Genomic DNA, 52,829 nt, shown 5'->3' with positions numbered 1-52,829 from the left:
AATGACCGAAATTTTCGAGGCATGTCCCAAGAAGAACAAGAACAGGTGTAGCGTCTCAGACCTGCCCGAGGCAGCCAGGCTGCAAATCGAGCGTATCGCATCACGAAGCTATCCCCGCGACGCATACGCCGAAGGCAGTCGTTTTTCCGAAGGATGGCCAACCGCCTTCTCCCGCGAAAACGCGAGCGCTTGGCCTGTCCACTGCTACGGCATGGTCGGCGTTGGCCGGAACATGTCGCCCGATACCGGGGACGGCTCGCAACTCTACACCGTGATCGGTCAGGCGCCGCGCCATCTCGACCGCAACATCGCGGTGGTCGGACGGATCGTCGAAGGGATCGAGCACCTCTCCAGCCTGCCGCGCGGCAAGGGTCCGCTAGGCTTCTACGAGGACCCGGCGAAACGCGTGCCGATCGTCTCGGTCCGCATGGCCGCGGACCTGCCCGACGGCGAGCGTCCGCGCTTCGAATACCTCTCCACCGAGAGCGAGAGCTTCGCGCAATACGCCGACGCGCGCGCCAATCGCCGCGACCCGTTCTTCATCCAGCCCGCCGGCGGTGCGGATATCTGCAATATCCCGGTGCCCGTGCGTCGTGTGGACGTTGTGGAGAGCCAGTGAGCAGCTTCACCTTGCGCGATGCGACGGCGCACGATGCGCAAGCCATCGCCGCGCTGCATACCGCCAACTGGCGTGAGGCCTATGCCGAGATCCTCGACCCCGGCTACCTCGCCGGGCCGGTCGAGGAAGATCGCCGCGCGGTGTGGCACGAACGGCTGACCGCCCCCTCCCCCGACCTCGAAGTGATCGTCGCGCAGACACAGAGCAGCATCGTCGGCTTTGCCAGCCTCTTCCACGAGCGCGAGCCTGGCTGGGGCGGCTTTGTCGACAACCTGCACAGCGCAGCCGGGGTGCGCGGCCAGGGCATCGGCAAGGCGCTGCTGGTCGAGGCGGCGCGCCGCGTCGCCGAACGCGATGCCGACCGGGGCCTCTACCTGTGGGTGTTCGAACGCAACGAAAGCGCGGTCGGCTTTTACCGTGCGCTCGGCGCCCGGATCGCCGAGAGGATCATGTCCGACTGGGACAAGGCACCGCACGAGGTGCGCTATCGCATGCACTGGCCCAACGCCGCCTCTCTGGCGGGACGCTAGACCTTCTGCATGAATTCGAGCCGGTTGCCGAAGGGATCCTCGGCAAAGAAACGAAGGTAACCGGCGAGCGGCTTGTCCTCCCTGCACGCGACCCCGGCTGCTTCCAGTCGCGTGCGCAAATCTTCCAGATCGGCGACCAGAAATGCCGGATGCGCCTTGGTTGCCGGGCGAAAATCCGGGTCGACGCCGATATGCAGCGATACCGCTCCAGCCTCGAACCAGCAGCCATGCGGTGAAAGCGTCACAGGCTTGGGAACTTCGCGCATCCCTATCAGGTCCACGAAGAAGGCGCGCGCCCGATCCTCTCCCCCGCGCGGAATGGCGAGCTGGACATGGTCGTATGCCAGCAGGACGCTCAAATCCGCTCCGCCTGCGCGACCGCATCGCTCGCCCGCAGCGCGCTCAATATCCTTGTCAGGTGCGCCAGGTCCTGCACCTCGACATCGATCTCGTAGGTGGCGAAGGGATTTTCGACCCGCACCTGCTGCAGGCTGCGGACATCGCCGTGACTGCGCGTGACGATGTTCGCCATTTCGGCGATCGTCCCGCGCCTGTCGTAGAGCGTCACCAGCAGCCGTCCGGTGGCAAGCCCCGCGCGGCTGCCCCAGTCGAGATCGAGCCAGTCGTTGTCGATCCCGCTCGCAAGGCTCAGGCACTGGATGTTGTGGACCTCGACGCTCTCCCCCTTGCGCCTGAGCCCAACGATCCGGTCGCCCGGCACCGGATGGCAGCAATCGGCCAGCGTGTAGGCATTGCCGGGCTTGAGCCCGCGGATCGAGATCGTCTTCTTGTGGCGCTGCGTCCAGTCGGGGTCTTCCTCGAAATCGGCGGTGCTGCCGGGCACCAGCGCTTCCATCACCTCGTGATCGCCGATCTGGGCGGCACCGATGGCATACATGAGGTCTTCCTCGTCCTCCATCTCAAGCCGCTTGAGCGCTTCGCGCAGTGCCTTCTTGCCGACCTTGGCAGGCGTGCGCGAGGCGATCTGGTCGTAAAGCTTGGCGCCCAGCTCGGCGACCTCCTCGCGCTCCTTCTTGCGCACCGACCGGCGGATCGCGGCGCGCGCCTTGCCCGTCACCACGAAGCCCAGCCACGAAAGCTGCGGCTCGGCCTCGCTTCCCTTGATGATCTCCACCACGTCGCCATTGGCCAGCGGCGTGCGCAGCGGCATGTGCCGCCCGTTGATCTTCGCCCCGACGGTCTGCGCGCCGAGATCGGTGTGCACCGCGAAGGCGAAGTCGACCGGGGTTGCCCCCTTGGGCAGCTGGAACAGCGCGCCCTTGGGGGTGAAGGCGAAGATTCGATCCTGGTAGATCGCCAGCTTGGTATGTTCGAGCAGCTCGTCGGGATCGTGGCTGGCGTCGACGATCTCGATCAGATCGCGCAGCCAGCTGACCTGCCCGTCGGGACGGTCGTGCTGCTTGTAGGCCCAGTGCGCGGCGAGGCCGAATTCATTGGTCCGGTGCATCTCGCGCGTGCGGATCTGCACCTCCACCCGCATCGAATTCTCGTAGATCAGCGAGGTGTGCAGGCTGCGATAGCCGTTGTTCTTCGGCGTCGAGATGTAATCCTTGAACTTGCCCGGGATGAACTGCCACACCGTGTGCAGCAGGCCCATCGCGCGGTAGCAGTCCTCCACGCTGTCGGTGATGACGCGGAAGGCGAAGATATCGGTCACCTTCTCGAACGGGAGGTGCCGCTCCGCCATCTTCTTCCAGATCGAATAGGGGTGCTTTTCGCGCCCCGACACCTCGACCGTCAGCCCCGCTTCGGCCAGCGCCTGCTTGATCGCGAGCGCGATCGCATCGACTTGCCCACTGTCCTGGCTGCGGATTTCGGCCAGGCGCTCGGTGATCGTCGCCGACGCTTCGGGCTCCAGCTGCTCGAAGGCCAGCGCCTGCATCTCGCGCATGTATTCGTACATGCCCACGCGCTCTGCCAGCGGAGCGTAGATATCCATCGTTTCGCGCGCGATGCGGCGGCGCTTTTCCGGCTTCTGGATAAAATGCAGCGTGCGCATGTTGTGCAGCCGGTCGCCCAGCTTGACCAGCAGCACGCGGATATCCTCGCTCATCGCCAGCAGGAACTTGCGCAGATTCTCCGCCGCGCGCTCGTTCTCCGGCATCGCCTCGATCTTGGAGAGCTTGGTCACCCCGTCGACCAGCCGCGCGACCTGCGGCCCGAAATTCTCCTCGATATCGTCGATCGTGGCGAGCGTATCCTCGACCGTATCGTGCAGCAGCGCGGTGGCGATGGTTTCCTGATCGAGCTTGAGGTCGGTCATCAAGCCCGCGACTTCGACCGGGTGGCTGAAATAGGGATCGCCACTCGCCCGCTTCTGCGTGCCGTGCTTTTGCACGGTATACACATAGGCGCGGTTGAGCATCGCCTCGTCGGCGTCCGGGTCGTAGGCTTTTACCCGCTCAACAAGTTCATACTGGCGCAGCATCTTAAGATCACGATGTGGTTAAACGCCGCTGCAATGCAACGAAAAAGGAACCGGTCAATGCGATGGGAGGTGACTGTCGACCGGGTCTAGCACGCCTACCATGGCGATCCGGGCAAGATCGTGATCGAAGGAACGGTGTCCGGCGTAGCAATCCCACGTCGAATAGAGGACCTGTAGCGCACCTCGCTTGAGGAGCTGCGCGCGCACTTCGGCCATGCGCGCCTGTTCCAGCGTGGCACCCGCCTCCCCTTCCCCCGCGGGATCGTAACACAGCACGAAGCGCGGCCGTGTGGTCTCCGGCCAGTAGCCGAACGCATTGTCGAGGATTGGGTCCGCGCCGGACGAGACCTCCGTCTCGCCAGGATCGAAAAAGATCACGAATGGCCCGGGTTCGAAGCGGTCGGGCCCGGCGAAAAAGCCGGGCGGATGGCCACGCGGCGCCTCGCGGGGCAAATCCTGCGCGTGGATGGGCCCGACCGCAAAAAGCGCAGCGACGACCCAAAGTCCGTGCGGCCTCATCCGCCTTGTTCCATCAACCGGTCGATCCCGCCACGCGTCACCGCGTGATAGCCGTCGCGCGTCTTCGCATAGATCCGCTCGGCGATCGGCCTGCCCCATTCGCCCTGATCGAGCAGGACGGCGTAAAGCGGGCGGACGAACTTGGCCCGGCCGATCTCGCTCAGGAACACTTCCGCCTGCGGCACCGCCGGATCGTAGCGGTTGGCCAGCGCCAGCTCGAGCCACAGGAACAGCACTTCGTTGTTACCCGTCTCGGACAGGCCCAGCGCATTGTTGAGCTCCGCAAGCTGCGCGGCGGTTCGCTCCTTGGGAATATTGTCGAGGAAGCGCATCTGCTCGGCTGCGGTCCAGCCCTTGTACGCCTCGGGTATCGTATTGCCGGTGGCGTAGGCCTGCACCGCTGCGTCGACCTGCGCGAAGGCGGCGGGGTCGGGCCTGGCGACATTGCCCGGCAGGCCGGGCTCGAAGATCCATTCGCGCAGCATCAGCTTCTCCGCCTCGGCGGGCGAGCGCACGAGGTTCTGCTGCATGTCTTCCAGGATCATGCGGCTCGTCGCGGGCTGGAAGGCGTGGTTGTCGAACCACTGCTGCAGCCACGCGTCGAAGCGTTCGCGGCCGACGATCCGCTCGACCGAGCGCAGGAAGAAATGGCCTTTGTCGTAGGCGATCGCGCTGCCGATCAGCTCGCCCTCGCCGTCGTTATGTAGCGCAGTGCCCGGCGCATCGGCACCGACCTCTGCCAGCGTTTCCTCGATATTGGCGAAGGAGAGCGCGGCTTCCTGTTCGGCGCGTTGCTTGCCGTAGACTTCCTCCACGATGCGGTTCTCGAAATAGGAGGTCACGCCTTCGTTCAGCCAGCCGTCGCCCCACACCGCGTTGGTGACCAGATTGCCGGACCAGCTATGCGCCAGCTCGTGCGCGACCAGCCCGTTGTTCGACCGGTCGCCCGCGATGAAGGTGGGGGTGAGGAAGGTCATCACCGGGTTTTCCATGCCCCCGTAAGGGAAGGCGGGCGGCAGCACGATCATGTCGTAGCGGCCCCAGCGATAATCGCCGTAAAGCCCCTCGGCGGCTTCGACGAGCTGCTCGGTATCGGCGACCTCGTTGTAGGCGCGGTCGAGCGTTGCAGGCTCCGCCCACACGCCGGTGCGCGGGCCGGTCGCACGGAAATCAACGTCGCCCGCGGCGATCGCGATCAGGTAGGGAGGGACGGGCTTGTCCATCACGAAGCGGAAGGCGCGACGGTTGTTGCCGACATCCTCGGGCTCGCCCTGCCGCACGCCGCTCATCACGACATCGAGCGGCTTGGGCGCGGTGATCCGCGCTTCCCAGGTCTGGCGGATGCCCGGGCTGTCTTGCGTGGGGATCCACGTGCGGTTGAGGATCGCCTGCCCTTGGCTGAACAGGAACGGATATTCGCCGCCCTTGGTCTGTTCGGGCGTCAGCCATTGCAGCGCGGCGGCATCGGGCGCGCTGCGATAGTTGATTCGCAGCTGGCGCGCGCCATTCAGCTGGACGGTCAGCGGCGTGCCCTTGCCCTCCTCGTCATCGCCGAGAGCGAAGGGGAGCGGATTGCCCGCCCCATCAGTGACTTCGCCCAGCTGGAGACCGTTGCTGTCGAGCACGATTTCCTCGGCGTCGTCTTTCGCCAGGATATCGAGCACCGCCGTACCGCCGATCATCTTTCCGTCAAAATCGAGATCGAGGTCCAGCGCCACGTGAGTCACCCGCGCGATCTGCGGCTGCGCATAGGTCTGGTCGTCCACCGCGTCGGGCGTGGTCAGGATCGGGGCGACCATCGCACTGCTCTGCGAGGAAGTAGAACTCCGCGCGCCATCCATCGTGGTGCATCCGGTCACAAGCAGGGCGGCGGTGGCGAGCAGGGTGGCACGAAACATCGGGTTCTCCGGAAATTGTATATTATTTGAAGCATTTATTACAGAATCGATTGCGAACCGGGCCTGAACCGCGGCTCCCGGTGCAGGGGACCGGATGGAGAAGCCTCAGCTCCACACTGCTTCGGGCGGCAGGCTCATCAGGATCGCATCGACATTGCCACCGGTCTTGAGGCCGAACAGGGTGCCCCTGTCGTAGACCAGATTGAATTCTGCGTAGCGCCCGCGCCACTGGAGCTGGGTCAGCTTGTCCTCGTCGCCCCACTCCATGTCCATACGGCGGCGCACCAGCTTGGGAAACACTTCGAGGAATGTTCGCCCCACATCCTGCGTGAAATCGAGGTTGCGCGCGAAGCCGGCCTGATCTCCGCATTCGAGGTGGTCGTAGAAGATCCCGCCCACCCCGCGATGCACGCCGCGGTGGGGGATGTAGAAATAGTCGTCCGCCCACTTGCTGAAACGCTCGTAATAGGTCGGGTTGTGCTTGGCACAGGCGGCGCGGAAGGCGGCGTGGAAGTCCTGCGTATCTTCCTCGTAGGGGATCGGCGGATTGAGGTCCGCCCCGCCGCCGAACCACGCCTTGCCGGTGACGAGGAAGCGCGTGTTCATGTGCACTGCGGGCACGTGCGGGTTGGCCATATGCGCGACCAGGCTGATGCCGGTGGCGGAGAAACTCGGATCGTCCTCGGCCCCGTTGATCGTCTTGGCGAACTCGGGCGCGAAGGTGCCGTGCACGGTGGAGACGTTGACCCCGACCTTTTCGAACACCTTGCCCTTCATCAGGCCCTGCACGCCACCGCCGGGGTTGTCGTTGCCTTCCTCGTCACGATTCCAGGGCGTATATTCGAAGGACGCGTCCGACCCGGCCTCGCGCTCGATCGCCTCGAACTCGGCACAGATCTGGTCTCGCAGATTTTCGAACCAGGTGCGCGCTTCTTGGGTTTGGGCAGACCAGTCGGGCATTGTCTTCGCATCCTTGCGTAGCGTCGTGCATCCCTTGCCAATCCTGCCAGCCTAGGGCAAGTGAGCCCCATGGTTCCCCTTTCGTTCGGCAACACGGAACTGCTCCTGCGCAGTGACCGCGCGGTCTACTGGCCGCGTGAGCGGACGCTGTTCGTCGCCGACCTGCACCTCGAAAAGGCGAGCTTCTTTGCACAGCACGGCCAGCCGCTGCCGCCCTACGACAGCCGCGAAACGCTGGAACGGGTGTCCATCGCCGTGCGCGAGACGGGCGCCGAACGGGTCGTCACGCTGGGAGACAATTTCCACGATGCGGAGGGGGCCACGCGGCTCGAACCCGTGGCATGCGACATGCTGCGCGCCCTCACCCGCAAGGTCGAGTGGATCTGGATCACCGGCAACCATGATGGCCCCGCCGATGCCGCCGGAGCGGCCGCCGAGTGCGGCGGCACGCTGCACGATGAACTGGAAATCGGCGGCGTCCTGTGCCGTCACGAGGCGCAGCCGGGCGAAACGCGGCCGGAGCTGTCGGGCCACTGGCACCCCAAGCTCGACATTACCGTGCGCGGACGCCGCATCCGCCGCCCCTGCGCAGTGGTCGCGCGGCATAGGGACTACGGCCCGCGCATGGTCCTGCCCGCCTTCGGCACGCTGACGGGCGGAATGGATGCCGCGCACGAAGCGATTCGCCGGAGCCTCAGTCCGGCCGAAACCATCGAGGCTGCATGCCCCGTGCGGGGCCAGCTGGTGCGCTTTGCGCTCTGGCATGCCGAAAAACGCGCCGCGTAAAGGCCCCTCTTTGTCGCGATTCTCGGGCTGGCTTGCGCAGCCCCCTTTCGCATCGCGCCGAAAAGCCCTAAATACGGGCTCGATATTTCAGGATTTCAGGAGAACTTCCCATAGCACGTCCACCCCGTCGTTCCCTTCAGCCGCCGATCAAAAGCGGCCCGCGCTACGACAATTTTATTCAGAGCCCCAAGGTCCGCGTCATCGACGATACCGGGGAGAACATCGGCGTCCTTACCACGCGCGAAGCCATTGAACGCGCCCAGGAGGTCGGCCTGAACCTGGTCGAGGTCTCGCCGAACGCCGATCCGCCCGTGTGCAAGTTCCTCGATGTCGGCAAGCACCGCTACGAGGCGCAGAAGAAGGCGAATCTGGCGCGCAAGACGCAGAAGACGCAGGACATCAAGGAAGTCAAAATGCGTCCCAACATCGACACGCACGATTACGACGTGAAGATGCGGAACGTGAACAAGTTCATCGAGAACGGCGACAAGGTGAAGGTCACCCTGCGCTTCCGCGGACGCGAAATGGCGCACCAGCAGATCGGTATGGACCTGCTGCGCCGCGTGCAGGAAGACGTGGAGGAAATCGCCAAGGTCGAAGCCTTCCCCCGTCTCGAAGGCCGCCAGATGCTGATGGTGCTCGCACCGAAGTAAGCGGCCCAAGACGACCGCACTCTTGGTGCGGAACATGTGCGGGGGGTGGCCGATTGATGTGATTATGATCGCACGACGCCACCTCGCCGCCCTCCCCCTCGCTATCTCGGCCCTCGCGCTGGCCGCCTGCGATGCGGCAAATGCGCCGCAGCCCGCTCCAACGGCGGACGAGGCCACTGCCGCGAGTGACGACACCGCCACAGCTGGCGAAGCACCGCCGCAAGACAGTTGCCCCGCCGATTCTGCCGAGACGTCCGGCGTCAATGATGGTGAGCCGGATCTGACGCCCGCACCGCTTACCTCCGACGCCGAGAAAGGCGAAAAGGGCGCGCGCAACGTGCTCATCGCCTTTACCCGTGCGATCGAACTCAAGGAATTCGATCAGGCGTACGACCTGATGCGCGAAAACGCCCGGCAGGAGACGAGCAGGGCCGCCTTCGCAGACCGGTTCGACGGCTTCGGCAAGATCACGGTCGCCGCGCCCGACGGCACGATCGAAGGCGCTGCAGGCACGGTCTACTATTCCGCGCCGGTCACCATCACCGGATCGAACGGGCAGGAGCTGTCGGGCGAGATCGTCCTCTCGCGTGTCAACGACGTTCCGGGAGCGGCGCCCGAGCAATTACGATGGCGCATCCGGGATTTTGATATCACGGGCTAGCGAGATTCCGGGGCAGGGCAACAATAGAAGACAATAGGCAAATTCTTAGAAATATAGTATCCGCGGAATACTGGAGGATAGTATGACCCGCACGCTTTCCGTTGCCCTGTCGATGCTCGCCCTAGTTGTAGCGATCGACCCAACCGTCTCTTCCGCAGCCACGATGCAGGCCTCCGCTTCCGCGACAGAGGCAGAATTCGACCGCTTTGCGCCTGCCAGACAGACAACCAATACGCGGCTAGACTGGTCCTTTTACGATAAGGCGCTCGACTGGTTCGTCCTCTACATGGGTCCGTCACTGCGCAAGTCTGCGCCCCGTATCCAGCCAATTATCGGCACGCGCGTGCGCTACGGACACGAGTCGCGTTATCGGATGGAAGGCAACCGGGTCGCATTCGAATACATCGAGGAAGACGAACTTTCCGCACTCGCAGAGTATCGCCGGGGTCTCGAACAGATCGGGACGGAGCTAAATCTGTCCACGCTGCCGCGTAACGAGCAGCTCTCTTACTGGCTGAACCTACACAATGTCGCGATGATCGAGCAGATCGCACGCGCCTATCCAGTTGGCGAGCCAAGGGATATCCGGATCGATGGCGTGCCGCTCGATGAGGCACGCTTCATCACGGTGGATGGAGTCGCGATGAGCCCACAGGATATCCGCACGAAGATCGTCTATCCGAACTGGCGCGACCCCCGGGTGATTTACGGCTTCTTCCGCGGTGAAATCGGTGGCCCCTCGATCCAGGAAATGGCGTTTACGGGCAGAAACGTCGACATGCTGCTCGACGTTGCGGCCGACGAGTTCGTCAATTCGCTGCGCGGGACGCAGGCGAGAGGTGACAGTCTGCATGTGTCGACGATCTATGACGAAGCACGCGGTTTCTACTTTCGCCAGTGGCCCACTGACCTTCGCACGCATCTACTGGCACTGGCAGAAGGCGATGTTGGCGAAATGGTTGGGCGCACGGACGCGATCGAAGCCGATATCCGCGAACACGACATCGCGGATCTCAGCAATGGCGAAAAGGCCCGGGCATGGTCGTTCGCATGTACCAGAGGGTATGACCCAGCGACAGGGAACCAAGGAAAGGGTCTCGACGATAATGTCGGGGTAAGTGTTAATTGTACTTATCAGAACAGCTACATTCCCAAACTCGTCAGGGACTTCAGCGCCGAGAGACTACAGAAGGTCAAGCGCCTGATTCGGGAAGATCGCTATGGCAGGGTTTATCTGTTCGACGAGACGGGCGAGCCGCTCGAAGTCGAATAGGCTGCGTGCCCCGCTCCTGAAGGTCAGAAATGTCGTTGATCGAGCAGCGATTTCGGCTGCTCCCATTGGCGTTTGCTCAACAGCCGCTAGCGTGCTTGATTCGCACGCATAGAGACAAGAGAGCCTTCCATGCACACTTCGATTCGATCCTTTGGCAAAAGCACCGCCCTTGGCATCTGCACCGCAAGCCTCCTTCTGACCGCCACGAATGGGAGCGCGCAGGCGCCGACAGCCGTGGCAATGCAGGCAGGCGAGGATAGCGGCCCGCGTTTCGTCCGCTTCGTGCCAGCCGACCAAAGCAACGCCAGCCGTCTCGACTTCACCGTTTGGAAGGAGGCGCTCAACTACTTCGTGTTCTCGATGGGCGTTTCTCTGCGCGAGGGTGCGCCGAGCGTGCCGCCGGGCATGGGTACCCGGATCGTTTACGGGCACACATCGCGGTACAGGCTCGAAGGCAACCGGGTCACTTTCTCCTTTCTCGAAGACGACGTGATCCAGTCGCTCACCGATTATCGTCAGGATCTGCAAAGCCTGGGCGACCAGATCGATATCGCGAAGCTTCCGCGTAACGAACAGCTCGCCTACTGGATCAACCTGCACAACGCCGCGATCATCGAACAGATTGCGCGAAACTATCCGCTCAAGAATCCGTCCGAACTGATGATCGAGGGGTATGGTCTGCCACTCGATAAAGCCCCGTTCATCACGGTGGCCGGCGTTGCAATGAGCCCGCACGACATCCGCACCAAGATCGTTTACCCCAACTGGTCCGATCCCAAGGTAATGTATGGCTTCTTCCGCGGCGACATCGGCGGCCCGTCGCTACGCCGGGAAGCCTTCACCGGCGCCAACGTCGACACACTCCTCGACAGCGCGGCCAAGGAATTCGTAAACTCGCTGCGCGGTGTCGAAAAGCGTGGATCGACGATGCAAGTCTCGCGCATCTACGAGGAAGCTCGCCCCTTCTATTTCACCGACTGGCCTGCCGATCTTCGTACGCACATCGGCACCTACGCGAGCGAGGAAGTGACTGGCATCCTCGCGAAAACCGGTCAGGTGGAGACGGTTCTGTACGAGAACGCGATTGCCGACCTTGCGAATGGAGAGAAGGAACCGGGGTACAATTACGTCGTCACGCAGGACGAAACCGGCGGATTTTCCCCGAAGAGTTCGAAGACGCCGGCCAACATCCTGCGCATGGTCGCGGAACGCGATGCCAAGGTCCTCAAGATGCTGCGCAATCGCGATCGGGTCGGCAAGGTCTACGTGCTTGTGGGCGACGCGGCAGAGGCTGCCGAGCCAGAGCCCGAAGAGGTAGAATGACCGGCACTGCGGCGCCCCTGGCGGGGCCCGCTAGTCGATCTTCCACATCCGGTTTTTCGACTTCTTCAGGTCGTGGATGTCGTTGCCGCTGATGCGATCCCAGAAGCGCCCGCCGATCAGCTGTTCGGCGTCGTAGGTATTGATCAGGTACGAACCCAGATCGCGGTCGATCTTCTCGTTCGGCATCAGGAAGGTCCACAGGTCCAGCTTGCCGCTGCGATATTCGGCCAGCACGGATTTGACGAAGCCGTGCGGCACCGGGATGTTGATCCCGTAAGCATCTTCGTGGTTGCCGATCATCTTCATCGGCTTGAGGAAATCGAAGAACGGGCAATTGAGGACATAGACCTCCAGCACATCCTCACGCTCGTTGAGGGTGCGCACGGCCTCTTCGAGCACCCGCCAGCCTTGCCGGTTGAAGTCCGCCGTCTGCGGCGACATGTTGGACAGCAGGAAGGTCTCGCTGTTCTCGACACTGCGCAGATGCGCATTGGCGCTGGCGACGAGGTGCCCGCGATCATAGCCGCTGTTCCTGTACGCGGCGAGCGATGCGCGGAAACGGTGCGGGATGCGCACATCGGCGCGGAAATTGTCGAGCCGCTCGGTCTTGTTGAAGACCTCGGGAATGAATTCCTTGCCCCCGCGGCGGACGATTTCCAGCGTCCACTTGGCCTGCCGGAAATACCACGAATAACCGATGGTGAAATAGCGGCCGGTCAGGATCTGATCGCATACCGGCGCGCCGTAACGCAGCTCGCGCTGCATCTGGAACGGATCGTCGAAGCTCATTTGCATGCACTCCCTGCGGAGCGACCCCGGGCGCGATTATACCACGCGCGCCCAGCCTGCGCACGCCGCATTCGGCCCGGGCGAAGGGGGCGCTTCGGCTTGATCGCGGAAACCCGCAACGGTAGGTGCGCGTTCGACAACCGGCAGCCGGTGGAGATGCGTTCCTGCGGAGGTTAGGAACGGGCCGCCTCCGGCCAGCCTCGAAACCGAGCCCCCGCCTTCCTGGGGGCACATTTGAGGAAGCCGAGTTTATGACCGACGCCGTCGATTCCGTCGAAACACCTACCCCCCGCCGCAAACCCAAGCCCGAGATCACGAAGATCGAAGGACGCCAGCTCAAGCCGTCGACCCTGATGATGGGCCACGGATACGACCCCGCCCTTTCCGAAGGATCGCTCAAGGCGCCGATCTTCCTCACCAGCACCTTCGCCTTCGAAAGCGCCGCCGCAGGCAAGCGCCACTTCGAAGGGATCACCGGCATGCGCGAAGGCGGGGCCGAAGGGCTCGTCTATTCGCGCTTCAACGGCCCCAACCAGGAAATTCTCGAAGATCGACTCGCCATCTGGGACGGCGCGGAGGACGCGCTGTGCTTCTCCAGCGGGATGACCGCGATCTGCGTGATGATGATGGCCTTCTGCAACGCGGGCGACGTCATCGTCCATTCCGGCCCGCTCTATGCGGCGACGGAAGGTTTCGTTGCCAAGATCCTGTCGCGCTACGGGGTGAAGTATATCGACTTCCCGGCGGGCGCGACGCGCGAGGAATTCGACGAGGTTCTCGGCAAGGCCAAGACCATGGCGGACGAGAACGGCGGCAAGATCGCGATGATCTACCTCGAAAGCCCGGGCAACCCGACCAATGCGCTGGTCGATATCGAGATGGTGCGCGATGCGCGCGATGCTGCACTGACCCCCGACTGCCCGATCGCGATCGACAACACCTTCCTCGGCCCGCTGTGGCAGCGCCCGCTGGACCACGGCGCGGACCTCGTGTGCTATTCGCTGACCAAGTATGTCGGCGGCCATTCGGACCTCGTCGCGGGCAGCGTCGCGGGGGCGGAGAAGTGGATCAAGCCCGTGCGCATGATCCGCAACACGATGGGCGGCATCGCCGACCCGAACACCGCCTGGATGCTGCTGCGCAGCCTCGAAACGGTCGAACTGCGGATGCAGCGCGCGGGCGAGAATGCCGAAAAGGTGTGCGACTTCCTCGCCAAGCATCCCAAGGTCGACGGGCTCGGCTATCTCGGCATGCTTAAGGATGATCGCCAGAAAGACATCTACGCCCGCCATTGCCTTGGCGCAGGGTCGACCTTCTCGCTGTTCATCAAGGGCGGTGAGGAGGAGTGCTTCCGCTTCCTCGACGCGCTCAAGGTCGCGAAGCTTGCGGTGAGCCTGGGCGGTACTGAAACGCTCGCCAGCCACCCGGCCAGCATGACGCACCTTTCGGTGGCGCACGGGCGCCGTCAGGAGCTTGGCATTACCGACAGCCTGGTGCGGATCAGCATCGGGATCGAGGATGCCGACGACCTGATCGCGGACTTCGAACAGGCGCTCGACGCGGTCTGATCGCTAAGCGGATCAAATGAATGGGCGGAGGCCGAAAGGCCCCCGCCCATTTTTTGTGTCAGTTCCCGAAGCGCGCGGTCAGCTCCACGCCGAACAGGCGCGGCTCGGCGGGGATGAAGGTCGGCACCCCGAAGGCCCCGCCCGTATTGCCCGCGTCGAGCAGATAGTCTTCGTCCAAAGCGTTGCGGACGAAGCCCGCCAGTTCGAAGCGATCGTCGGCGAAGGAGATACCCGCACGCGCGTTGACCAGCGTGACCGGCCCCTGCGAGATCAGCGGATCATTGGGCACTTCGAAGAAGATGCGGCTGCGATAGGTCACGCTGGGCGTCGCGAAGAAGCGGACACCCTCGGCGACCGGGTAGTCGATGGTGAAGCCGCCTGCGGCCTGCCATTCGGGCTGGAGGCGGAAGCGCGCGCCCGAGTATTCTGGCGAGAACGCGCCATCCTCGTCGATCCCGCCGGCGATGTAGCCGACATTGCCGAACACACGCAGCCAGTCGTTCGCCTCGAGCGCGATCTCTGCCTCGACACCGAGGTTCGATGCCGCGCCCGCGCTTTCGGTGACGAAGGAGCCGGTGGGCAAACCATCGTCGTCGAGCTCCGCGACCGAGACTTGGAAGTTGTCGTACACCTGATAATAGACGCCGAGCGAGCCGGACACGGGGCCCGAGCTGAGCTTGAGCCCGCCCTCGTAGTTCCACACGGTCTCTTCGGGGATGAGGTCCTGCACTCCGGTCGCGCTCACCGGCACCACCGGGGAACGGCGGCCCTTCGATACCGTGGCGAACACGTTCACATCGGGGCTGATGCGGTAGAGCACGTTGAAGCGCGGCAGGACGGCGGTGAAGCTGTCTTCCGTGGTGATCGTCCCGCCCGTATCGGCCTGACCGGGGACCAGCGGCGCTCCGCTCAGCACCGAATCAGGCACATCGGCGAAGTAGGACGACTGGCGTTCCTCGATCAGGACTCGCGCGCCTGCCGTCAGTTCGAGGTTCGGCGTAGCGAGGTAGGTCACATCGCCGAACAACGAGTAGCTGGAGTTCTCGCCCTGGTTCTCGAACACGGAGGTATAAGGAATGTTGGTGAGGCCGAGTGAGGGCACGCTGCCATCGGCGGCGACACAAGGCAGCGCACCGAACGGACGGTCCGCGTCCGGAACGCCAAACAGGCCGGTCAGGCACTGCAGGAACGTGCCTTCCTCGGTCGAGAAGGGCACGTTCTGACGCCCGTCTTCGGTGAAGAAGTTCCAGCCGAACGCCGCGCGCCAGCTGGAATCGGCATAGCTGAAACGGCCTTCGTGACTGAACTGCTCGCCCTCCGCGATTTCCGCGAACTCGAGGAACGGAGCAGCCGAACCGTCGGCATCGAACACCTCGGCACTATCGAACTTGCGGTAGCCATTGACGGTGGTGAAGGTAAGCGAGTCGGTCAGCTCGATCTGCGCGGTCAGGTTGACGTCGTAGACTTCGCGGTCGAGGCCGAGCTGGTCGTCGCCCAGCGCCTCTGCTGAGTAGGGCGAGCCACCGAGGTTAGCGTCTTCGAATGCGTTGGCCGCGCCGCCTGGCGCACCTTCGAAGGCGGGGAAGAAGCCCGAGATGAAGGGCGTGCCGCCATGGCGCTGCTGGTCGTAGGTGCCGACGAGGTCGACCGTCACGAACGGGCTAGGCGTGAAGCGCAGCGAACCGCGTACGCCGAACTGGTCCTTGGCGTAGAGCTCTTCTTCCTGACTATCAGCCAGATTCTCGACATACCCGTCACGCTGGCGCCATTCGGCCGCGATGCGGCCCGCAATCACGTCGTTGCCCAGATTGACGTAGCCTGAGAGCAGCTTCGCGTCGAAGTTGCCGTAGCCGCCGGTAATCGCGGCGGACGCGCCCGGCTTCGGCTTGGCCGAGACGAGGCTGATTGCGCCCACGGCAGAGGCGGTGCCGAACAGCGTGGCCTGCGGGCCCTTGATGACCTCGACCCGCTCAAGATCGTAGATCGCCTGGTACGACCCGCGTGAGCGCGAGATATCGACGCCGTTGTAATAGAGCGTGACGCGCGGGCCCTGCTGGGCGGAGCCACTGTCCGACGTGATCCCGCGGATGACGATGCCCGGGTTGTTGGCGCTCTGTTCCTGGATGTTGAGGCCGGGCACGTAATTCGACAATTCGTCGAGATCGGTCACGCCCAGTTCGGCGATCGCTTCCCCGCTCAGCGCGCTGATCGTGATCGGCACGTCCTTCGCGCGCTGTTCGATCTTCTGTGCGGTAACGACGATTTCGTTCGCGCCGACCGTTTCGGCGGGATCGCCTTCGTCAGGCTCGACGGGCGCCTGCGCCATGACACTGGCGGGCAGGAGGGCAGCGGTTCCGAGAAGGACGAGCCGCATGGCGGAAATGGAATGAGAACGCATGGTGAGACCCCTTATGCTGCGATTGCGAGCGGGGCGTTAGTGCGGGCGCGTGACTGCTCCGCGTCGTGACCATTACGGTTTTGTGAACTTGCGATCTAAATCGCTATCCCATCCATTCGCGCCGCGCTTCGGCGGCCTTCAGGACCTCGTAGGCGACCTGCAGTTTCTGGAATTCGGCCGCGGCTTCCTTGTCGCCCGGCTTCACATCGGGATGAACCGTCTTCGCCTTTTCGCGCCACGCGCGTTTAATCGTGGCGAAATCGGCATCGGCCTCCAGCTCGAGCACGTCGAGCGCGCGCATTTCGTCCGCGGATCGCGATCCGTCGCCCGCCCCGCCCCAGCTGTAATGCGATGCCTCGGCATAGCCCGCATTGTCGCGCTGTTCGGTGCGCGCGCGCTCGGCCGCCTGCTCCTTGTCCAGCCCTTCGAAGTAGTCCCAGCCCTTGTTATATTCCGCCGCGTGCTTCTGGCAGAAATACCAGCGATCCGGGCTGTTGGGAGATTTGGGCGCAGGGCAATCGCCCTTCTCGTCGCAGCCATGCCGGTCGCACAGACGCACGGTCGCGGCCTCGCGGCTTTCCTCGTAGCCACGCCAGCGCGGAAATCCCCAGTCATTCGATCTGCGCGGTTTCGCCATCGGTCCAGTTTAGGGTTCCGCGGCGTTCCTTCAACCATGCGTCGACCGATCGGCGCACAAAAAAGGCGGGCGATCCGCACCGGACCGCCCGCCTCCCGTTTCGTTGCGGGCAGAATGCCTAGTCGATGACCACGGTCACCGCACGGCGGTTCTGAGCCCATGCCTGCTGGGTGGAGGCAGTCGCCACGGGGCGTTCCTCGCCGTAGCTGACCGTACGGATGCGGTTGGCCGCGATGCCGAGGCTGACGAGGTAGTTCTTGGCCGAGTTCGCGCGCCGCTCGCCCAGGGCAAGGTTGTATTCGCGCGTGCCGCGCTCGTCGGCATGGCCTTCGATCGTGACGGTGATGTTGGGATACTGCGACAGGTACGCTGCCTGCGTCTGCAGCGCCGCTGCGTCGGCGGTGTCGACATTGTAGCGATCGGTGTCGAAATAGATCACGTTCTGGCCGTTCACCGCATTGACGAAATGCTCCTGCGTACCAACGCCGGCGCCATAATTGGTGTCGCCGCCCGTGTTGCCGGGCTGGCTGACACCCGGTTCGGGCGGCAGTTCTTCCGGCGTCGGCGACTTACAGGCCGCGAGGGAGGCCGTGGTGGCGAGGACGATGGCCAGCTTGATACGCGCGTTCATAGGTCTCTCCTTACAAAAATGCCTTCAGCTTCGTCGGTGCGACCCCACGAAATCAGCGGTTGTTGCTGCAACGTCTCAGGGCAGGATCGGGCCCCAGGCCGGGTCCGACGCATCGACCGGGGTGGGCAGGCGACGAAGGTTATCGCCCGTCAGGTCCACCTGGTAGATCGCGGTGCGGCCGGTGTTGCGCTCGGTCCGGAAGAACTGGAGGATGCGGCCGTTGGGCGCCCAGGTCGGCGCCTCGTCCTGCCAGCCATCGGACAGCTTGCGGAAGTTCTTCCCGTCGGGGCTCATCGTGGCGACGTTGAAATCGCCGGCAATGTACGTGAACGCGATCTGGTCGCCGCGCGGGCTCCATTCGGGCGTCGCCGCGCGTCCGCTGAAGAAGGTGATGCGACGCTGGTTCGAACCGTCGGCATTCATCATGTAGATTTGCTGTTCGCCAGACCGGTCGCTTTCGAACACGATCCGGCTGCCATCGGGCGAGTAGGACCCGCCCACGTCGATACCGGGCGCGGTGGTCAGCCGCTCGCTCGATCCGCCATTGGCGGAGACGCGGTAGATGTCCGTATTGCCGTTGACCGCCATCGAATAGAGCACCCAGCGGCCATCGGGGCTCCAGCGCGGCGCGAAAGTGGGGTTGGCGCTTTCGGTGACGAGCGTCTGCTGCCCCGTGCCGATGTCGTAGATGTAGATCCGCGGATTACCGTCGACATAGCTGAGGTACATCAGCTTGCGGTAGTCGGGCGAATAGCGCGGGGTCAGCGCAGTCGCGCGGCCCGTGGTGATGAAGCGGTGGTTGGCACCGTCGCTGTCCATGATCGCGAGCCGCTTGGTGCGGTTATCCTTCGGGCCCGTCTCCGCGATATAGGCGATACGGCTGTCGAAGAACGGGCTTTCGCCGGTCAGGCGCGAATAGATGAGGTCGGCGCATTTGTGCGCGGCACGCCGCCAGTCGGATGGCGGGACGACCCAGCCCGAACGGGTCAGCTCTTCCTGCAAGGCCACATCGTAGAGATAGCAGCCGACTACCAGCTTGCCGTCGGACCGGGGGCGGACATAGCCCTGCACCAGCATTTCCGCACCGCGCGTGCCCCACACGCCCCACACCGGATCGGTAATCTGCGGGAAGGAAGGCTTGGGCAACGCATCGGGACCGGTGGGATCGAACAGGCCATTGTTCTGCAAATCGGCCGTCACCACGCGCGCCAGCTCCGCACCCAGCGCCGCCGTGCCGCTGGCATTGGCCGCGGTCGAGACATCGCGTTCGGCGGCGAAGGCGGGGATCGCGAGCTGCAGGTCGTCCCACATGCTTTCGTCGGTGACGACGATATCGCCCTGTTCGGGCGCTTCCTCGATGGTCTCCACCCGCTCGCTGGGCGGCAGCGGCGTACCCAGATCCTGGGCGACCGCAGGTGAAGCCATCAATGCAACAAGAGCAAGAATGCTGGTTTTCACGGTCAGTCCTTTTCGAATCTAATGGTAAACGTGTTCTGGCCGGGCGGCACTTCGATCGGGAGATTGAAACGCCCGATGAGCCGGATGGTTCGCACAGCCTCTTCACGGTGGCGGCTTACTTGGTTCTGGTTGAGCGGGGTCTGACCCAGAGTCTCGCCGACGGCCTGCGGGGTGCCTGCCAGCGACCCGTCCGGGTTTAGGCTGAACCGGACCCGGGTCACAAGCTTTTCGGCATCGGGCCCCTGGGGCGCGCGGCCCTGCCACCTGATCTTCACCTGTCGCGCGATCGCAGCCTCCAGCGACGCGAGCGCCGTGGGGCCGAGCGTATCGGCGGGTGTCCGTGTCTCGCTGCTGTTTGCGCTATCGCCCTGCCCGGCCAGGAAGTCACTCCCCACGCGGCTGCCGCCGGATCGGCGCGTCTCGCGGGTGGGCTCCGGACGCGGCGGGGCGGAGGTCGCGCGGGTGGTCGGCTTTGGCGCAGGTTTCGGCTGCGCACTCGCGCGCGGGGACGGGCGCGGCTGCGGGCGGCTGGTGGCGCGCGGCGCAGGGCGCGGCTGGGGAGCGGGGGCGCTGGTGGGCTGCGGGGCTGGCGCAGGCAGCGGCGGGGGCGGCGCGTATTCGATCGGTGGCGGCGCAGTTTCGCCCAGTTCGGGCGCGACCGACGCCTGCGATTCGCGCACCGGATCGGGCGCGGCGGAAGTCGTCCCGACCTCCTCCGCGAAGTTGACGGTGATCCGCTTGGGCTCCGGCATCGGCTCGCGTGTCGCGCCCTGCAGCAACAGCGCGGCCACAAGCGCCACGTGCAGCGCAATCGCTACGATCAGCGCAATGCCATCGGGGCCGGAGAAGGATTTCGCCTGCATCTGTCCGCCGGCTAAAGCGATTCGCCTGAAGAGTTGCTGACCAGCGAGATCGAGTTGAAGCCCGCGCGGTTCAGTTCACCCATCACGCCCAGCACCCGGCCATAGTCGAGCGAGCGGTCCGCCCGCAGGATCACTTCGCGGGTCGGATCGCCATCGGCCTCCGCGGCCAGCGCCGCAGCCAGATCGCCCGGCGCGACCGCATCCTCGCCCACGTAGATCATGCCGTCGCTGGCGATCGAGACGTTCACCGGCGCGTCGTTCTGCGGCAGCGCGTTGGCCCGGCTGTCGGGCAGTTCGACTGGCACGCCCGCGGTCATCAGCGGGGCGGTGACCATGAAGATGATCAGCAGCACCAGCATCACGTCGACCAGCGGGGTGACGTTGATCTCCGCCATCGGCGCGCGCCTGGCATTGCGCCCGCGCTTATGGGTGTGGACGCCCATCGCCATCAGAGTTCTCCTCTGCGGTGCCAATAAAACATCAGACGCGCTCCAACTCGCGGCCCAGGTTCGCGTTGAAGCGGTCGGCAAAGCGCTGAAGGATCGCTTCGTAACTGTTCACGCTCGCGCCGAAGCGGTTGTAGGCGATGACCGCGGGAATGGCGGCAAACAGGCCGATCGCGGTTGCGAACAGAGCTTCGGAAATCCCGGGCGCAACCACCGCAAGCGAGGAATTCTGCTGCGCACCGATCTGGAAGAAGCTGTTCATGATCCCCCAGACGGTGCCGAACAGGCCCACGAAGGGCGCGACCGAGCCTAGCGTGGCGAGGAAGTTGAGCCGTCCGGCCAGGCGGTCGGCCTCTTCGGCCACATGGCTGTCCATCACCGCCGCGATCCGGCTCTGCGCGCCGCGCACATCCTTCACGCCGCCCTTGGTCGACTTCTTCCACTCGGTGATCGCCGCCCATGCAATGCGCGCGGACCCGACATCGCGGTTGCGATAGGCGTCGAGCGTTTCCTCATAATTCTCCGAGGCCCAGAAATCCTGTTCGAACTTGGCGGCGCGCTTCTTCGCTCCGCCCAGCTTGAACGTGAAGGAGATAATGATCATCCAGCTCCAGATCGAGGCGAGCAACAGGCCCGCCATCACCGCCTGGACGACGATATCGGCGTCGAGGAACAGCTTGATCGGCTCCAGCCGGGTCGGCGGGGCCGGAGTGGCAGCAGCAAGCAGGTCGAGAAACATCATTCGGGCAGGCTCCCCGTCGGGCCAAGGTTAGGATTGATTATCGAGAATGCTGGTGAAGGCCTCGCGCCATGCTTCTGGCTGGCGGCGCGGGCGGCCATTGGGTGCGACGAAGCCGACGCGCAAGGACGCAGTACAGATCGTTTCCCCATCGCGCTTCGCCTCCTGCACCATCCGCACGCTCGCTGCCCTTATTTCGCTGCACCGCGTATGAATAACGATGTCGTCGTCGAGGCGTGCGGGACGCAAATAGCGTAGCTGGACGTCGGCCACGGCGTAGGCGCCACCCTCGTCCCCCGCCTCGATCGCGGCGCGCTGGTCGATCTCCAGCATCCGCAAGACGTCGGAGCGCGCGCGTTCGAACCAGCGCAGGTAGTTGGCGTGATAGACGATGCCGGAAAGATCGGTGTCCTCGTAATAGACCCGCACCGCATACAGGTGCAGCGGGCCGTCGAAGACGCCGCCCGGCGGCGTAGGCTGTACGGGATGAGATGCGTCGGTCATGCGGATCGCGCCTTTACCGGAAAGGGACTCGCAGCGGCAATCACATTCGGGCGGTCCGTCGTACTGCGGGTGCGTTTCGACCGGCTTGTGTGCAGCAGCGCCCCCCGAAGCGAAGGCGTAAAGCTCAGGCGATCATCCGGCCCAGCTTCTGCCCGCCGAAAATGTGGACATGGAAATGCGGCACTTCCTGCCCGCCGTTCTCGCCCACATTGGCGAGCAGGCGGTAGCCCGGCTCGACCAGCCCCTTGGCCCGCGCCACGATGCCCACCGCACGGACCAGCCCCGCGATCTCCTCGTCCGATGCCTTTGCCGAAAAATCGTCCCAGCTGACATACCTGCCCTTGGGGATCACCAGCGTGTGGATCTCCGCCTGCGGGGCGATATCCTCGAACGCGAAGGCATAATCGTCCTCGTACACCTTGGTGCAGGGGATGTCCCCGCGCAGGATCTTCGCGAAGATATTGTCGTCGTCGTAGGGCGCAGTCGGATCAATCGGCATCGGTCGTTTCCCCTTGCTCCGCGCGGCTGGCCTTTTCCTCGATTCCCGAGATGCCTTCGCGCCGGTCGAGTTCGGCGAGCACGTCGCCCAGCGCGATCTCGCGATCGGCCAGCAGGACCATCAGATGGAACAGCACGTCCGCGGCTTCGCCGACCAGTTCCTGGTCACTCCCCGAAAGCCCGGCGACCACCGCCTCGACCGCTTCCTCGCCCAGCTTGCGCGCCATCTTGGACCGCCCATCGCGCCTGAGCAGCGCGACATAGCTCGTCTCCGGGTCGCAATCGCGACGTTCGAGGATGGTCTGTTCCAGGCGGGCGAGCGTGTCGTTCAAACCATTTTCCTTCGTCATTGCGAGCAATCCATCTTCAGACGTTTGCGCTGGCGGATAGTTTCGAAAATCGATCGATCTTTCAATCGAAGAGCCTCAGGTCTGGCGCGCCGGCAAGCCCGCCGCGCGCAGCGCGTCCTGCGCCTCGGCTATGGTGTGCTGCCCGAAGTGGAAGATGCTGGCGGCGAGCACGGCGCTGGCATGCCCTTCGCGCACGCCGGCGACCATGTGATCGAGCGTGCCGACCCCGCCGCTGGCGATGACCGGCACATCGACCGCATCGGCGATCATCCGCGTCAGTTCGAGGTCGTAGCCGTCTTTCGTCCCGTCGCGGTCCATCGAGGTGACGAGCAGTTCGCCCGCGCCCAGCTGTGCCAGCTTCGTGGCATGCTCGAGCGCGTCGATCCCGGTCGCGCGGCGGCCGCCGTGGGTGAAGATTTCGTAGCGCCCGCTCTCGCCGCGCCGGGCGTCGACAGAGGCCACCACGCACTGGCTGCCCATGCGCTGCGCGATATCGTCGACCAGTTCGGGCCGCGCCACGGCGGCGGAGTTGATCGCGACCTTGTCGGCCCCCGCGAGCAGCAGCGTGCGCGCATCCTCGACGGACCGCACCCCGCCACCCACGGTCAGCGGCATAAAGCAGACTTCCGCCGTGCGCCGGACGATATCGGCCAGCGTCGCGCGCCCTTCGTGACTGGCGGAAATATCGAGGAAGCACAGCTCGTCCGCCCCGGCGAGGTCATAGGCATGCGCCTGCTCCACCGGATCGCCGGCATCGCGCAAATCGACGAAGTTGACGCCCTTCACCACGCGGCCCTCGGCCACATCGAGACAGGGGATGACGCGGATGCGGACGGTCATGAGTTCCTCCGCGAGACGGGGAGGTGGACCAGCCGCGGGCTGGTGGAGGGGCAAGACGGAGCACAGGGCACCTCCACCGCGTTGCACGCGGCCCCCCTCCCTCTGCCGGAGAGGATCATTCGCCCGCCCCCACGCGCAAGGCCTCAGCCAGATCGAGCCGCCCATCGTAGAGCGCGCGGCCGGTAATCACGCCTTCGATCCCGTCCTTTGCATGCGGGGCGAGCGCGCGGATATCCTCGATCCCCGCCACACCGCCGCTGGCGATCACCGGGAGCGACTGCGCCTCGGCCAGCGCCAAGGTCGCCTCGACATTGCAGCCCTTGAGCAGGCCGTCACGGCCGATATCGGTAAACAGCAGCGCAGCGACGCCCGCATCCTCGAACCGGCGCGCCAAGTCTTCCACCGGCAGGTCGGACACGCTCGCCCAGCCCTCGGTCGCGACCATTCCGTCGCGCGCGTCGACCGCGACCACTACGCGGCCCGGATGGTCCGCCGCGAGCGCCTTGACCAGTTCGGGGTCCTTGAGCGCCGCCGTGCCGATCACCACCCGCGCCACGCCCAGCTCGAGCCACCGCTCGGCCCCCTCGCGCGTGCGGATGCCGCCGCCCAGCTGCACCTTGCCGGGGAAGCGGCGCAGGATGGCCTCGACCGCGTGCGCATTGACCGGCTCGCCCGCGAAGGCTCCGTCGAGGTCGACGACATGCAACCAGCTCGCACCGGCCATGGCGAAGCGCGCAGCCTGTTCGCCCGGATCGTCGCCATAGATGGTCGCGCGGTCCATATCGCCTTCGGCGAGGCGGACGACATTGCCGCCCTTGAGGTCGATGGCGGGGAAGATAATCACAGTACCGAGTCCTTGTTCGTCACCCCCGCGCAGGCGGGGGTCCAGATGGCGGTGTTGGGACATGCCACGTCCCTTGGCTGGATTGGCTTCGCTTGTCTTCGACTCCCCGCCTGCGCGGGAATGACGCGAGTTAGGGCTTCCACTTCAAAAACCTCTCGAGCAGCGCCAGCCCGTAGGCCTGGCTCTTCTCCGGGTGGAACTGCACGCCGAGGATATTGTCGCGTGCGACCGCCGCCGTCACCGATCCGCCGTGGTCGGTCCGCGCAGCAGCATGCGCGGTGTCCGCGACATCGAAGGCGTAGGAATGGAGGAAATAGGCCTCACCCGGATGGATCAGCCCGCTCGCATCGTCGGCCACGACCACATCGTTCCAGCCCATGTGCGGTACCTTCACGTGCCCGGACGGCTCGAGCGCGCGCACCTGCCCGCCGATCCACCCGAGCCCCTCGGTCTCGCCATGCTCCAGTCCGCGATCCGCCAGCAATTGCATGCCGACGCAGATGCCCAGGAAGGGCACGCCGTCCTTGAGCACGCGGCCCTCCAGCGCCTCGATCATGCCGGGCAGGCTGGCGAGGCCGCTATAACACGCACCGAACGCGCCCACGCCGGGCAGCACGATCCGCTCCGCCCTGGCCAGCGCATCCCCATCCGAAACCAGCGCGACATCCGCGCCGACCCGCCTGAGCGCGTTTTCGACCGAATGCAGGTTCCCGGCGCCGTAATCGATCAGCGCAACAGCCTCAGCCACCCAGGATACCCTTGGTGCTTGGCACCGCCCCGCCCTTGCGCGGGTCGATCTCCACCGCCTGCCGCATGGCGCGTGCGAAGCCCTTGTAGATCGCTTCGCAGATATGGTGGTTGTTGCTGCCGTAGAGCAGTTCGACGTGCAGCGTCAGGCCGGCGGTTTGCGCGACCGACTGGAACCAGTGTTCGATCAGTTCGGTGTCCCACTCGCCCAGCTTGGTCTGGCTGAAGCCCGCACGCCACACGCACCAGGGCCGCCCTGAAATATCCAGCGCGACGCGCGCCAGCGTCTCGTCCATGGGCGAGAAGGCCTGGCCGTAGCGCGCAATCCCGCCCTTGTCGCCGAGCGCCTGCGCCAGCGCCTGGCCCAGCGCGATCGCGCTGTCCTCGGTCGTGTGGTGCTGGTCGACATGCAGGTCCCCATCGACGCGCATCTCCACATCGATCAGCGAATGGCGGGAGAACTGCTCCACCATATGATCGAGGAAGCCGATCCCGGTGTGCACGTCGTAGGCACCCGACCCGTCGAGATTCACTGCCACGCGGATGCGGGTTTCCGCCGTGTCCCGCTCGATAAGACCTGTTCGCATGGGTCAGCGCGCTATCGGGCTGCGCGGCCCCGCGCAAGCATTCTGCGTCAGGCGCCTTTGTGCGCCTGCGCCATTCTGCGCTTGACCGCGGGTGCACTCCCCGCCACCTAAACCACCAATATGAGTGACAATACACCCGACAGCCTGATCCCCTACGACCAGATCGTGCAGGAGGCCCTGCGCGCCGTGGTCGGCAGCGTGCTGCAAGAGATCGAGGCGGGCGGCGGCACCCTGCCCGGCAACCATCATTTCTACATCACCTTCAAGACCGCGGCCCCCGGGGTCGAGATTCCCGATCACCTGCGCGAACGCTTCCCCGACGAGATGACGATCGTGCTCCAGAACAAGTTCTGGGACCTGAACGTGACCGACGAAGGCTTTTCGGTGGGGCTGAGCTTCAACCGGATTTCCGCCCACCTCGCGGTGCCGTTCTCCGCGATCACCGCTTTCGTCGATCCGGCGGTCGATTTCGGCCTCCAGTTCCAGGCGACTGCGGATGAGGAGACGCCCGGCCTGACCGACCCCGCCGGGAACGATGGCGACGATACCGGGGAACGCGCGAGCGACGCACCCGTTGGCAAGAGCGAGGATGGATCGAACGTCGTCACGGTCGATTTCGGTCGCAAGAAATAGGGCTCACGCGAGACGTCGCGTCGTGAGCCCGCCAATCAAGGGACCACGATATGAGCAAACGCCGCGAAGAATTGCGCCACAAGGTTGCCCGAGGGCAGGCACGCGCACGCGGCGAGCCTGTCCCCGGTCTATCGCCCAACCCGGCCAGCAACCTGATCATGGCAAATGCGCTGGTCCGGACGGGCTCGATCCTGCTTCGCAAGGCGGTAGACAAGCGCATGCTCAAGGGCCGCTACGGCAAGGAGACGGCGCAATCGATCGCCGACAATCAGGGGCTCGGCTCTACCCTCACCAGCTTCGCGCTGGCCAAGATGGCCTCGCGCTCTTCGGCCGGTGCGTTCATGGTTGGCAGCGGCATGCTGGCCAAGACGCTCTATGATCGGCGACAGGCGAAGAAAGCGCGGGCCAAGGGCGATGCGCAACTGCTGGAAAAAGCAGCCGAGGACTGATCGGCCCCCTGCTGCCGCGCCTTTGCGGACGCGCCCTTTCCAAGACCGATAGCGAAAACTATTCACCCGCGAGGGTTGATCTATCCGCAACCGCCGGTCCAATGGCGGACATGGCCGAGCCTTCCTCCACATCCGAATCCGATACCCTGCACCGACGGGGCCTGATGTTCATTCTCTCCTCGCCCTCGGGCGCGGGCAAGACGACGCTGTCGCGCATGCTGCTCGCCTCGGACGAGGAAATCATGCTGTCGGTCTCTGCCACCACGCGCCCCCCGCGCGAGGGTGAGATCGACGGCAAGGATTACCACTTCGTCAGCGATGCCGAATTCGACCGGCTGATCGAGGAAGACGGATTCTACGAGTGGGCGCCGGTGTTCGGCAATCGTTACGGCACGCCCAAGGGCCACATCCGCGAAGGGCTGAAGCGCGGGCAGGATTACCTGTTCGACATCGACTGGCAGGGCACCCAGCAGCTCTACCAGAAGGACCAGCAGGACACGGTCAGCGTGTTCATCCTGCCTCCGAGCCTGCCCGAACTGCATCGCCGCCTGACCGCGCGCGCGCTCGACAGCGAAGAGGTGGTCAACAGCCGCATGGAACGCGCCCGCGCCGAAATCAGCCACTGGGCCGAATACGACTATGTCGTCATCAACGACGATGTCGACGCATGCTTCGCCAAGGTTCGCGAAATCCTCCATGCCGAACGCATGCGCCGCACGCGCCAGACGGGGCTGATTCCGTTTGTGCGCGAACTTATGGGGTAACGCCAGCCCCGGGACACATGGCCTTCAGGCCGTCCCGAGGCTCGAAATCAGGCCCCTTGGGGTTTAATCCCCCGACGGATCGACGAAGCTGGTCGACATGTTGGCGTTGACTACGCCGCCGTCGATCGGGATCGTCGTGCCGACCACGTAGTCGCCCGCGCGGCTGAGGAGGTAGATCGCCCCTGCCGCCATATCTTCGGTCACGCCCACGCGCTTGCTCGGGATGCCGCGCTTGACCGTCTCTTCATTGTCGCGCGCCGCGCGGTTCATCGCCGAGGGGAAGGCACCCGGGCCGATCCCGTTGACCACGATATTGTGTCCGATCAGCTCGGCAGCCATCCGCCGGGTCAGGTGGATCAGCCCCGCCTTGCTCGCCTGGTAGGGATAGGTCGGCCAAGGATTGGTCTTCATCCCGTCGATGCTGGCGATCATCAGCACCTTGGCGGGGCGCTCCGCAGTGCCTGCCTTCTTGAGCAGCGGCAGCAGCTTTTGCGTCAGGAAGAACGGCGTCTTCATGTTGAGGTCCACGGTGCGGTGCCAGCCGGCCTCGGTGAACTCCTCGAACGGCTCGCCCCAGGCGGCACCCGCATTGTTGACGAGCAGGTCGAGCTTGTCCTCACGGCTCGCGAGCTCGTCGGCCAGCTTCTGGATGCCTTCCATCTGCGACAGGTCGCCGACGAGGCCGATGACCTTGTCGCCCAGCTCGGCAGATGTCTCGTCCACCTGCTCCTTCTTGCGGGCCACAATGTATACCTTCGCGCAGCCCGCTTCGAGCAGGCCCTCGACGATCATCTTGCCGATGCCGCGGCTTCCGCCGGTGACGAGTGCAACCTTGCCTTCTAGGCCGAACAGGTCGGTGAGTTTCATCATAATAGTTCTCCTCCCCTCCCGTTTACGGGAGGGGCAACGAGACTTGGGCTCGTCCCGCAAGTCCTAGTCGCAGCGGGGTGGGCTCTTGCGAGCCCATGCCCACCCCCGCCCCCTCCCGCGAACGGGAGGGGAGACCAATTCAATACCCGCTCAGCTCGGCCACGCGGCCCGCGTGGTAGTACTGGTCGCCGAGGAACTCCTGCAGCGCGCGGTCGCGCTTCATGTAGAGGCCGATATCGTATTCGTCGGTCATCCCGATGCCGCCGTGCATCTGCACGCCTTCGCGCACCGAGAGGCCGGCCGCCTTGGCGACTTTGGCCTTGGCGACCGAGGCCATCAGGTCGGCCTTCTCGCTGCCTGCATCGACCAGCTGTGCCGCCTTGATCGTGACCGCGCGGGCGATCTCGACTTCGGAATAGAGGTGCGCGGCGCGGTGCTGCAGCGCCTGGAAGCTGCCGATCAGCTGCCCGAACTGCTTGCGCTGCTTGAGGTAGTCGACCGTCATGTCCATCGCGCCGCGTGCGACGCCGACGCCTTCGGCCGATGCACCGACGCGGCCTGCACGTAGCATGGCATTGAGTATCTCGCGGCCGCCATCGACTTCGCCGATCACCGCGTCGCCATCCAATTCGACCCCGTCGAAGGTGATGTGGCTCGCCATCGAGGAGTCGACCAGCCGCACGCTGTCGTGGCTCATGCCCGATGCGTCCTGCGGCACCGCGAACAGCGTGATGCCGTCGGCATCGCTGTCGCTGCCCGAGGTACGCGCGGCGACCACGATCATCTCGGCACTGGCGCCATAGACCACGAAGTCCTTCTTGCCGGAAAGCTTGAAGCCGTTGCCCGACTTCTCCGCCTTGCAGGCGATTTTCTCGGGCCGGTGCTTGGGGCCTTCGTCGATCGCGACCGCATAGACGTTCTTGCCAGCGACCAGATCGGGCAGCCAGCGGCCACGCGTATCGTCGCTGCCGTGCCTCAGCGCCGTCGCGGCGAGCACGGAGCTGCTGAGGAACGGCGACGGGGTGAGGTTCGCGCCGATCTCTTCCATCACGATGTTCGCCTCGACCTGGCCCATGCCCAGCCCGCCATCCTCTTCGGGCAGCAGGATACCGGTGAAGCCCATTTCGCCGAACTGCTCCCACAGGGCGTGGCCGAAGCCGTCCTTGCAGTCGCGGTCGCGCCAGTGGCGCAGCTGTTTCGCGATCGCGCCTTCTTCGCGGATGAAATCGCTCGCGCTGTCGGCAAGCATCGCCTGATCGTCGTCGTAATAAAGTGGCATTTCGGGTTTCCTTCCCACATCCCTTCCGCGTCGCCCCCGCGAAGGCAGGGGCCCAGACAACCTTGGCTTTCCGCCGCAAGCGTTATCTGGATCCCCGCCTTCGCAGGGATGACGAATTGATTTTTTTCGCTCGTTACGCGCCCGGCAGTTCGAGGATGCGCTTCGAAATCACGTTGAGCATCACCTCGCTGGTGCCGCCCTCGATCGAATTCGCCTTGGTGCGCAGCCAGCTGCGGGCGGGCTTGCCGTGCTCGGTCTCCTCGCTCTCCCATTCGAGAGTGCGGCTGCCGCCTGCCGCCATCAGCAACTCGTGACGGCGCTTGTTGAGCTCGGTGCCCGCATACTTTAGCATGTTCGGCTGCGCCGGATGGCCCTTGCCCACCTTGACCTCGTCGAGGAACTTCTCGCTCATCGCGGTGAAGGACAGCGCGTCGACATCGAACATCGCCATTTCGGCGCGCAGCACCGGGTCGAGCTCTCCCCGGCGGCTGGTCACGGCGCCGAGCGAGGATGCCCGGTCTCCGCCGCCGGTGGCGGAGATCATCTCGCGCTCATGGCCGAGCAGGTACTTGGCGACGTCCCACCCGCGATTGATCTCGCCGACATAGGCCGGGATATCCTCGCCGTAGGACTTGGGGACCTTCACATCGTCCATGAAGGTTTCGCAGAACGGACTGTTGCCGCTGATCAGCTTGATCGGCTTGGTCGAGACGCCGTCGCCCGCCATGTCGAACAGCATGAAGGTGATGCCCTGGTACTTGTTCTCCTTGTCCGTACGGACGAGGCAGAAGATCCAGTCTGCTTCGTCGGCGTAGGAGGTCCAGATCTTCTGGCCGTTGACGATCCAGTGATCGCCCTTGTCATCGCCATAGGTCTGCATCGAGACGAGGTCCGATCCGCTGCCTGGCTCGCTATAGCCCTGGCACCAGCGAATCTCGCCGCGCGCGATCTCGTTGAGGAATTTCTGCTTCTGGCCTTCGGTGCCGAAGTGCAGCAGTGCCGGGCCAAGCATCCAGATGCCGAAGGAGCTGAGCGGCGGACGCGCGTTGATGCGCGCCATTTCCTCGCGCAGCACCTTCGCCTCGGCGGGCGAGAGGCCCGCACCGCCATAGGCCTTGGGCCATGCGGGTACGGTGTAGCCCTTGTCGCGGCATGCCTCGAACCAGGCCTTCTGCGCATCGTTCTTGAACTTGGCATTTCGCCCGCCCCAGTAGACGTCGTTCTCGTCCTCGACGGGCTTGCGCATTTCGGGGGGGCAGTTGGCTTCGAGCCAGCTGCGCGTTTCCGCGCGGAATTGCTCCAGATCGGCCATGTATCTCTCTCCTCGGATGCGGCGGAGCGATCGTAGACTCTCACCGCCGGTGCTTTTGCTCACGCCTACGTAAAGGCAAGCGAGGCCCCGCCGCAAGCGTGGATTCGTAAACCCGGTATGCCGTAGCGGCAGGCCGATTGCGCTTGCACGCGACCACACAACCCGTAGTGTTACGTGAACGTAAGACGCGGCCAGCAAGGCGCCGCCGGGAGAGATTTTCACACCATGGCTTTCACTCAAGGCCCGCTGCCGACGCGCCTGCGGCTGACTCAGGGTCTTGGCGCGATGGCCTTCGGCGTGAAGGACAACGGCTTTTCGTTCTTCCTGCTGATTTTCTACAATCAGGTACTCGGGATGGATGCCGGCCTGGTTGGCCTCGCGCTGATGCTGGCGCTGGTGTTCGACGCGGTGCTCGATCCGCTGATCGGCTATTTCTCCGACCGCACCTACACCCGCTGGGGCCGCCGCCTGCCATGGCTGTACATCGCGCCGTGGCCGTTGGCGATCATGTGGATATTGCTGTGGTCCCCGCCGGGCGGCGAGGCACCCAGCTTCTTCGGCCTGCTGGGCATCGCGGTGGGCGTGCGCGTGCTGCTGTCGGCGTGCGAAGTGCCGCAGGTCAGCCTGCTGCCCGAAATTACCGCCGACTATGACGAGCGAACCACGCTGTTCCGCTATCGCTACCTGATGGGTTGGGGCGGCGGCATCCTGATGATGGTGCTCGCCTACACGGTATTCATGAGCGGACCGGACGGAATTCTCGAGCCGGAGGGCTATGCCGGCTTCGGCATAGCGGGCGCTGCGATCATGGCGCTCTCGGTCGTCGGCTCGGCGCTGGGACTGCACAGGCTTGTCGCGCATCCGCCGGCCAAGCGCCCGCCGCCGTTCCACTGGCGCGATGCCTTCGCGGAGATCAAGGAGGCGTTCAGCGAGAAGGCGTTCCTGATCTTCGCCGCCGGGGCGATGGCGGCCTATATCAGCCAGGGCACGACATTCTCGATCTCCAACTACCTCAACGTGTTCGTCTGGCAGCTCGACCAGGTGGACATTCCCGGGCTGCCGATCCGCTTGACCGGGCTCACCGCCTATCCGCTGGTGCTGTTCCTCAGCGCGGTGCTGATGTTCGTCGTGGTCAGCCCGCTGCATCGCCGGTACGGCAAGGCCCATACTGCAGCCGGCGGCGCGCTGGCCGCCTTCGCGCTCGGCTTCGCGCCCTATTTCCTGTTCCTGCTCGGCGCGTGGCCTCAGGTCGGCACGCTGACCTCGACCATGCTGTTCTACCTGTTCCTGGTCTTCGCCAACGCATCGGGCATCGTGTCGATGATTTCCGCGTCCTCGATGGTCGCCGAAATCATCGAACTGTTCGAGGAACGCACCGGAGAGCGGGCCGAGGGCAAGTTCTACGCCGGCAACTGGCTGGTCCAGAAATGCGCGACCGGCGCGGGGATCTTCATCTCCGGCCAGATCATCGCGCTCGCACAGATGCCCGCCCGGGCAAAGGCCGGCGAGGTGGGCATGGACGTGCTGAGCCCGATGATCCTGCTTTACGCCGGCGTATCGCTGATCCTCGCGCTGATCGCCGCCTACTGGCTCGCGCGGTTCCCGATCACCCGCGAAAGCCACGAGGCGCGGCTCGCCCTCCTCGACGATGCTGCACGTACCGACGCGGAAGGCGAGGTCCTGCCGCCATAATTGATCGAACGGGGTTGGCGCGTACGCGCCGCTCTGCCACGAGACGGTTCGACCGCATACCTGATATTCGAAGACAGACCGAAGCAAGAGAGGCAAGACATGGATTTCCAACCCACCGAACGGCAAAGCCACTGGCGCGACCGCGTGCGCGACTTCATCGAGAAGGAAGTGCGCCCCGCCGTGCCGACCTATCGCCAGCAGGACGCCGAGGGCGATCGCTGGAAGGTCATTCCGGTGGTCGAGGAGCTGAAGGAAAAGGCCAAGGCCAAGGGCCTGTGGAACATGTTCATGCCCCCGCGCAACGACAGCCACCATCACGTTGACGAGAGCTTCGAGTTCGAAGGCCCGGGCCTCACCAACCTCGAATACGCGATGGTCGCCGAAGAGCTCGGCCGCATCGGTTTCGCCAGCGAAACGATGAACTGCTCCGCGCCCGACACCGGCAATATGGAAGTGCTCCACCGCTACGGCACGCGCGAGCAGAAGGAGCAGTGGCTGGGCCCACTGATGAACGGCGAAATCCGCAGCGCCTTCCTGATGACCGAACCCCAGGTCGCAAGCTCGGACGCGACCAATATCGAAACCTCGATCATCCGCGAAGGTGACGAATACGTCATCAACGGGCGCAAGTGGTGGTCGAGCGGTGCGGGGGATCCGCGCTGCAAGGTCGCGATCGTGATGGGCAAGAGCGACACCTCGGCGCAGCGTCACCAGCAGCAGTCGATGATCCTCATGCCGCTCGATGCCGAAGGCGTGACGATCGAGCGTCACCTGCCCGTGTTCGGTTACGACGACGCGCCGCACGGCCACATGGAAATCAGTCTGAAGAACGTTCGCGTCCCCGCCTCGGCCATGCTGCTGGGCGAAGGCCGCGGGTTCGAGATCGCGCAAGGTCGCCTCGGGCCAGGCCGCATCCACCACTGCATGCGCACCATCGGCGTGGCGGAAGAAGCGCTGGAGAAGATGTGCAAGCGCCTTCAGGCGCGCGAAGCCTTCGGCAAGCCGATCTACAAGCATTCGATCTGGGAACAGCGCGTCGCGCAGGCCCGCATCGACATCGAGATGACGCGCCTTCTGTGCCTCAAGGCCGCCGACATGATGGACAAGGTCGGCAACAAGGCCGCCAAGCAGGAAATCGCGATGATCAAGGTCGCCGCGCCGACGATGGCTCTGAAGATCATCGACGATGCGATCCAAGCGCATGGCGGTGCCGGCGTGTCTGACGATTTCGGCCTCGCGCAAGCCTACGCCCACCAGCGCACGCTGCGGCTGGCGGACGGCCCGGACGAGGTCCACGCACGCTCCATCGCGCGCATGGAATTTGCCCGCCACGCGCCGACCGAGGCAGAAATGGAAACCTACAGCTCGGGCGACATGGGCGCCACGCGCTAGCAAACTCCCCTCCCGCTTGCGGGAGGGGTCGGGGGTGGGCCCCGGAGCGGAGTGGGCCTCGCAAGGGCCCACCCCGCTGCGACTAGGACTTGCGAGGCAAGCTCAAGTCTCGCTGCCCCTCCCGTGAACGGGAGTGGATGGAGGAAAAATGACCAAAGCAGCAATTCTCGAAAAACCCGGCGAGCCGATGGTGATCGGCGAGATCGACGTCGCCGATCCCGCGCCCCACGAGGTGCTGATCGACACCAAGGCCTGCGGGCTGTGCCATTCGGATCTGCACTTCATCGACGGCAAGTATCCGCACCAGCTGCCGCTGATCCCCGGGCACGAGGCCGCAGGCGTGGTCCGCGCGGTCGGCAGCGAAGTGACCATGGTGAAGCCGGGCGATCATGTGGTCACCTGCCTCAGCGCCTTTTGCGGCCAGTGCGAGTTCTGCGTCACCGGGCGTATGGCGCTGTGCCTGGGCCAGGGCACCCGGCGTGCGAAGGACGCCGCGCCGCGCCTGTCGAGAGATGGGGCGCCGGTGCACCAGCTGCTCAACCTCTCGTCCTTTGCGCAGCAGATGCTGATCCACGAACATGCCTGCGTGGCGATCGACAAGGATATGCCGTTCGACCGTGCCGCGGTGCTCGGCTGCGCGGTGACCACCGGCGCTGGCACGATCTTCAACGCGGTCGAGCTGACCCCGGGCGAAACCGTGGCCGTGATCGGCTGCGGCGGCGTGGGCCTCGCCGCGATCAACGCCGCCAGGATTGCAGGTGCGGGGATGATCATCGCCGCCGATCCGCTGCCCGAAAAGCGCGCGCTCGCCGAAACGCTGGGCGCGACGCACACGATCGATGCGCTGGCCGACGATGCCGCGACCCAGATCATCAAGCTGACCGGCGGCGGCGTGCACTACGGGATCGAGGCGGTCGGCCGGCAGGCATCGGCGGACCTCGCGGTGGCATGCCTGCGCCGCGGCGGCACCGCGGTGGTCCTCGGCATGATGCCGCTCGACTGCAAGGTTGGCCTCGGCGCGCTTGACCTGCTCGGCGGCAAGAAGCTGATGGGCGCGATCATGGGGATGAACCACTTCCCGGTCGATCTGCCGCGCCTCGTCGATTTCTACATGCGCGGCCTGCTCGATCTCGACACGATCATCGCCGAACGGATCGGGCTGGAAGATATCAACGCCGGGTTTGATCGCTTGCGCGAAGGGCACTCCGCGCGCAGCATCGTGGTGTTCGACTGACAGGCCCACAGGGCAGGTGGCTGTCCTACTGGCGGGGCGAAAGGTAAGGTCGGGCGAACAGAAAGATACCAGCCGCGCCGGTCGATTATGGAAGGTGACACTCGTATCCCGGCAAGCGGGCGGTTTCCGGCGCAAGACCGGGGCGGGAGCGGGTTGCGGGATTTTCGAATAAGCGGGGGGTGCATGTGCCACCACCGGCAGGAGAGGTTGCAGGAAGCAAGAGCATGAGCACGATCGATTACGAGAAGGAAATGGTCGGCACGGTCGACGTGCCCGAGGCCGACAAGCTCGATGAAACCGCGCTGACCGCGTGGTTCGAAAGCAATGTAGAGGACTTCACCGGGCCGCTCGAACTCTCGAAGTTCAAGGGCGGCCAGTCCAATCCCACCTACAAGGCCCAGACCGGCAATCGCAGCTACGTGCTGCGCCGCCAGCCCTTCGGCAAGCTGCTGCCATCGGCGCACGCGGTCGACCGCGAATACAAGGTTATGAGCGCGCTCGGCCCCACGGGCTTCCCCGTGCCGCGCACCTTCGGCCTGTGCGAGGACGCGGATGTGATCGGCTCCAAGTTCTTCGTCATGGAACTGATCGAGGGACGCAACCTGTGGAACGGCTCGCTGCCCGAATCCACGCCGGACGAGCGGCGCGAGATCTACCACGCGATGGTCGACACGCTGGCCGATCTGCACACCACCGATCCGCAGAAGATCGGCCTTGGCGACTACGGCAAGCCGCAGGATTACTGCGCGCGCCAGATCGCCCGCTGGACCAAGCAATACAAGTTGTCCGAAACCGAAGAGATTCCCGAAATGGAAGCGCTGATCGCGTGGCTGCCCGAGACGGTGCCCGATCAGCACGCCAGCGGCATCGTCCATGGCGACTACCGGCTCGACAACATGATCTTCCAGCCCGATCGCAACAGCGTGGCCGCCGTGCTCGACTGGGAGCTCTCGACGCTGGGCGATCCGATCGCGGATTTCAGCTACTTCGTGCTCAACTGGCACAACCCGGCCGATGGCCGCGCCGGGCTCGGCGGGCTCGATCTTCAGGAGCTTGGCATCCCGAGCGCCGAGGAAACCACAGAACGTTACGTGGCCCGCACCGGCTACCCCGTCCCGGACATGGACTGGTACTTCGCGTTCAACCTCTTCAAGTTTGCCGGGATCATCCAGGGCATCAAGAAGCGTGTGATCGACGGCACCGCATCCTCGGCCCATGCGAAGAAGATGAGCGAGCGGGTGCGCCCGCTGGTGCAGTCCGCCTACGGCTTCGCGAAGCGCGCCGGGATGGACTGACCGGCCGCCGGAGCCGTCAGAAGCCCCGGTTCCAGCGCACGAACACGCCCCGTTCGGCAGCCGCGTAGCGCAGGTGGCCCGGCTCGCTGCGGTAAAAGAGGCTCGCGGCGAGGAGTCCGTCGAAAGCGTCGCCGGACCAGGTCAGCTCACCCATCAGCTCGCGTCCTTCGGGGGCGAGGGCCAACGGCATCAGCCTGTACTGCGCAGTTCGGGTGGCATAATCGTAGCTGACCGGCAGATCGACGAGCAGCTGCCCGCCGGTCACCCGCAGCGGCGAGGAGAGGCGCAGGCCGATCCGATCTGCCTCCTGCAGCACCCCGCGCTTGCTCGCATCGAGCGCGAAGGACAGGCTGCGGAAGCGCGAACCGGCGGAAATCCGGTCCCCGGCAAGTGCGCTGGTCGAGCCGATCCGGCCTTGCGTTCCCAGCCGCCAGCCCTCGCCCAGGTCGATCGCGGCGGTGCCGGAGAGGAAGACGCTGCGCGAACCGCGACCGCCGAAGCTGTCGTGCAGGTAGGCACCCAGTACGGTACGATCCTCGCTCAGCAGTTCGGAGCCGATCGTCAGGTCAAGCGGGCCGATGCTGCGATCCGCCGCGAGGCGGATGCGCGTGAAGCCGAACCCTTCGCGCCGGTCGCCGATATAGTCAGTTGCCTCGCGCACCGCGCCGGTCAGCGCCTCGCCGCGGCTCGCCGTCAGCGTGACGCCGAAGCTGCCGAGATCGCGGCGCATCGCAACGCTCTGGCGATCGCGGTGGGTGAAGCCCAGCTCATCCGCGCCGCCGCGCGAGACGAGGAAGGCGGGGCGATCGTGCCCCTGCATCTGCGCGGCCAGCCCTTCCGGCCCTTCTGCGAAGGCAAAGCCCAGCTGCATGTCGGGCGCGATCCTGAGCGCGACCCGTGCGGCCAGCACCCGCGCCGCCTCGCTATCCGCCTGCGACAGCCGCAGCGGCGTGAGCGGGCTGTCCTGATCGCCCGCCCTGCGCTGGTCGAGCGTGAAGGCCATCGTCAGCGTCTGGCTACCTACCGAAACCCGGCGCAGACCCGATTGCGCGGCACTCCTCAGAAGCGGCTCCGCACTCGCGATGCGGGTGCGCGTGCCGAGCTGGTAGAGATAGGCGCGCTCGTACTTATCGAGCACGATGCCGGGCAGCGATGCGCCGGCCAGCGCATCGCCCATCGGCGCGGATGCGATCGCGATATCGTCGGCCAGCGAAAGCGTGCTCTGCGACCCTGCCATCCGGGTTGCACCCTGCGGGCTGAAGGCCTCGATCAGATCGAGAATCCCGCGCCCGTAGACCCGATCGGTCCCATTGCTCCCCGCATCGCGAGCGGTATCGAGCAGGATCTCCACGATCTGCTGGCCGGTCAGGTTGGGGAACGCCTGCGCCAGCAGCGCCACCGCGCCCGCCACCTGCGGGGTGGCGAAACTGGTGCCGGACAACAGCGTGACGAACTGGGCACCGTTCTGCTCGGCAACCTTCAACTCGCCGTTCTCGTACACGCAGCACAGCCGCTCGCCGCGCGCGGTAAGGTAATCCTCGGCGAAGTTGCCCGCGCGGTTGCTGAAACCCGAGATGACCCCGTTCTGATCGACCGATCCCACGATGATGACCGCGCCGTTACCCCGCGAGGCAGCACCGATTGCGAAGGGATCGGGATTGTCGGGATCGAGCGCGGGATCGTCGGTATCCCCGTCATTGCCCGCAGCGACGACAACCACGATCCCGGCTGCGGTCGCCCGCCGGATCGCGTCGAGAACCGACGCGCCCGGCGTGCCGCCGCCCAGGCTGAGATTGACCACCCGGGCATTCGCATTGATCGCGGCGTCGATCCCGCGTGCGATATCGCGATCGAAAAAGCGGCAGCCGGCCAGATCGGGGTCGGTCTCATCCGACGTGCAACTGCCCGGACTGTCCGCCCGCAGCACCAGCAGGCTCGCATCATAGGCCAAGCCGACGATACCGGTATTGTCGAGCGCAGCCGCCGCGATGAGCGCAACATTGGTGCCATGATCGTCCACCGCGTCGACCCCGCGATCGCCCGCCACATCGCGCGAGGAAGACAGGATGCGTCCGGCAAATTCGGGGCTGTCGATATCGATCCCGGTATCGATGATGGCGATCGTGGAACCGCGCCCCGTAATGCCCTGCTGCCACGGGGTAACCGCGTTGTGGAACTGCGGCCCGTCGGACCGGCGAACCTCCGCCGTGTTCACATTGGGGGGAGGAGGGGGCGTCGGGGTTGGCGTCGGGCTCGGAGTAGGCGTTGGAACCGGGGTGGGCGTTGGTGCTGGGGCCGGGCCCGGATTACGGTTGATCGGGCCGTTGGAAGATCCTCCCGAACATGCGCTCAGCAGGGCGAGTGCACCCAGCGCAGCACCGGCATTCCACGCCGACCGATTTTTCCAGTTCACCATCCCGACCCCCGATTTCAGCTCGATTTCAAGAGCGTCCTACCGAATGCTAGGCCGCGCGAGTAAATGCATGCTGAACTCTCAGGCCCAGCAGTGCGTGGTCCCCACTCAAGCAACCGCTCGCATCGCCGGCACCGCTTGTGAAGCCGCCGACGCACAGCTAGCACTCCCGTTTCTTATAGCGCGAGACGAGGTCTTGCTGCGGCCATCGCCAGAAAAAGGAGTGTATGAGGATGAGTGACGACCATCGGCAGGTGATCGAACAGGCGTGGGATACGCGCGAGTCACTGGACACCGGCGATGGGGACCTGCGCGACGCGGTCGACGCCGCGATCACCGCGCTCGACAGTGGCAGCGCGCGCGTGGCCGAGCCCGACGGAAATGGCGGCTGGACCGTCAACCAGTGGCTCAAGAAGGCGGTTCTGCTCTCGTTCCGGTTGAGCGACAACCGCCTGATGGATGGTGCGGTAGGCTCGCCAGCCTTCGACAAGGTGCCGAGCAAGTTCGCCGGCTGGGGTGAAGAACGCTTCCGCGAGGCGGGCTTCCGGGTCGTACCCGGCGCGATCGCGCGGCGCGGCAGCTATATCGGCAAGAACTGCGTGCTGATGCCCAGCTTCACCAATATCGGTGCCCATGTCGGCGATGGCACCATGCTGGATACGTGGGCGAGCGTGGGCAGCTGCGCACAGATCGGTGCGGGCTGCCATATCTCTGCGGGGGCCGGGATCGGCGGCGTGCTGGAACCGCTGCAGGCCAACCCGACGATTATCGGCGACAACTGCTTCATCGGCGCGCGTTCGGAGATCGTCGAGGGCGTGATCGTGGGCGAAGGGTGCGTGGTCGCGATGGGTGTGTTCATCACCCAGTCGACCAAGATCGTCGTGCGCGAGACGGGCGAGGTCCTGCGCGGGCAACTACCGCCTTATTCGGTAGTTGTCCCTGGCACGCTTCCGTCCGAAAACGGTGGGCCCTCGCTCGCCTGCGCGGTGATCGTGAAAACCGTCGATGCGCGCACGCGCGAGAAGACTGGGATCAACGAACTGCTGCGCGACTGACCCTTGCAACAACCGGCGGGCGCGGAACTGGGCGGTCCGAGGGCCGTTGAATGGATTCGGTGGACGGGAAAGGAAAAATATAATGGCACATGACCACGACGGCAAAATTCACATAGACGAACAAAACGTCAGCGGCGGCAGCAAGGAAGGCGTGGTGCGCTGGATTCTGGGTATTGGACTGGTACTCGCAGTTGTCGCCCTCTCGCTGATCTGGATCGTACCCGCGCTGATGCAGGGCGACGCGGAGGAGGAAGCCACGGTTTCGGGCACCATGGAGGCGACCAGCCCCGAAGAAGGCAGCGATACCGATGGCGTCGTGACCGAACAGGATCTGGGCGACGATGGCTTCGCCGAGGAACCCACCGCCGACTGAGGCGGTTGATCCGACCGAAAACCTATCGCGCAGGAGCCCCGATTCCATGAGCAATTCCAACAGCTTCCAGAGCAATCAGTATGTGAAGTGGGATTGGGGCGACGGCACCGCGAAGGGTCAGATCAAGGAACGGTTCGAACGCGAGGTGACCCGCACCCTCAAGGGCAGTGAAGTCACCAAGAACGGAACCGAGGACAATCCCGCCTACCTCATCAAGCAGGATGATGGCGACGAGGTGCTCAAGCTCGGTTCGGAAATCGAGGCACAGGACACCTGACATGCCCAAGGCCAAGTCCAAGAGGCAGCAGAAGGCGGCGGGTGCCGCCCTTTCCGCCAAGCGCGGAGAAACGAAGAAGTCCGACCTTCAGGGCGCTTCGGTCGGCATGTACGAAAGCATGACCGAGGACGAGCTGGAGGAAATGGCCTCGACCGACCGTGAGGATCTTCCCGAAGAAGCCGACGACGACGACTAGCTTGTCGTCCAGCCGGGGCCTAGCGGCCTAGCGCTGCTCCCCCACCGGATATTCGTATGGCGGAACGCCCGCCATGCCCGCGCTTGCCGCTTCCACCGCGCGCATCACCCGCATCATGTTGCCAAAGCTGATCTTCTCGAGGTCGGCTTGGCTATAGCCACGCCGCGCAAGCTCGGTGAACAGCGCGGGGTAGGTCGAGACATCTTCGAGCCCGTCGGGCGCGAAGGGAATGCCATCATAATCCCCGCCGATGCCGATCGCATCGATCCCGGCAACCGCGCGGACGTGGTCGATATGATCGGCCATGTCACCGATGTCGGCCGGTGGATAGGGATTGGCCTCGTCCCATGCCGCGAGACCCGCTGCGACCGCATCGGGCTGGCCTTGCCACAGAGCCTCCAGCCGCGCTTCCTCGGCCGCGCGATCAGCATTCCACACCCGCGCCGCCTCCTTGATGAAACCGGGCACCGCCGTCACCATCGCGATCCCGCCATTGGCAGCCAGGCGCCTCAGCACCGCGTCGGGCACGTTGCGCGCGTGTCCGTTGATCGCGCGGGCGGAGGAGTGGCTGAAGATCACCGGTGCCTGCGCCACATCGAGCGCGTCCATCATCGTCGCTTCGGACACGTGGCTGAGATCGACCACCATGCCGATCCGGTTCATCTCGCGCACCAGATCCTTGCCGAAGTCGGTCAGTCCGTCATGTTCGGGCGCATCCGTGGCGCTGTCCGCCCACGGCGTGTTCTTGCTGTGCGTCAGCGTCATGTAGCGTGCGCCCAGATCGTACATCTGGCGCAGCACGGCGAGGCTGGATCCGATCGAATGCCCCCCCTCCATGCCGATCAGCCCCGCAATCCGCCCCTCGGCCACCGCCTGCGCGTCATCGTCCGCCGTCAGCGCGAGAGACATTTCGTGCGGATAGCGCGCGATCAGGCGCTTGGTCACGTCGATCTGCTCGACCGTCATCTGCACCGCCTCGGGTTCGTCGAGCGAGGCGGGCACATAGACCGACCACCACTGCGCCCCGACCCTGCCCGCCTTCAGCCGCGCGATGTCGGTCTGCATCTGCGCGCGCTCGTCGGTCTTGGTGTGGCCGGTGTGCTCGAAATCGAATTCGCCGATCTCGTTGCCGAAGCGGCTGCGCAGCTGGATCGGCACATCATTGTGCCCATCCCATACCGGTGCCGCCTCCAGCGCAGCCTCGGCCACTTCCTCGGGCGTCTGCGCACCCAGCGGGGCGGCGATCGTGCAGGCGAGAGCGCTGGCAGCAAGAGCGATCGTGGCGAAACGGCGCGACATGATGTGATCCTTTCGGGTCCGGATTGCGGGGTGCGCAAGGCATACCGCCTCGGCGGCAAAAGGGAAGGATACCGGACCGGGGCTGCCCCTATCGCATCGCGCGCCCCTCCCCTAACGAGCGAAGCATGAGTGAAGCGCGCGACCTGATCGAGGCCCATGGCCTGCAACCGCATCCCGAAGGCGGGTGGTACCGCGAGACCTTCCGCGGGCCGGAGCGCGACGGCCGCGCCACGGCGACGATGATCCACTTCCTGCTGGAATCGGGGCAGGCCTCGCACTGGCACCGGGTCGATGCGGACGAGCTGTGGCTGTGGCACGCGGGCGACCCGCTCGCCCTGCGCATCGCGGAGAACGAAGACGCGGTGGTGGACACGCTGGTGCTCGGCGATCCGCAGAGCACGGTTCGCCTTTGGCAGGGTGTCGTGCCCCAAAGGCAGTGGCAGGCGGCAATGCCGCTGGCTGGCCCGCACGGCTATGCCTTCGTATCCTGCGTCGTGGCCCCGGGCTTCGAATTCGACGGGTTCGAGCTGGCGCCGCCGGGCTGGGCACCGAGGAGAGCCTAAGCCATGGCGCGGATCGCGACCCGATGGTTTCTGGTGATCGCCTATTTCGCGGCGGGCGTGCTGCACATCGCCGTGCCGGAGCCCTTCCTAGGCATCATGCCGCGCGCGGTACCCTTCCCCGAAGCCATGATCTTCTGGACCGGAGTGGCAGAAATCCTGGGGGCGATCGGCCTCGCCCAAGCCATCTCACCGCAGCTCAGGCGCGCGGCGGGTATCGGGCTTGCGCTCTACGCGCTGTGCGTCTGGCCTGCGAACATCCAGCACATGATCAGCGACCTTGGCGGCGACGGCGGGCTGGGCCTCGCCTATCACGTACCGCGGATGCTGGCGCAGCCGATCATCATCTGGGCCGCCCTTTGGGCCGGATGCGTGATCGACTGGCCGTTCGCCAGACGGGCCTAGCCCGCGGTCTCTTCTTCGGGATCGAGGAAGTCGCCGTCGTCTTCACCGCTATAGGTCGCGGTCAGCACGCTCGCCGCGATCACATGGCCTTCCATTGCCGCGAACAGCTCTGTCTTGCCTGCGCCCGGCATCAACGCAATCGGTAGGTCGAGCGCGAACAGCTGGAACACGAAGCAGTGTGGATCCCCCGCTGGATCGACCTTGGGCAGGAGCCAGTCCGAATTGCCCTGGTCGTTCTTACCGGTGCGCGGCGGCGTTTCGCCCTCCAGCAGCTTGCCGTGCTGCGCGGGCAGGCCCCAAACCAGCCAGTGGCAGGTCGGCTCGTCGGTGCTCGCATCCTCGACCACGATGACGATTTCTTCCGCTGCCTTGGGCGGCGCGGTCCATTCCATCGGAGGCGCAACCGCATCTTCCTCATCGGCAGTGAAGCACGGGTCCAGCTCCGCACCGCTGGCGAAAGCGGGGCTGGAGAGCGAAAAGCCATTGCGGCCGATCGCTTCACGTGTCGCGAAGCGGGCGATGGCGAGCCCGGCATTGGCGGGGCAGGATGCGGGCAGAACGGCGGTCAGCCAGTCGGTCATGATGGGTCGAATCTCCTTAACTTGGCTCTCTGCTAGGCGTTTGCGCGCGGCGATGTAAGGGCCGCGAATGGCGAATAGCCCCATACTATGCACCCACAGTCCTGACATCGTCCCCTCAATAGTCGTGGACTCTCCACGACATCCGATAATATGTTGCAGCTCAAAGGTTTGCAGGGGGGTTTTGCAGATGTCTATCGCTCGCGCTTCGCTTTCGGTCCTGCTCGCGGCCTCGCTGGCAGCCTGCGGAAGCGATGGAACAGGCGCGCCCTCCGTCGGCTCAGGTGGCGGCGCAACGGGCAATAGCTGTTCGCTCGCGGACCGAAAGGCCTGGGTCCTCGACGAGCTCGAGCAATACTACCTCTTTCCGGACCTGCTGGACACCAGCGTCGACCCTGCCCGCTACGGCACGCTGCAGGGCTATATCGATGCACTGGTCGCCCCTGCACGGGCGCAGGGGCGCGATCGCGGCTTCACCTTTATCACCTCGATCCGGGAAGAAAACGAACTGATCAATTCGGGCTCGTCCGCAGGCTTCGGCATCAGGCTCGGCTACGACACCGCCAATGGCCGGGTCTTCGTCCTCGAAGCCTTCGAAAGCGCCCCCGCCTATCCCGAGGGCATTGATCGCGGCACCGAAATCCTTGCGGTCAACGGGACGAGCACCGCCAGCCTGCTGGCATCGGGCGGTGCGGCGGCGTTCAGTGACGCCTTGGGGCCGAGCGAACCCGGAGTGACACGCAGCCTCACCATCCGCCAGCCCGGCGGCGAGCAAAGCAGCGTCACCGTGACCAAGACAGAATATGCGCTCGATCCGATATCCGATCGCTATGGCGCACAGGTGATCGACAACAACGGCACCAGTGTCGGCTATATCAATCTGCGGACCTTCATCGTCGAGGACGCCGGGCCGCAACTGCGCGATGCAATCGACGACTTCCGCCAGCAAGGCATCGACGAGGTCATCCTGGATTTCCGTTACAACGGGGGCGGCCTCGTTTCGGTCGCGGAGCTCCTCGGCGACCTGCTCGGGCGCGACAAGGTGGGCCAGGCGTTCAGCCGCACGCTCTTCCGCAGTTCGCTGTCGAGCAACAACAGCACCGAGCTGTTCGAGAGCCAGCCCCAAGCCATCGCGGCGACCAAAATCGCGCTGATCGGCACGGGGTCGACCGCGTCCGCCAGCGAACTGGTCGGCAACGCGTTCATCCCCTATCTCGGCAACAACACCGCGCTGGTCGGCAGCAACACTTTCGGCAAGCCGTCGGGCCAGATCGCGCGGGACCGACAGATTTGCGACGACCGGCTGCGCGTGCTCGCCTTCCGCACCGTCAACGCGGCGAATGGCGGGGACTATTACAACGGCCTCGCCAGCGTCTACCCGCAGACCTGCGCAGCCCCGGATGACTTCCTTCAGCCATTGGGATCGGTGAGCGAGGCATCCACCGCCACATCGCTGACCTTCCTGCGCGGCGAGCCTTGCACCGCGATCGGCAGCACGTCGATCCGCGTGCAGCAGCGCCGGCAGCGCGGCCCCAGGATCGAGGCGCTGCAGGCCACCACGCCGACGGCGGCGCAGTATCAGATACCCGGTCTTTTCTGAGGCGGTTCGCGCCTAGCGCGCAGCGGTCGCTTCGCTCGCCAGCGAAAGCGCGGTCTTGACTACGCGGGTCGAGCATGCCGGCTTGGCGATGAGTTGCGCATTCAGTGTCGCAAGCGTGCCTTCCTGCCGGTTCAGATCGCCCGAATGCAACAGGTAGGGAATCTCGCGCCGCTCGAGCTCGCGGGCGACGGGGACGCAGGTCTCTCCATCGCGCAGGGTCACGTCCAGTACGGCGCAGGTAAGCCCTTCATGCGCTTCGATATGGGCCAGTGCTTCGCGCACATTGGTGGCGGTGAGGGGCTGACAACGCTCGTCCTCGGCCGCGAATTCAAGATCCATCAGGATCAGCGGTTCGTCGTCCAGCAGCAGGATGTGGCATCCCTCGCTCATGCGCGTCCCCCGTCGATCGGCACGGTCAGCACCGCGTGTAGGCCTTCCGGCTTCCAGTTTCTCTCAATCGTCCCGCGCGCGGCGGCGACCATCCGGTCCATGATCGTGCTGCCGGTTCCGATCTGTTCGGGCGGCCCGTCAAGCACAGGGCCCCCGGTCTCGATCCAGGTCAGCACCACATCTCCGCCATCACGCTCCCAGTTAAGGCTCACCTGCCCTTCGTGACCATCGGCCCATGCCCCGAAGCGGGTAGCATTGGCAGCCAGTTCATGCAGGACAAGCCCGATGAGCGACATGGCCGAAAACGGGACTTGTGCGCCATTGCCGAGGAACAGGAGGCGTTCATCGACCGCATAGGGTTCGAGAATGGCTTTCACCGCAGGGCCCAGATCGATCACCCCGACCGAAGCTTCGTCCAGCGTCGTCTCGTAAGCGCGGCCCAGCGCGTGGATGCGGCTGTTGATCTCCGACGCTTCCTTCTCGACCCCGCGCACGCGGCCCATGACGTTCACGATCCCCGAAATGACGGAGAACATGTTCTTCATCCGATGTGACAGTTCGCGCGCCATTTCGCGTGCATGCTGCTCCTCCGCGCGCGCAGCGCGAACGTCGGAAACGTCCCACTGGCTGCCGAAGAAGTAGATCAGGTTGCCTTTGGAATCGTAGATCGGGCCGAGGTGCAACGCATTCCAGAACGGCGTGCCGTCCTTGCGGTAGTTCAGCAGCTCGACCACGATGACGTCCTCGTCGTCGATCGCCTGGCGTACGCGGGCGACCGAATCACGATCCGTCCTGGCGCCTTGCAGGAAGCGGCAGTTGCGGCCGAGAATCTCTTCTTCCTCGTAGCCGGTCAGACGCCGAAAGGCCCGGTTGGCGAAGACGATCGGCATATCGGGCTGGTTGGGGTCGCTCAGACACACAGCCATGCGGGTCTGGGCCATCGCCTGTTCGAACAGCACGCCGGAGGTGTCGGAGAAACGATCTTCCTGGCCGACATCCTTCATATCGCGCCGCGGACGCGCCTGCGGATCGTTCAAGGAAGCCTGGCTGTACCCGTCCGGTCTGTCGGCCATCAAAAATCCAGTTGAAACAAGATACCCGCGCCGGGGTTTATTCTGTGCGATGAACGCTGTTCAAGGCAGCCCGTTCCAGCCGAGAGCAAGAATCATACAAAATCGTTTTAAAACAGCGTTTCTGGCGCGCGGGGAGCATGATACGCTTCGGGCATGGCACAGCGCACCTACACCAGTTTTGCCGAATTCTGGCCGTTCTACCTTCGCGAGCACAGCCGCCCGGCGACGCGGGCCCTGCACTATGCCGGTACGGGGCTGGTGATCGCGCTGGCGGTTCTGGCGCTGGCCAGCGGCCTGTGGTGGCTCCTGCTGACCCTGCCGATCACGGGCTACTTCTTCGCTTGGCTCGCCCACTTCGGGGTCGAGCGTAACCGACCGGCGACCTTTACCTATCCGCTGTGGAGCCTCGCGGCGGATTTCCGGATGTTTTTCCTGTGGCTTTCCGGACGGCTCGGGCCCGAGCTCGAACGCGCCGGCGTGGAAGAGCGCACGCCCCAGCGTCGCTAGCCTAGGACATTGCCGGTCCGTCGAACGGCTCGCCTTGCGTCCACGCGCAGCCGCGCCGGATGTTCGACCCGATGCGGAGCGTTACCGTGTAGGGATAGCTCCGCTCGCTCATCGCGTCCGAGCATGCGCCTGGGGTGACCGTCATGTCGAAAGGCACCCCCTCGAGCTGCCCGGAATAGCCGAGCCCGCCCTGCCCAGCAAAACGCTTCACCTCGATCGCTGCGCCCGCGATGTCCTCAGGCGTCTTGTAAACCAGTTGTGTGCCGGTGACCGATCCGCTCCAGAAGGGTTCCGTCCCGATGAACTCCACCGTCTCGTTCTCCTCGATGCCGGTGAAACCTTCGGGCGCATTGCCCGGCGCTCCCGCCGTATCCTCGGTCTGGCATGCGGCCAATAGCAGGGTGGTGCAGATGAGGAGCGGGCGCATGGGCTTTCCTTTGCGGGACGTGAGTGCTTCGTTTGTCTGCGGAACATCTACCGCGAGACGTGCCGCAGGAAAAGCGGCGCACCGCTTGCACCGCGCCCTCGCAAGAGCCATCGCACGGGAACGTCGAGCGGCGTTCGCGAATTGGTTGGGCAAGCCTGGAAACCGAAGGAGTTCAACACCATGCGCGTTCTGCCCTATTTCGTGGGCGCCGCCATCGTCGTTGCGATCGGCGGGGCGGTTGCCGGAGCAGCAATCGACACCACTCCGCGCAAGATCCACGATTCCCCCACGATGCCCGCCGGCAGCGGCATCGACTTCGGGCAGGCAGGCAAGCCGCAGACCCTCACCGCCAATCACTATCCGCTCGAAGCCAATGGCTCCACCATCGACGTGGCCGAGCTGCGCGAGCGCGGGCTCTACAGCCAGGATCGCTACGCCAGCAGCTATTATGTCGAGGACCCGGACGATGCGTTCGATTTCGATGCTGCGGCAGCCGATCAGCGGCAGTGGGAGGCAGAGCAGGCCCGGGCAGTCGCCCAGCGTGTTCGCGACCGGCAACAGCGCTCCGCGGCGCGCCAGCCGCTGAAACTGGAACGTCCTGCGAGGGTAGCCGATTCTCAGGTCGAGTTTGTCTCGCGTCCCGTAGTGCAAGACACCAGCGCAATGGTGCGCTGAGCGCGCTTTCCGAACTCCGCCGCACACAAAAAGGGCTCCCGAACGGGAGCCCTTTCTCGTTGGAAAAAAAGCGTGCCTTATTCGGGCATCAGCACCGTATCGATCACGTGGATCACGCCGTTCGACGCATCGATATCGGTCTGCGTCACGGTGGCGGTATTGCCAGCCGCATCGGTCAGCACGACATTGCCGCCCTCGAGCGTAGCGGTCAGTTCGCCGCCGTTAACGGTGGTCAGCTTGTAGCCTTCGTCACCCGCAGCCTCGATCGCAGCGGTCAGCGCCGCCGCATCGGTGTCACCTTCCACCACGTGGTAGGTCAGGATGCTGCCGAGCTTTTCGGTATCTTCGGTGGTCAGCGTTTCGAGCGTGCCGTCGGGCAGCTTTTCGAACGCGGCATTTGTCGGCGCGAACACGGTGTATTCACCGCCCGAAAGCGTTTCGCCGAGATTCGCAGCGGTCACCGCTTCTACCAAAGTCGAGAAGTCGGGGTTGCCCTGCGCCACCTCAACGATCGTGCCGGCAGCCATATCGTCGACCGCCATCTGATCGGCGGTCATGTCGTCCGCAGTGGTCGTGTCTTCGGTTTCGACGGGGTCGCCACAGGCGGCAAGCGAGAGGGCCGCGGCCGAGGCAAGCATCAAGCTGAATGTCTTCATCGGGGGTCGTCCTTGGTGATTGGGTGAAGCGGGGAGCGGCCTGTTGCCGCGCCCTTCACCCAAACAATGGACGGCGCGCACCACTCGTTCCGATTTTGGCGAGAATATGGCGCGATGCTGGACCAAAAGAGGTACTCTCTCGCCCGGCGCTAGCGCTTTCCCCGTTTCCTACTCCGCCACGCGGCCCACGACCCGCACTGTGCAGCGCTGCGGCCCGATAGACGAGGGGACGATCAGTTCGGTCGTCTCGCCCGTGCACAGGGCCGTTCCGTAGCGATCGTCGATCGCAATCCGCAGGGCGAAGTCGATGTCGTGGCACATGCCGACGGGATCGAGCACGAACTTGTTGTTCGGCCCCGCATCGACGAAAATCCGCTCGCCCCCATCGGGCGCGTCCGGCGCTTCCGAGAAGCCATTGACTATGCGGGTGGGGAAACACTGCCGATCCGTGTCGAGGCCGGCAATGGTCTCCGGCCCCGGTTCGGGCACCGGGGCGCACGATGCGAGCGCGCTCGCGACGCAGATAATGGCGATTGGCGCGATGATACGGGACATGGCAGCCTCCTTGGCCTGATACGGCGCCGTGCCTTGGTGCTTTCATCGGGCGCCGTCATCCGGATGGATCGGCCCATGGTGCGCCGGGTTCGGGCCATTGGCAAGGCATCTGCCATATCGAACGCGGCGTGGGCCGGACGCGCCCCTACGCACCTGTCACAGTTTCCTGAGTGTGAAACTCTCTCGCGCCGGGCGCACCAGGCGCAGTCGGGCCGAGGAGTGACCTGCGGTGGATCATTGCGCAGCATGCCCCACGTGACGGTGCATGCAGGAAAGCCTTCTGGCTAGGCCGCCGGGTCTTTTTCGGCCTCCGCCTCGGCCGCGTCTACTTCCTTTTCGCGCAGCATCTTCGCGCGTTCCTCGGCCACGGCGCGGGCATGGTCGGCGAGACCCCGCCAAGTCTTCTCGGCGCGCAGCTCGCGGTCGCGCACATTGGCGAGCTCCGCCTTTTTCGCCGCAGCGGCTGCCTGATCCGCGCGGGCGCAGTAGAATTCGTAGCTTTGGGCCATGGGGGCTGGTCTCCGGCGTGTGGTGGAAGGGGGGCTGAAAAGAAAGGGCGCCGCTTCCGGTTGGAAGGGCGCCCCGTCGGATCAATCGGCCTGCGAGAGGTTGATCGCGCTTTCCTTGCCGTTACGGCCCTGCTCAACTTCGTAGTTGAGGCGCTGCTCCTTATCGAGCGTCTGCATCCCCGCCGCCTGGACGGCCGTGATGTGCACGAAGCTGTCGGCCGAGCCGTCGTCGGGCTGGATGAAGCCGTAGCCCTTGTCGGCGTTGAAGAATTTTACGGTGCCAGTCTTGGCCATGGAGTGTCCCTTTCATGGAACGAGAGTGCCCCCTGCGCAGGCGTGCCGTGCAGGGGCAAGGTACAGCCGGGCGCAGAGTGCGACCCGGAGGCGTCAAATCGTCCGATGAAAGGAAAACGTCGTCTGGTGTGCGCCGAAGCCGGTTGGAGCTGGTGGCTCAAGTGGCAGCGGCGAAGGCAAATTCCGAAGTCCGTCGCAAATTTCGACGTCAGCGGCAGCCGTATAACACACGCCCGGGGAGATAGCGAGGGCCGAGTAGCGGGAGGCCCCGAAGCTTCGAGCACCAGTGCATGTCCTCGCGTTCGTGATGACCGGTTCCCTTCGCGAATGCGCCATTGCGAGCAGGTGGTAACCCGGCCGCCCCGGATTGAAAAAAATGGTGCGCATCGTCAGGAACGCGAGCTCGACACGGTCATTGTGGGCCAAAAGACAGGAGAAATTGATGAAAGTTATGACGTTCGCCGCCCTCCCGCTTGCCGCGCTGGCCCTCGCCGCCTGCGATTCCCAGGCCGAGCAGGAGGCCGACGTGGCCGAGGACCAGATGGAAATGCAGGCTGAACAGAGTGCTGTCGAGGCCGGCCCGCAGGAAGCCGCGCTCGGCATGACCGAGGCGCAGCTGATCGAGGCCGAACTGGTCGACGAGGACGGCAACGAGCTCGGTGAAGTCGAGCAGGTGCGTCGCAACGCGATGGGTACGGTCGACGGTCTGGTGGTCGAGCTCGAAGACACCCCGGCGGAACGTTACGTGGTCGTACCGATGAAGAGGATGGTTTCCCGGACCGATGGCGACGACACGGACGTGCAGACCACGATGACCGCCAAGCAGCTCGCCGCGCTGCCCGATGCGGAGATCACCAAAACCGCGCCGTAATATCCGCGCTGGCCAATGACACGAAAGACCCGCTTCGGCACACCGCCGGGGCGGGTCTTTTAGTACGCGCCGGACGGCCCCGCGCCTCGGCGCGGTGACGGGCGAGCCGAGCACCCCAATGCCCCGGACATCGGGCGTCGTACGAATTGATGCGAGGCTTCGGCACGAATGCGCCTATTGATGAAAGTGGGACATACCGCCCCGATTGGAACCGATATGGCCAAGAGCCAGAGCAAGAAGAGCCGCGAGACACGCAAGCCCAAGAAGGAAAAGATCAAGACCAACGCCTCCAACCCCAGCGTCAAACCCGGCGCGATCAAGGGGCTGGAGAATATGAAGAACAGCTAGAGACCGCCATGCGCGCCCGCTAAGGCGGGCGCCATGGACAGCGCCGACCCACCCGAAACCGCCCCCGTCACGATCCTCGTCGATGCCGATGCCTGCCCGGTGAAGGACGAGATATACCGCGTCGCCCAACGCCACCGCGCGCATGTTCGCGTGGTCAGCAACAGCGCCTTTCGCGTGCCCGTGAACGAACGGGTCCGGCGGGTCGTGGTGGGCGACGGCTTCGATGCCGCCGACGACTGGATCGCCGAGCACGCATCGCCCCGCACCATCGTGATCACCGCCGACATCCTGCTTGCCGAGCGATGCATCAAGACGGGCGCGAGCGTCCTCAAGCACGATGGCCGCGAATATGATGCCGCAAGCATCGGATCGGCGGTCGCCACGCGGGCGATCATGGCGGACCTGCGCAGCGGGATGGACGGCCCGCTCGGCGCGAGCGGTGGCGGCCCTCCGCCGTTCAGCAAGGCCGACCGTTCGCGCTTCCTGCAATCGCTCGACCGGGTGCTGGTGAAGCTCTCCCGCGGCTGAGCGAATTCACCTGCGCCGCCGGATCGCAGCACCGCTCAAACCGACGGAAACGCCGAAGGTCGCGGCGACTAGGCCTTCTTCTCCTTGTGCGCGGCAATCGCTTCGTCGATCGCGGCGATCCGCTGGCGTTCGGGCGTGTCGCGCGCGAGCCCCTTGAGGCGGCAGGTCGCCCAGAGCTGCCGCCGTTCGGATTCGAGGTTCTTGAGATAGAGATCGGCCACGGGCGCTAGAGCACCTTCTCGGGGCGCGGATCGTGGCTGTGGCGATCGCTCTTGCCGAAATGCCGTTCGAGCCGCTGGGCAAGCGTGTGCGCAGCCTTGCGCGCGGCATCGTCGACCGTGGCGGCGTGTTCGGTCACCCCGATCGGCTTGCCGCCCGAAGGCCGTGCCTCGATCGTGCAGGCCTTGTCGTCGGCCCCGCCCTTCGGCCCGTTCTCGTCGCGCACATGGATTTCGAGCCGGGTCAGCCGATCCTCGAACCGGGCGAGCTTGGTGCGGACCGCATCCTCGATGCGCGTCGCGACGTTTTCGGTCCCCATGACGGAGCTGTCGGAATTGAACTGGACCTGCATGACGGGGGTTCCTTTCGGTTGTTGTCGTCCTGTCCTATCAACGGTCGAAGCCGCGGCGATATCCCGGCAGAAAGGCCGACCGGCACGGTTTTTCCCGGCGGCCATGCGCCGCTGCGTGGCGGGCCGTGCGGCGCGCGCGACCGCCCGTTTCGGCCCGCCAACACGAGGGCGAGAGGCTG

62 protein-coding genes (1 of these 62 running past the window's edge) are annotated in these 52,829 nt (G+C 64.9%); 27 read left to right on the top strand and 35 right to left on the bottom strand.

Annotated features, from left to right (window positions below):
* Together ACYQ0L_RS13145 and ACYQ0L_RS13140 are read left to right on the top strand one after the other, a co-directional pair.
* Positions 1-619, top strand: the 3' portion of a protein-coding gene (locus tag ACYQ0L_RS13145) for a peptidylprolyl isomerase (protein ID WP_459789742.1). Its footprint begins 443 nt before the window's first position; 619 of the gene's 1,062 nt are visible here — the last part of the coding sequence; the start codon falls outside the window, past its left edge; it ends in the stop codon at positions 617-619.
* The gene (locus tag ACYQ0L_RS13140) at positions 616-1,149 is read left to right on the top strand and encodes a GNAT family N-acetyltransferase (RefSeq protein ID WP_459789741.1); all 534 of its coding nucleotides are present in this window, start codon (positions 616-618) and stop codon (positions 1,147-1,149) included. Before ACYQ0L_RS13145 ends, ACYQ0L_RS13140 begins: the two co-directional genes overlap by 4 nt.
* Here the strand turns inward: ACYQ0L_RS13140 and ACYQ0L_RS13135 are convergent.
* The 5 genes from ACYQ0L_RS13135 to hemF all read right to left on the bottom strand — a co-directional run bounded on the left by ACYQ0L_RS13135 (position 1,146) and on the right by hemF (position 6,975).
* The gene (locus tag ACYQ0L_RS13135; protein ID WP_459789740.1) at positions 1,146-1,508 is read right to left on the bottom strand and encodes a VOC family protein; all 363 of its coding nucleotides are present in this window, start codon (positions 1,506-1,508) and stop codon (positions 1,146-1,148) included. The two genes, ACYQ0L_RS13140 and ACYQ0L_RS13135, sit on opposite strands and share 4 nt — an antisense overlap.
* The gene (locus tag ACYQ0L_RS13130) at positions 1,505-3,598 is read right to left on the bottom strand and encodes a RelA/SpoT family protein (RefSeq protein WP_459789739.1); all 2,094 of its coding nucleotides are present in this window, start codon (positions 3,596-3,598) and stop codon (positions 1,505-1,507) included. Before ACYQ0L_RS13130 ends, ACYQ0L_RS13135 begins: the two co-directional genes overlap by 4 nt.
* Before the next feature lie 54 nt (positions 3,599-3,652).
* Positions 3,653-4,117, bottom strand: coding sequence for a hypothetical protein (locus tag ACYQ0L_RS13125; protein ID WP_459789737.1), 465 nt, complete (start codon positions 4,115-4,117; stop codon positions 3,653-3,655).
* Complete coding sequence (locus tag ACYQ0L_RS13120) at positions 4,114-6,015, bottom strand: M1 family metallopeptidase (protein ID WP_459789736.1); 1,902 nt, start codon at positions 6,013-6,015, stop codon at positions 4,114-4,116. Before ACYQ0L_RS13120 ends, ACYQ0L_RS13125 begins: the two co-directional genes overlap by 4 nt.
* Positions 6,016-6,120: 105 nt before the next feature.
* Positions 6,121-6,975 (bottom strand): oxygen-dependent coproporphyrinogen oxidase, encoded by an 855-nt coding sequence (hemF, locus tag ACYQ0L_RS13115; protein WP_459789735.1) that lies wholly within the window; start codon positions 6,973-6,975, stop codon positions 6,121-6,123.
* A 69-nt stretch (positions 6,976-7,044) separates the two neighbouring features.
* Here hemF and pdeM point away from each other — a divergent pair, with 69 nt between their 5' ends.
* From pdeM to ACYQ0L_RS13090, 5 genes are all read left to right on the top strand, one after another.
* Positions 7,045-7,761, top strand: coding sequence for a ligase-associated DNA damage response endonuclease PdeM (gene pdeM / locus ACYQ0L_RS13110; RefSeq protein WP_459789734.1), 717 nt, complete (start codon positions 7,045-7,047; stop codon positions 7,759-7,761).
* Positions 7,762-7,871: 110 nt separating this feature from the next.
* Positions 7,872-8,414, top strand: coding sequence for a translation initiation factor IF-3 (infC, locus tag ACYQ0L_RS13105; protein ID WP_459789808.1), 543 nt, complete (start codon positions 7,872-7,874; stop codon positions 8,412-8,414).
* A 64-nt stretch (positions 8,415-8,478) separates the two neighbouring features.
* Positions 8,479-9,075 (top strand): hypothetical protein, encoded by a 597-nt coding sequence (locus ACYQ0L_RS13100; protein WP_459789733.1) that lies wholly within the window; start codon positions 8,479-8,481, stop codon positions 9,073-9,075.
* 82 nt (positions 9,076-9,157) lie between these two features.
* Positions 9,158-10,348: a DUF547 domain-containing protein gene (locus tag ACYQ0L_RS13095; protein ID WP_459789732.1), complete on the top strand. Its 1,191-nt coding sequence runs from the start codon at positions 9,158-9,160 to the stop codon at positions 10,346-10,348.
* Between the two features lie 240 nt (positions 10,349-10,588).
* Positions 10,589-11,671, top strand: coding sequence for a DUF547 domain-containing protein (locus tag ACYQ0L_RS13090; RefSeq protein ID WP_459789807.1), 1,083 nt, complete (start codon positions 10,589-10,591; stop codon positions 11,669-11,671).
* A 30-nt stretch (positions 11,672-11,701) separates the two neighbouring features.
* Here the strand turns inward: ACYQ0L_RS13090 and ACYQ0L_RS13085 are convergent, their stop codons facing one another.
* Entirely contained in the window at positions 11,702-12,460 is a 759-nt protein-coding gene (locus ACYQ0L_RS13085) for a DNA/RNA non-specific endonuclease (protein ID WP_459789731.1), read from the bottom strand.
* Positions 12,461-12,711: 251 nt separating this feature from the next.
* On the opposite strand from ACYQ0L_RS13085, the gene ACYQ0L_RS13080 reads away from it, so the two are divergent.
* On the top strand, positions 12,712-14,028 hold the full coding sequence (locus tag ACYQ0L_RS13080; protein WP_459789729.1) for a cystathionine gamma-synthase family protein: 1,317 nt from the start codon (positions 12,712-12,714) through the stop codon (positions 14,026-14,028).
* 58 nt (positions 14,029-14,086) lie between these two features.
* Here ACYQ0L_RS13080 and ACYQ0L_RS13075 read toward each other — a convergent pair whose 3' ends face one another.
* From ACYQ0L_RS13075 to hisB, 14 genes are all read right to left on the bottom strand, one after another.
* Positions 14,087-16,426 (bottom strand): TonB-dependent receptor, encoded by a 2,340-nt coding sequence (locus ACYQ0L_RS13075; RefSeq protein ID WP_459789727.1) that lies wholly within the window; start codon positions 16,424-16,426, stop codon positions 14,087-14,089.
* A 103-nt stretch (positions 16,427-16,529) separates the two neighbouring features.
* Positions 16,530-17,063, bottom strand: coding sequence for a J domain-containing protein (locus tag ACYQ0L_RS13070; protein ID WP_459789726.1), 534 nt, complete (start codon positions 17,061-17,063; stop codon positions 16,530-16,532).
* A 118-nt stretch (positions 17,064-17,181) separates the two neighbouring features.
* A complete protein-coding gene (gene pal / locus ACYQ0L_RS13065) occupies positions 17,182-17,694 on the bottom strand; it encodes a peptidoglycan-associated lipoprotein Pal (protein WP_459789724.1) in 513 nt (170 codons plus the stop codon).
* Between the two features lie 75 nt (positions 17,695-17,769).
* Entirely contained in the window at positions 17,770-19,119 is a 1,350-nt protein-coding gene (gene tolB, locus ACYQ0L_RS13060; RefSeq protein WP_459789805.1) for a Tol-Pal system beta propeller repeat protein TolB, read from the bottom strand.
* 35 nt (positions 19,120-19,154) lie between these two features.
* Complete coding sequence (locus tag ACYQ0L_RS13055; protein ID WP_459789723.1) at positions 19,155-20,015, bottom strand: energy transducer TonB; 861 nt, start codon at positions 20,013-20,015, stop codon at positions 19,155-19,157.
* A gap of 11 nt (positions 20,016-20,026) precedes the next feature.
* Entirely contained in the window at positions 20,027-20,464 is a 438-nt protein-coding gene (locus tag ACYQ0L_RS13050; protein ID WP_459789722.1) for an ExbD/TolR family protein, read from the bottom strand.
* A gap of 31 nt (positions 20,465-20,495) precedes the next feature.
* On the bottom strand, positions 20,496-21,200 hold the full coding sequence (gene tolQ / locus ACYQ0L_RS13045) for a protein TolQ (protein WP_459789804.1): 705 nt from the start codon (positions 21,198-21,200) through the stop codon (positions 20,496-20,498).
* Positions 21,201-21,230: 30 nt separating this feature from the next.
* Positions 21,231-21,704 (bottom strand): YbgC/FadM family acyl-CoA thioesterase, encoded by a 474-nt coding sequence (locus ACYQ0L_RS13040; RefSeq protein ID WP_459789720.1) that lies wholly within the window; start codon positions 21,702-21,704, stop codon positions 21,231-21,233.
* Between the two features lie 124 nt (positions 21,705-21,828).
* A complete protein-coding gene (locus ACYQ0L_RS13035; RefSeq protein WP_459789719.1) occupies positions 21,829-22,203 on the bottom strand; it encodes a histidine triad nucleotide-binding protein in 375 nt (124 codons plus the stop codon).
* Positions 22,193-22,552, bottom strand: coding sequence for a phosphoribosyl-ATP diphosphatase (locus ACYQ0L_RS13030; protein ID WP_459789718.1), 360 nt, complete (start codon positions 22,550-22,552; stop codon positions 22,193-22,195). The genes ACYQ0L_RS13035 and ACYQ0L_RS13030 overlap by 11 nt, the downstream gene beginning before the upstream one ends.
* Positions 22,553-22,627: 75 nt before the next feature.
* A complete protein-coding gene (gene hisF, locus ACYQ0L_RS13025; RefSeq protein WP_459789717.1) occupies positions 22,628-23,392 on the bottom strand; it encodes an imidazole glycerol phosphate synthase subunit HisF in 765 nt (254 codons plus the stop codon).
* A gap of 115 nt (positions 23,393-23,507) precedes the next feature.
* Complete coding sequence (gene hisA / locus ACYQ0L_RS13020) at positions 23,508-24,299, bottom strand: 1-(5-phosphoribosyl)-5-[(5-phosphoribosylamino)methylideneamino]imidazole-4-carboxamide isomerase (RefSeq protein ID WP_459789716.1); 792 nt, start codon at positions 24,297-24,299, stop codon at positions 23,508-23,510.
* Between the two features lie 67 nt (positions 24,300-24,366).
* On the bottom strand, positions 24,367-24,984 hold the full coding sequence (gene hisH / locus ACYQ0L_RS13015; RefSeq protein WP_459789715.1) for an imidazole glycerol phosphate synthase subunit HisH: 618 nt from the start codon (positions 24,982-24,984) through the stop codon (positions 24,367-24,369).
* Positions 24,977-25,570: an imidazoleglycerol-phosphate dehydratase HisB gene (hisB, locus tag ACYQ0L_RS13010; RefSeq protein WP_459789714.1), complete on the bottom strand. Its 594-nt coding sequence runs from the start codon at positions 25,568-25,570 to the stop codon at positions 24,977-24,979. Before hisB ends, hisH begins: the two co-directional genes overlap by 8 nt.
* Before the next feature lie 120 nt (positions 25,571-25,690).
* Between hisB and ACYQ0L_RS13005 the strand changes: the two genes are divergently transcribed.
* From ACYQ0L_RS13005 to gmk, 3 genes are all read left to right on the top strand, one after another.
* Positions 25,691-26,203, top strand: coding sequence for an SspB family protein (locus ACYQ0L_RS13005; protein WP_459789712.1), 513 nt, complete (start codon positions 25,691-25,693; stop codon positions 26,201-26,203).
* Positions 26,204-26,253: 50 nt separating this feature from the next.
* On the top strand, positions 26,254-26,652 hold the full coding sequence (locus ACYQ0L_RS13000; protein ID WP_459789711.1) for a hypothetical protein: 399 nt from the start codon (positions 26,254-26,256) through the stop codon (positions 26,650-26,652).
* Positions 26,653-26,753: 101 nt separating this feature from the next.
* Positions 26,754-27,416 (top strand): guanylate kinase, encoded by a 663-nt coding sequence (gene gmk / locus ACYQ0L_RS12995; RefSeq protein WP_459789710.1) that lies wholly within the window; start codon positions 26,754-26,756, stop codon positions 27,414-27,416.
* 63 nt (positions 27,417-27,479) lie between these two features.
* Here gmk and ACYQ0L_RS12990 read toward each other — a convergent pair whose 3' ends face one another.
* The 3 genes from ACYQ0L_RS12990 to ACYQ0L_RS12980 form a co-directional block, all read right to left on the bottom strand.
* A complete protein-coding gene (locus ACYQ0L_RS12990; protein WP_459789803.1) occupies positions 27,480-28,283 on the bottom strand; it encodes an SDR family NAD(P)-dependent oxidoreductase in 804 nt (267 codons plus the stop codon).
* A 142-nt stretch (positions 28,284-28,425) separates the two neighbouring features.
* Entirely contained in the window at positions 28,426-29,565 is a 1,140-nt protein-coding gene (locus tag ACYQ0L_RS12985; RefSeq protein ID WP_459789709.1) for an acyl-CoA dehydrogenase family protein, read from the bottom strand.
* A gap of 133 nt (positions 29,566-29,698) precedes the next feature.
* Positions 29,699-30,877, bottom strand: coding sequence for an acyl-CoA dehydrogenase family protein (locus ACYQ0L_RS12980; RefSeq protein ID WP_459789708.1), 1,179 nt, complete (start codon positions 30,875-30,877; stop codon positions 29,699-29,701).
* A 225-nt stretch (positions 30,878-31,102) separates the two neighbouring features.
* Between ACYQ0L_RS12980 and ACYQ0L_RS12975 the strand changes: the two genes are divergently transcribed.
* From ACYQ0L_RS12975 to ACYQ0L_RS12960, 4 genes are all read left to right on the top strand, one after another.
* Entirely contained in the window at positions 31,103-32,569 is a 1,467-nt protein-coding gene (locus ACYQ0L_RS12975; RefSeq protein ID WP_459789707.1) for an MFS transporter, read from the top strand.
* Positions 32,570-32,668: 99 nt separating this feature from the next.
* A complete protein-coding gene (locus tag ACYQ0L_RS12970) occupies positions 32,669-33,961 on the top strand; it encodes an acyl-CoA dehydrogenase family protein (RefSeq protein ID WP_459789706.1) in 1,293 nt (430 codons plus the stop codon).
* A gap of 148 nt (positions 33,962-34,109) precedes the next feature.
* Positions 34,110-35,195, top strand: coding sequence for a Zn-dependent alcohol dehydrogenase (locus ACYQ0L_RS12965; protein WP_459789705.1), 1,086 nt, complete (start codon positions 34,110-34,112; stop codon positions 35,193-35,195).
* A 224-nt stretch (positions 35,196-35,419) separates the two neighbouring features.
* The gene (locus tag ACYQ0L_RS12960; protein WP_459789703.1) at positions 35,420-36,490 is read left to right on the top strand and encodes a phosphotransferase family protein; all 1,071 of its coding nucleotides are present in this window, start codon (positions 35,420-35,422) and stop codon (positions 36,488-36,490) included.
* A gap of 16 nt (positions 36,491-36,506) precedes the next feature.
* On the opposite strand, the gene ACYQ0L_RS12955 is transcribed toward ACYQ0L_RS12960, so the two are convergent.
* A complete protein-coding gene (locus ACYQ0L_RS12955) occupies positions 36,507-38,705 on the bottom strand; it encodes a S8 family peptidase (protein ID WP_459789702.1) in 2,199 nt (732 codons plus the stop codon).
* Between the two features lie 431 nt (positions 38,706-39,136).
* Here ACYQ0L_RS12955 and dapD point away from each other — a divergent pair, with 431 nt between their 5' ends.
* The 4 genes from dapD to ACYQ0L_RS12935 all read left to right on the top strand — a co-directional run bounded on the left by dapD (position 39,137) and on the right by ACYQ0L_RS12935 (position 40,804).
* On the top strand, positions 39,137-39,958 hold the full coding sequence (dapD, locus tag ACYQ0L_RS12950) for a 2,3,4,5-tetrahydropyridine-2,6-dicarboxylate N-succinyltransferase (protein WP_459789701.1): 822 nt from the start codon (positions 39,137-39,139) through the stop codon (positions 39,956-39,958).
* Positions 39,959-40,040: 82 nt separating this feature from the next.
* A complete protein-coding gene (locus ACYQ0L_RS12945) occupies positions 40,041-40,331 on the top strand; it encodes a hypothetical protein (RefSeq protein WP_459789699.1) in 291 nt (96 codons plus the stop codon).
* Between the two features lie 46 nt (positions 40,332-40,377).
* Positions 40,378-40,608, top strand: coding sequence for a hypervirulence associated TUDOR domain-containing protein (locus tag ACYQ0L_RS12940; RefSeq protein ID WP_459789698.1), 231 nt, complete (start codon positions 40,378-40,380; stop codon positions 40,606-40,608).
* A gap of 1 nt (position 40,609) precedes the next feature.
* Complete coding sequence (locus tag ACYQ0L_RS12935; protein WP_459789697.1) at positions 40,610-40,804, top strand: DUF3008 family protein; 195 nt, start codon at positions 40,610-40,612, stop codon at positions 40,802-40,804.
* A 27-nt stretch (positions 40,805-40,831) separates the two neighbouring features.
* Here the strand turns inward: ACYQ0L_RS12935 and ACYQ0L_RS12930 are convergent, their stop codons facing one another.
* Positions 40,832-42,103 carry a dipeptidase gene (locus ACYQ0L_RS12930; RefSeq protein WP_459789695.1) on the bottom strand — a complete coding sequence of 424 codons (1,272 nt, stop codon included), beginning with the start codon at positions 42,101-42,103 and terminating at the stop codon, positions 40,832-40,834.
* Between the two features lie 125 nt (positions 42,104-42,228).
* On the opposite strand from ACYQ0L_RS12930, the gene ACYQ0L_RS12925 reads away from it, so the two are divergent.
* Complete coding sequence (locus ACYQ0L_RS12925) at positions 42,229-42,666, top strand: cupin domain-containing protein (protein WP_459789694.1); 438 nt, start codon at positions 42,229-42,231, stop codon at positions 42,664-42,666.
* Positions 42,667-42,669: 3 nt separating this feature from the next.
* Positions 42,670-43,068 carry a DoxX family protein gene (locus ACYQ0L_RS12920; protein WP_459789693.1) on the top strand — a complete coding sequence of 133 codons (399 nt, stop codon included), beginning with the start codon at positions 42,670-42,672 and terminating at the stop codon, positions 43,066-43,068.
* Here ACYQ0L_RS12920 and ACYQ0L_RS12915 read toward each other — a convergent pair.
* A complete protein-coding gene (locus ACYQ0L_RS12915) occupies positions 43,065-43,649 on the bottom strand; it encodes a YbhB/YbcL family Raf kinase inhibitor-like protein (protein ID WP_459789692.1) in 585 nt (194 codons plus the stop codon). The two genes, ACYQ0L_RS12920 and ACYQ0L_RS12915, sit on opposite strands and share 4 nt — an antisense overlap.
* 187 nt (positions 43,650-43,836) lie before the next feature.
* Between ACYQ0L_RS12915 and ACYQ0L_RS12910 the strand changes: the two genes are divergently transcribed.
* Positions 43,837-45,246: a S41 family peptidase gene (locus ACYQ0L_RS12910; RefSeq protein WP_459789691.1), complete on the top strand. Its 1,410-nt coding sequence runs from the start codon at positions 43,837-43,839 to the stop codon at positions 45,244-45,246.
* A gap of 12 nt (positions 45,247-45,258) precedes the next feature.
* Here ACYQ0L_RS12910 and ACYQ0L_RS12905 read toward each other — a convergent pair whose 3' ends face one another.
* Together ACYQ0L_RS12905 and ACYQ0L_RS12900 are read right to left on the bottom strand one after the other, a co-directional pair.
* A complete protein-coding gene (locus ACYQ0L_RS12905; RefSeq protein ID WP_459789690.1) occupies positions 45,259-45,636 on the bottom strand; it encodes a response regulator in 378 nt (125 codons plus the stop codon).
* On the bottom strand, positions 45,633-46,709 hold the full coding sequence (locus tag ACYQ0L_RS12900; RefSeq protein WP_459789689.1) for a PAS domain-containing protein: 1,077 nt from the start codon (positions 46,707-46,709) through the stop codon (positions 45,633-45,635). The genes ACYQ0L_RS12905 and ACYQ0L_RS12900 overlap by 4 nt, the downstream gene beginning before the upstream one ends.
* 153 nt (positions 46,710-46,862) lie before the next feature.
* On the opposite strand from ACYQ0L_RS12900, the gene ACYQ0L_RS12895 reads away from it, so the two are divergent.
* Positions 46,863-47,216 carry an Mpo1-like protein gene (locus ACYQ0L_RS12895; protein ID WP_459789688.1) on the top strand — a complete coding sequence of 118 codons (354 nt, stop codon included), beginning with the start codon at positions 46,863-46,865 and terminating at the stop codon, positions 47,214-47,216.
* 1 nt (position 47,217) lies between these two features.
* Here ACYQ0L_RS12895 and ACYQ0L_RS12890 read toward each other — a convergent pair whose 3' ends face one another.
* Entirely contained in the window at positions 47,218-47,643 is a 426-nt protein-coding gene (locus tag ACYQ0L_RS12890; RefSeq protein WP_459789686.1) for a COG3650 family protein, read from the bottom strand.
* A gap of 180 nt (positions 47,644-47,823) precedes the next feature.
* Here ACYQ0L_RS12890 and ACYQ0L_RS12885 point away from each other — a divergent pair, with 180 nt between their 5' ends.
* Entirely contained in the window at positions 47,824-48,318 is a 495-nt protein-coding gene (locus tag ACYQ0L_RS12885) for a hypothetical protein (RefSeq protein WP_459789685.1), read from the top strand.
* A gap of 77 nt (positions 48,319-48,395) precedes the next feature.
* Here the strand turns inward: ACYQ0L_RS12885 and ACYQ0L_RS12880 are convergent, their stop codons facing one another.
* From ACYQ0L_RS12880 to ACYQ0L_RS12865, 4 genes are all read right to left on the bottom strand, one after another.
* A complete protein-coding gene (locus ACYQ0L_RS12880) occupies positions 48,396-48,974 on the bottom strand; it encodes a fasciclin domain-containing protein (protein ID WP_459789684.1) in 579 nt (192 codons plus the stop codon).
* A gap of 168 nt (positions 48,975-49,142) precedes the next feature.
* Complete coding sequence (locus ACYQ0L_RS12875) at positions 49,143-49,529, bottom strand: DUF6491 family protein (RefSeq protein ID WP_459789683.1); 387 nt, start codon at positions 49,527-49,529, stop codon at positions 49,143-49,145.
* Between the two features lie 284 nt (positions 49,530-49,813).
* Positions 49,814-50,038, bottom strand: coding sequence for a hypothetical protein (locus ACYQ0L_RS12870; RefSeq protein WP_459789682.1), 225 nt, complete (start codon positions 50,036-50,038; stop codon positions 49,814-49,816).
* An 81-nt stretch (positions 50,039-50,119) separates the two neighbouring features.
* The gene (locus ACYQ0L_RS12865; RefSeq protein WP_459789680.1) at positions 50,120-50,332 is read right to left on the bottom strand and encodes a cold-shock protein; all 213 of its coding nucleotides are present in this window, start codon (positions 50,330-50,332) and stop codon (positions 50,120-50,122) included.
* 442 nt (positions 50,333-50,774) lie between these two features.
* Between ACYQ0L_RS12865 and ACYQ0L_RS12860 the strand changes: the two genes are divergently transcribed.
* The 3 genes from ACYQ0L_RS12860 to ACYQ0L_RS12850 all read left to right on the top strand — a co-directional run bounded on the left by ACYQ0L_RS12860 (position 50,775) and on the right by ACYQ0L_RS12850 (position 52,079).
* Positions 50,775-51,203: a PRC-barrel domain-containing protein gene (locus ACYQ0L_RS12860; protein ID WP_459789679.1), complete on the top strand. Its 429-nt coding sequence runs from the start codon at positions 50,775-50,777 to the stop codon at positions 51,201-51,203.
* Between the two features lie 216 nt (positions 51,204-51,419).
* On the top strand, positions 51,420-51,551 hold the full coding sequence (locus ACYQ0L_RS12855; protein ID WP_459789678.1) for a hypothetical protein: 132 nt from the start codon (positions 51,420-51,422) through the stop codon (positions 51,549-51,551).
* A gap of 33 nt (positions 51,552-51,584) precedes the next feature.
* Positions 51,585-52,079 carry a YaiI/YqxD family protein gene (locus tag ACYQ0L_RS12850; protein ID WP_459789677.1) on the top strand — a complete coding sequence of 165 codons (495 nt, stop codon included), beginning with the start codon at positions 51,585-51,587 and terminating at the stop codon, positions 52,077-52,079.
* A gap of 68 nt (positions 52,080-52,147) precedes the next feature.
* Here ACYQ0L_RS12850 and ACYQ0L_RS12845 read toward each other — a convergent pair whose 3' ends face one another.
* Complete coding sequence (locus tag ACYQ0L_RS12845; protein ID WP_459789676.1) at positions 52,148-52,300, bottom strand: hypothetical protein; 153 nt, start codon at positions 52,298-52,300, stop codon at positions 52,148-52,150.
* A 5-nt stretch (positions 52,301-52,305) separates the two neighbouring features.
* Positions 52,306-52,650 (bottom strand): HPF/RaiA family ribosome-associated protein, encoded by a 345-nt coding sequence (locus tag ACYQ0L_RS12840; RefSeq protein ID WP_459789675.1) that lies wholly within the window; start codon positions 52,648-52,650, stop codon positions 52,306-52,308.
* Positions 52,651-52,829: the final 179 nt, after the last annotated feature.

The sequence above is a fragment of the Alteriqipengyuania triglochinis genome (assembly GCF_054655655.1).
Note: the sequence above shows the minus strand (reverse complement) of the source record. Positions and strands in the feature narration are given on the sequence as shown.

Excerpts from the sequence above, each read along its gene's own strand:
- ACYQ0L_RS13130 (WP_459789739.1), bottom strand. The coding sequence starts at position 3,598 with ATGCTGCGCCAGTATGAACTTGTTGAGCGGGTAAAAGCCTACGACCCG.
- ACYQ0L_RS13125 (WP_459789737.1), bottom strand. The coding sequence starts at position 4,117 with ATGAGGCCGCACGGACTTTGGGTCGTCGCTGCGCTTTTTGCGGTCGGG.
- ACYQ0L_RS13120 (WP_459789736.1), bottom strand. The coding sequence starts at position 6,015 with ATGTTTCGTGCCACCCTGCTCGCCACCGCCGCCCTGCTTGTGACCGGA.
- hemF (WP_459789735.1), bottom strand. The coding sequence starts at position 6,975 with ATGCCCGACTGGTCTGCCCAAACCCAAGAAGCGCGCACCTGGTTCGAA.
- pdeM (WP_459789734.1), top strand. The coding sequence starts at position 7,045 with ATGGTTCCCCTTTCGTTCGGCAACACGGAACTGCTCCTGCGCAGTGAC.
- ACYQ0L_RS13100 (WP_459789733.1), top strand. The coding sequence starts at position 8,479 with ATGATCGCACGACGCCACCTCGCCGCCCTCCCCCTCGCTATCTCGGCC.
- ACYQ0L_RS13095 (WP_459789732.1), top strand. The coding sequence starts at position 9,158 with ATGACCCGCACGCTTTCCGTTGCCCTGTCGATGCTCGCCCTAGTTGTA.
- ACYQ0L_RS13090 (WP_459789807.1), top strand. The coding sequence starts at position 10,589 with ATGCAGGCAGGCGAGGATAGCGGCCCGCGTTTCGTCCGCTTCGTGCCA.
- ACYQ0L_RS13085 (WP_459789731.1), bottom strand. The coding sequence starts at position 12,460 with ATGAGCTTCGACGATCCGTTCCAGATGCAGCGCGAGCTGCGTTACGGC.
- ACYQ0L_RS13080 (WP_459789729.1), top strand. The coding sequence starts at position 12,712 with ATGACCGACGCCGTCGATTCCGTCGAAACACCTACCCCCCGCCGCAAA.
- ACYQ0L_RS13075 (WP_459789727.1), bottom strand. The coding sequence starts at position 16,426 with ATGCGTTCTCATTCCATTTCCGCCATGCGGCTCGTCCTTCTCGGAACC.
- ACYQ0L_RS13070 (WP_459789726.1), bottom strand. The coding sequence starts at position 17,063 with ATGGCGAAACCGCGCAGATCGAATGACTGGGGATTTCCGCGCTGGCGT.
- pal (WP_459789724.1), bottom strand. The coding sequence starts at position 17,694 with ATGAACGCGCGTATCAAGCTGGCCATCGTCCTCGCCACCACGGCCTCC.
- tolB (WP_459789805.1), bottom strand. The coding sequence starts at position 19,119 with ATGGCTTCACCTGCGGTCGCCCAGGATCTGGGTACGCCGCTGCCGCCC.
- ACYQ0L_RS13055 (WP_459789723.1), bottom strand. The coding sequence starts at position 20,015 with ATGCAGGCGAAATCCTTCTCCGGCCCCGATGGCATTGCGCTGATCGTA.
- ACYQ0L_RS13050 (WP_459789722.1), bottom strand. The coding sequence starts at position 20,464 with ATGGCGATGGGCGTCCACACCCATAAGCGCGGGCGCAATGCCAGGCGC.
- tolQ (WP_459789804.1), bottom strand. The coding sequence starts at position 21,200 with ATGTTTCTCGACCTGCTTGCTGCTGCCACTCCGGCCCCGCCGACCCGG.
- ACYQ0L_RS13040 (WP_459789720.1), bottom strand. The coding sequence starts at position 21,704 with ATGACCGACGCATCTCATCCCGTACAGCCTACGCCGCCGGGCGGCGTC.
- ACYQ0L_RS13035 (WP_459789719.1), bottom strand. The coding sequence starts at position 22,203 with ATGCCGATTGATCCGACTGCGCCCTACGACGACGACAATATCTTCGCG.
- ACYQ0L_RS13030 (WP_459789718.1), bottom strand. The coding sequence starts at position 22,552 with ATGACGAAGGAAAATGGTTTGAACGACACGCTCGCCCGCCTGGAACAG.
- hisF (WP_459789717.1), bottom strand. The coding sequence starts at position 23,392 with ATGACCGTCCGCATCCGCGTCATCCCCTGTCTCGATGTGGCCGAGGGC.
- hisA (WP_459789716.1), bottom strand. The coding sequence starts at position 24,299 with ATGTCCCAACACCGCCATCTGGACCCCCGCCTGCGCGGGGGTGACGAA.
- hisB (WP_459789714.1), bottom strand. The coding sequence starts at position 25,570 with ATGCGAACAGGTCTTATCGAGCGGGACACGGCGGAAACCCGCATCCGC.
- ACYQ0L_RS13005 (WP_459789712.1), top strand. The coding sequence starts at position 25,691 with ATGAGTGACAATACACCCGACAGCCTGATCCCCTACGACCAGATCGTG.
- ACYQ0L_RS13000 (WP_459789711.1), top strand. The coding sequence starts at position 26,254 with ATGAGCAAACGCCGCGAAGAATTGCGCCACAAGGTTGCCCGAGGGCAG.
- gmk (WP_459789710.1), top strand. The coding sequence starts at position 26,754 with ATGGCGGACATGGCCGAGCCTTCCTCCACATCCGAATCCGATACCCTG.
- ACYQ0L_RS12990 (WP_459789803.1), bottom strand. The coding sequence starts at position 28,283 with ATGAAACTCACCGACCTGTTCGGCCTAGAAGGCAAGGTTGCACTCGTC.
- ACYQ0L_RS12985 (WP_459789709.1), bottom strand. The coding sequence starts at position 29,565 with ATGCCACTTTATTACGACGACGATCAGGCGATGCTTGCCGACAGCGCG.
- ACYQ0L_RS12980 (WP_459789708.1), bottom strand. The coding sequence starts at position 30,877 with ATGGCCGATCTGGAGCAATTCCGCGCGGAAACGCGCAGCTGGCTCGAA.
- ACYQ0L_RS12975 (WP_459789707.1), top strand. The coding sequence starts at position 31,103 with ATGGCTTTCACTCAAGGCCCGCTGCCGACGCGCCTGCGGCTGACTCAG.
- ACYQ0L_RS12970 (WP_459789706.1), top strand. The coding sequence starts at position 32,669 with ATGGATTTCCAACCCACCGAACGGCAAAGCCACTGGCGCGACCGCGTG.
- ACYQ0L_RS12965 (WP_459789705.1), top strand. The coding sequence starts at position 34,110 with ATGACCAAAGCAGCAATTCTCGAAAAACCCGGCGAGCCGATGGTGATC.
- ACYQ0L_RS12960 (WP_459789703.1), top strand. The coding sequence starts at position 35,420 with ATGAGCACGATCGATTACGAGAAGGAAATGGTCGGCACGGTCGACGTG.
- dapD (WP_459789701.1), top strand. The coding sequence starts at position 39,137 with ATGAGTGACGACCATCGGCAGGTGATCGAACAGGCGTGGGATACGCGC.
- ACYQ0L_RS12945 (WP_459789699.1), top strand. The coding sequence starts at position 40,041 with ATGGCACATGACCACGACGGCAAAATTCACATAGACGAACAAAACGTC.
- ACYQ0L_RS12940 (WP_459789698.1), top strand. The coding sequence starts at position 40,378 with ATGAGCAATTCCAACAGCTTCCAGAGCAATCAGTATGTGAAGTGGGAT.
- ACYQ0L_RS12935 (WP_459789697.1), top strand. The coding sequence starts at position 40,610 with ATGCCCAAGGCCAAGTCCAAGAGGCAGCAGAAGGCGGCGGGTGCCGCC.
- ACYQ0L_RS12930 (WP_459789695.1), bottom strand. The coding sequence starts at position 42,103 with ATGTCGCGCCGTTTCGCCACGATCGCTCTTGCTGCCAGCGCTCTCGCC.
- ACYQ0L_RS12925 (WP_459789694.1), top strand. The coding sequence starts at position 42,229 with ATGAGTGAAGCGCGCGACCTGATCGAGGCCCATGGCCTGCAACCGCAT.
- ACYQ0L_RS12920 (WP_459789693.1), top strand. The coding sequence starts at position 42,670 with ATGGCGCGGATCGCGACCCGATGGTTTCTGGTGATCGCCTATTTCGCG.
- ACYQ0L_RS12915 (WP_459789692.1), bottom strand. The coding sequence starts at position 43,649 with ATGACCGACTGGCTGACCGCCGTTCTGCCCGCATCCTGCCCCGCCAAT.
- ACYQ0L_RS12910 (WP_459789691.1), top strand. The coding sequence starts at position 43,837 with ATGTCTATCGCTCGCGCTTCGCTTTCGGTCCTGCTCGCGGCCTCGCTG.
- ACYQ0L_RS12905 (WP_459789690.1), bottom strand. The coding sequence starts at position 45,636 with ATGAGCGAGGGATGCCACATCCTGCTGCTGGACGACGAACCGCTGATC.
- ACYQ0L_RS12900 (WP_459789689.1), bottom strand. The coding sequence starts at position 46,709 with ATGGCCGACAGACCGGACGGGTACAGCCAGGCTTCCTTGAACGATCCG.
- ACYQ0L_RS12895 (WP_459789688.1), top strand. The coding sequence starts at position 46,863 with ATGGCACAGCGCACCTACACCAGTTTTGCCGAATTCTGGCCGTTCTAC.
- ACYQ0L_RS12890 (WP_459789686.1), bottom strand. The coding sequence starts at position 47,643 with ATGCGCCCGCTCCTCATCTGCACCACCCTGCTATTGGCCGCATGCCAG.
- ACYQ0L_RS12885 (WP_459789685.1), top strand. The coding sequence starts at position 47,824 with ATGCGCGTTCTGCCCTATTTCGTGGGCGCCGCCATCGTCGTTGCGATC.
- ACYQ0L_RS12880 (WP_459789684.1), bottom strand. The coding sequence starts at position 48,974 with ATGAAGACATTCAGCTTGATGCTTGCCTCGGCCGCGGCCCTCTCGCTT.
- ACYQ0L_RS12875 (WP_459789683.1), bottom strand. The coding sequence starts at position 49,529 with ATGTCCCGTATCATCGCGCCAATCGCCATTATCTGCGTCGCGAGCGCG.
- ACYQ0L_RS12870 (WP_459789682.1), bottom strand. The coding sequence starts at position 50,038 with ATGGCCCAAAGCTACGAATTCTACTGCGCCCGCGCGGATCAGGCAGCC.
- ACYQ0L_RS12865 (WP_459789680.1), bottom strand. The coding sequence starts at position 50,332 with ATGGCCAAGACTGGCACCGTAAAATTCTTCAACGCCGACAAGGGCTAC.
- ACYQ0L_RS12860 (WP_459789679.1), top strand. The coding sequence starts at position 50,775 with ATGAAAGTTATGACGTTCGCCGCCCTCCCGCTTGCCGCGCTGGCCCTC.
- ACYQ0L_RS12855 (WP_459789678.1), top strand. The coding sequence starts at position 51,420 with ATGGCCAAGAGCCAGAGCAAGAAGAGCCGCGAGACACGCAAGCCCAAG.
- ACYQ0L_RS12850 (WP_459789677.1), top strand. The coding sequence starts at position 51,585 with ATGGACAGCGCCGACCCACCCGAAACCGCCCCCGTCACGATCCTCGTC.
- ACYQ0L_RS12840 (WP_459789675.1), bottom strand. The coding sequence starts at position 52,650 with ATGCAGGTCCAGTTCAATTCCGACAGCTCCGTCATGGGGACCGAAAAC.